Genomic DNA, 56794 nt, shown 5'->3' on the forward strand with positions numbered 1-56794 from the left:
ATCTCACGGCTTGCGGACATAGAGAGAGGCAAGCCAAAACGACAGCGCTTCAAACGCTATCCCATAGGCTTTTTTCACATCGATATTGCCGAAATCCAGACTGCTGAGTGTATCAGAAGGATACGGTTTGCGCGCAGTATTCATACATCTCTCCTGCACCAATCAGGCCAGAAAGTACAGAACACCCGCTAGTGAAATATATGCAACAACAGCGGCACAAGCAGCGCTGTAACCAGACCATTCAGCCCGATACCCAAGGCAGCAAAGGCTGCTCCTACCGGGTCACGTTGTGCAATCTGGGCGGCTGCGATGCCGCTGCCCGCAATACCGGCCGCCAGACCATGCGCCCTCCAATCATGCACGCCAAAACGCCTTAAAAGTGGTTCTCCACACATGGCAGCAATAATTCCCCCCACAATGGCAAATACCGCGGTAAGGGGCGCTATGCCCCCTATCTGTCGCGTAATGGCAATAGCAATGGGGGTTGTGACTGCTTTGGGGGCCATTGACAGCGCCACATCCTGCGATCCGCCGCATAGCAGTACCAGCCCGACACCACTGATGACAGAAGTAACAGATCCAGCCAACAGAGCCAGAATCATGGCAGGCAGACTACGCAGGACAAGTCCTATGGACTGGGCTAGCGGCACAGCCAGCGCCACCGTAGCCGGGCCAAGCAGGAAATGAATCATGCCTGTACTGCGAAAATAAGTTTCGTAAGATGTGCCGGTGCAGAACATCAGCATCACGACTGTAAGAATTGAGAGCAGAACCGGATTGACCCATGGCGCACGCCCGCACAAAATCTGCACCCGCACGGCAATCCCATAAGAACCCAGCGTAACGCACAGCCACACCAACGCGGCGGATGAGGGGGAAAGAAATGCGTATTCCTGCACCTGATGCCATAATTGCGTTGTCATGACTAAAGCACCTGCCCCCCATTATCGCTCAGGTTTTCCGGCGGGGCGTGGCCCTGTGTCATGGCGTGCATGACAAGTGCCGTCACCACCAGCCCCAGCAGTGTGGACCCTACAAGAGCCACACAGACAGGCCATGCATTAGTGCGCAGCACGGCAAACTGGCCAGCTATGCCAGCTCCCGCAGGCACAAACAGCAGACCAAGAGCCCCAACCAGACTACGCGTCACACGCGCCAGATCCTGCGGGATGGCCTCCTGCTCCGTCACAAGGTCAGGCGCGGCTGAACCGGCCACGCGCATATGCCGCCTTGTGGCATACTGTTTCCGGGCAATAAGACTGCCCGCCAGAATAAACATGCCGATCACTGGCCCCGGCACGGATAGATGAAAACCATCCTGCAAGACTGTCCCTAGAAACTGAAAGAAAAGCAGGATAAAAAATGCCTGCACCATAAAAACCCCCACTGTCCGGCAAAGCAGGAACATCAGAACGGAAACGCCAGACAAACCACGGCGCGCGCCTAAAAACAGCACGCCATACGCAGGCACCGGAGGAAACACAATGTTCACTCCGGTTCATTTCATGCAGATGAACACTAGGCCGCCAACACACCAGCGCGTGAGCCACAATCCCGTTCCTTGGCGATCCTGCGGTAACGGTGCAGAATTTCTTCCGTATAACCACAAGGCTGACTGGCCCCTTCAAACACCAGTTCCTGTGCCGCGCGGTAGGCTGGTCCTTCCATATCACCCAGCAGCGGGCGGTAATCCGGTGCATCGGCATTCTGGGCATCCACAATCGCCGCCATGCGATGCAGAGCTTTTTCAACCTGTCTGGATGTTACAATGCCATGGACAAGCCAGTTGCCGATATGCTGTGAGGAAATACGCAACGTCGCGCGGTCTTCCATCAACCCGACACCATTCAGATCAGGCACCTTGGAACAGCCGATACCCATATCTACCCACCTAACCACATAACCGAGAATACCCTGCAGGTTGGTATCCAGCTCCGCGGCTATTTCGGCCTCAGACCAGCGTGTGACATCTTTTTCCACGGGCAGAACCAGCAGTTCCGCCACCGGTTGGGGCGCCACGCGGGAAAGAAGAAGCTGCGTATGCCGGACGTCGTTCATATGATAATGCAGCGCATGTAATGTTGCCGCTGTTGGTGAGGGAACCCAGGCTGTGCTGGCGCCTGCTTCCAACTGGGCTCCCTTGCTGGCCAGCATATCCGCCATGCGGTCAGGCATCGCCCACATACCCTTGCCAATCTGTGCATGTCCGCGCAGGCCACACGCCAGACCAATGGCGACATTGCGCTGTTCATAGGCGGCCATCCAGCATGCCTGTTTCATGTCGCCCTTCCGGACGACAGCGCCCGCTTGCATGGTGGTATGGATTTCGTCTCCCGTACGATCAAGAAAGCCGGTATTGATGAAAAATACCCGGTCCCGCGCGGCGTACAGACAGGCTGCCAGATTGACGCTGGTTCTCCTTTCTTCATCCATCAGGCCCATTTTGAGAGCACCTGCCGCCAACCCCAGAATCTCTTCCACGGCGCTGAAAAGATCAACGGAAAGAGCCACTTCTTCCGGTCCGTGCATTTTGGGCCTTACAATATAGACAGACCCTTTCATGCTGTTTCTGAAACAGCCAAGCCCTTTGATGTCATGTATGGCAATAGCTGCCGCTACGGCGACATCAAGAATACTTTCAGCAACAGCCCTGCCTTCATCATCCAGCACAGCATCCGTGCTCATATGCCATCCGACACTTCTGAAAAGCATCAGGCTACGGCCTGAAAGTACCAATGGCGCGCCATCGGGAGTGCAGTAATGCCTGTCCTGTGCCAGACGCCGGGTGTACACGCCTTCAGCCCCGGGCACATCCGCTGTCAGTGTTCCCTGCATGAGATGCAGCCAGTTTCGATAAACCTGCACCTTATCCTGGGCATCCACTGCCGCTACACTGTCCTCCGCATCAATAATGGTACTGACAGCGGATTCCAGAACCACATCCGCTATACCCGCCTTGTCCTGCTCGCCAATGAGAGAATGGCGGTCAAAACGAAGCTCAACATGTAAATGATGATTGCGCAGCAGAAGAGTCTTGAGCGCGTTTACCTCCCCGGAAAAACCGACAAACTGTCCCGGCTGACACAGGCCTGTCGTGCGCCCGCATTCCAGCTTTGCGTGCAGTTCACCATGTTGTATGTAGTACGAAACCACATCCGCATGGCTACCCGTCATCAAGGGAGCGATCTCATCCAGAAAGGCGCGCACACGTCGGATGACAACTTGCCCTCTTACAGCATTGTATGTCTGCCCCGGCTGGAGCGCGCACTCTCTGGCGATGGCGTCTGTGCCGTACAGGGCATCGTACACGCTTCCCCATCGGGCGTTAACGGCATTCAGCACATAACGCGCATTGGTTATGGGTACAACAAGCTGTGGGCCGGGCTGCTGTGTCAGTTCTGTATCCACATTATCCGTTGCAATCACAAACGGGCGTGGCTCATCAACCAGATATCCGATTTCACGCAGAAATTCCTCATGCCGTGCGGGCGTACACTCATGCTCGCGCGCCATAAAGACATCAATCTGGGACTGCAATTGCGCACGGCGTGCCAGTTTTTCGCGCACATGTGGGCCAATGGCGTTTACAATTCTGCCCACTCCACCCCAGAACGCATCAGGCGTTACGCCGGTATGCGGCAGGGCTTCGTCCGCCAGAAAATCATACAATCCACGGTTAACCCGCAGGGTGCCAATAGTCATATACGTCATGGTTTTCACTCCATCACACGGTGGTCAGGCATGCGCAGATATGCTTGACTACCGTGTTGTACCGCTCAGCCCTCCCTTACTTCAGGGACAGACCAGAAACACGGCTCAGTGATGAAACTGCTCAAGCTCGGTTGAGCCACACATGGCGGTCGTGGAGGACCGCCCACCGCTCAACGCGACGGCAACGGCATCAAACCAGCCTGTTCCCACCTCCCGTTGATGACGGGTAGCAGTGTAGCCGCTGGCCTCGGCGGCGAATTCCTCCTGCTGGAGTTCAGAATACGCTTCCATACCCCGGGAGGCATAGCCATGCGCCAGTTGGAACATGGAGTGATTAAGCGCGTGAAATCCAGCCAGCGTCACAAACTGGAATTTGTACCCCATCTTCCCGATTGTCTGCTGGAAGGTCGCTATTTCCTTTGGCGAGAGCTTCTTCTTCCAATTAAAGGATGGTGAGCAGTTATAGGCCAGCATCTTGCCCGGAAACTGCTTGTGAATGGCATTGGCAAACTCTTCGGCTTCTTTCAGATTCGGCTCTGACGTCTCCCACCACAGCAGATCGGCATATGGCGCGTATGCCAGCGAGCGGGCGATGGCGTATTTCACCCCAAGCCCCTCACGGATACGGAAGAACCCTTCAGGCGTACGCTCTTCGGTCAGGAAGGGCCGGTCCCGCTCATCCACATCCGATGTCAGAAGCTGCGCCGCATGGCTGTCCGTACGGCACACCAGCACCGTGGGCACCCTTTCAACATCCGCCGCCAACCGCGCCGCATTGAGCGAGCGGATATGCTGCGCAATGGGAATCAGCACCTTGCCACCCAGATGGCCGCACTTCTTCTCGGACGCAAGCTGGTCCTCATAATGGACGCCAGCCGCGCCAGCCGCTATCATGGCGCGCATCATTTCGAACACATTCAGAGGCCCGCCAAACCCGGCCTCGGCATCCGCCACGATCGGTGCCATCCAGTAGTGGGAGGTATCGTTTTCGAGGCGTGAAATCTCATCGCACCTGCGCAGGGCATTATTGATACGGCTGACAACGCTGGGTACAGAGTTAGACGGGTACAAAGACTGATCCGGGTACATCTCTCCCATCAGATTGGCGTCCGCCGCCACCTGCCAGCCAGAGAGATAAATGGCTTTCAGCCCTGCCTTGACCTGCTGCATGGCCTGATTGCCCGTCAAAGCACCCAGCGCGTGGATATAAGGTTCATTATGCAGCAAGGACCAAAGACGCTCTGCCCCCATACGTGCCAGCGTATGCTCGATTTGAAACGAGCCTGAAAGCTGGGCGACATCCTGAGCCGTATAGTCCCGCCGGATACCATCAAACCTAGGGCTGCTCATGAAGGTTTCGATAGAGTTGATAACCATTGCCTTGTTTTCCTTCTTGTTTTCGGCAAGCTCATGGTAAGCATCTACGGGAAATATTTTCCACAACAGAAGGCAGAGAAAAACAGTAATACTGTAAACTTCTTTACACGTAGTCCTCTTTATAAGAAAAAGAAGAAAAGAAGACGATCGACATGACCGGAGCACGCATAGGCCGTATCATTCGCCGCCTGAGGCATGAACGGAACTTTACCCAGCAGGCCCTGGCTGGCCGACTGGGTATTTCCACCAGTTATCTGAACCTGATCGAACATGACCAGCGCACTGTCACCGCGCCACTGCTTATCAAGCTGACCCGCATTCTTGACGTTTCAATCGAAGCGCTGTCAGGAATTGAGGAACATCGTCTGGAAGCCCAGCTTCTTGAAGCACTGGCCGACCCCACTCTGGGAGGGCAGAGCGATATTCCTGTTCATGAAATTGCTGTTATGGCCACGCAGCCTACCATTGCACGGGCCATTCTCAGCCTGTACAAAACAGCCTGTGCGGCCAGGCGTACGCCACAGGACGCACAGGCGCACACCCATCCAATCATTCTGCCGCAGGATGCACTGCGCCAGCTTTACGAGACACGAAACAACTACTTTGACGAACTGGAAAGTTTCGCAGAATCCGTCAGATACCAGTTGGCGCGAGATAATGGCCTGCCCGAAGGCGAATCCCTGCCCCCCTATGAAACCAACCGTGCGGTTGCTTCGCGCCTGCGGCGCCATCATGGCATTATCGTTCAGGTTTCCCTTCTGGATGGGAAGCTGAAACATTATGACCCTACCTCGCGCATTCTGATTATTTCGGAACAAATGCCTCGTGAAAGTCGCGGTTTTCTGCTCTGTTCACACCTCATGATGCTCGAAGCCAATTCTGTCATGGCGCCCATCATCAATGCTTACGGACCTATCAGCAAAGAAACCGACATGTTCATGCGTATCGGACTGGCCAATTACGCTGCCGCAGCCCTTCTCATGCCCTATATGACATTTGTACAGAAGGCCCGCGCCCTGCGTTACGATATAGAAAATCTGGCTGCCCATTTTGGTGTTTCGTTTCATCAGGCAGCACATCGACTGACAAGCCTGCAAAAACCCGGTGAACGCGGTGTGCCATTTTTTTTCGCGCGCGTTGACCCTGCAGGCAATATTATCAAAAGTTTTTCCGCCTGCGGTTTTCCCATCCTGCAACAAGGCAACCCATGCCCGCGCTGGAATGCCTGTACCGCATTTCTGACACCGGGGAGATTTCATGTGGATATCGTTGAATTTACGAATGGCAAAACATTTCTGACCTTTGCCAGAACGATCACCGGAGCCAAAACCAACTACCATCAGGCGCCGCCCATCTCCACCATTGCAATGGGCTGTTCAATTGAACGCGCCAAGGAAATTATTTATGCTGACAGCCTGAACCTTCAGGCCCCGCCTGCTCCAGTCGGCCTGACCTGCCATCTGTGCGATTGGACCGATTGCCGCTCACGCGCTTTTCCTTATGGAGAAAAAAATCACCCTATGCCCTACGAACTGGTGACAGACTGGCGCTCCGCCCTCTGACGGAGAAGGCCTGTTTTTCATACGCTCCAGTCAACTCCTGACAGGTCACGGGTCGCTCCTAAAGCGACCCGAAAAAGGAAACATTGAATGTATCGGGCCGTTTTCTCTGTCAGCACTCCATTGTTTTCAGCCTGAGCGTGAACACAGATTGCGCCGATATAAAAAATTCGTCATTCTTGAGACATAATATGGATATTTATAGATCCCAATATCTGCCCCGTAAAAGACGAAGTATATAGGGTTTCTGCCCGATATACCCTACAAGTTTATGTTGTCTCCAACCTCATGATTTACGTTCCGCCCGCCCGCCCGACTCATCGAACGTGTTGTGGTTGATGCCGGACTAGGTGTTTAGTCCCGTGGTTTGATGGTGTGATATTTTCACGTGAGTGGAAGGAAGCATCATGGGGCAGATACGTCATGGGAGCGCCCCGACCACGCACGCTGTGCGAGGAGCAATATAGCGATCGCAGGCTTCGCTCGCGGCGCTGAGCAAGGAGTTCGGGATCAACCCGAAAACAGTTGCAAAATGGCCCAATCACCAGACTGTCGAAGATCAGAACACTGGCCTTAAAGAGCCACGATCAACGAGCCTGACAGAAACCGAAGAAGCCATGGCAATCGCTTTTCGCCGGCATACTTTACTGCTGCTGGATGACTGCCTTTATGCCCTGCAGGCCAGCATTCCTCATCTGACATGCTCGCCCTGCATCGCTGCTTTCAGCGTCACGAGATCTCACGGCTTGCGGACATAGAGAGAGGCAAGCCAAAACGACAGCGCTTCAAACGCTATCCCATAGGCTTTTTTCACATCGATATTGCCGAAGTCCAGACTGCTGAGGGCAGCCATGCGCAGTTGAGGACACACCTCAACGACTTCATGGCGGCCTATAACTTCGGGTGATGGCTCAAGATCCTGAGTGGCCTCACCCCTTACGAATATGTCTGCAAAATATGGACTTCAGAGCCAGAAAGATTCATCATCAATCCAACCCATCAATCCACGGGACTAAACACTTAGGCTAATGCCGCGTAAAAGCTCAGAAGCAGGCACTCCGCCACCACTGCGCAGCACCCCAGCACATCCCCTGTAAAACCACCAAGCAGACGTCTGGCGCATAATGCAACAAGTGCTGCCGTGGCGCAGCCGATGCCCGCAGGTGCCGCCATAAGTGCCAGAGAGGGCCACAGGCTCAGCCCTGCGTGGCCATATGCCAGAACGTTCAGGCAGGTCATGACCCCCATCGCCATAAAAGCCGCTCTCCACAGGGAAGGAAGGGGAAGGGGGAAGAGCATGCGGGCCAGCCCGTCGGCACGGGCCGGGGGCACAAGGGCAGGCACCAGCAGCATGGCCATTCTGGCAAGGCAGGCGGCTGTGGCGCATACCCCAATGCTTGCCCATACGGGGAGTGCCGCCAGAGCTGCTGCGCGTACAAGCAGGCTTAGCCCAAGGGCCATAACGCCGTAACTGCCCACATGGCTGTCCCGCATGAGGGCCAGCCTGCGCTCTGGTGTACTGCCACCACAGCCATCGGCCATATCTGCCAGTCCATCTTCATGCAGGCCGCCTGTCAGGATGCTCTGGCAGGCAAGGGCCAGACCAGCGGCGGCAAGGGGGGGGACATGCGCCATACGGAGTGCAGCCAGCACACTGCCGGTTAACGCCCCGATCAGGGTGGCAATAACCGGCCAGCACCAGATTGATCTGGCCAGTGGCCAGGGTTGGGTGCTGTTTCTGTCCGCAGGAGGAGCCAGCCAGATGGAGGGCAGGCGTGTCAGCAGGCTCAGGCCGCATGCAAGGTCCAGTCTGCGCCTGTCCAGCCAGCCGCTGGGTCGGGTGGATGTCATGTTTTTTCAGAAACAGCAGCTTGGGCAAAGGTCGCCATGCCCGTATGGCACGCAACAGCCGCCCGCAGGATGGGAATGGCCAGTGCGGCGCCAGAGCCTTCTCCAAGGCGCAGGCCAAGCCCGCTTAAAATGGGCCGCATATGCAGGAGCCGGGCCAGTCGGGCGGTATGGCCTGTTTCGGTCGGGCAGTGGGAGAGGGCGGTATGCGCCAGCGCATCGGGGTGCAGGTGCGCCAGAGGTGCTACCGCTGCGGTACAGACAAACCCATCGAGTATGACGGGAATATGCATCAGCCGCGCTGCAAGGGTGGCCCCCAGCGTTGCGGCCAGTTCGTACCCGCCCAGACGGCGTGCCACTTCCAGCGGGTGTGCCAGATGGGCGGCATGGTGCTGGAGTGCAATGTCTATAACCCCGGCTTTATGTGCCGTGCCCGCGGTGTCCAGCCCGGTGCCCTGGCCGGCCCAGTCTGCACCGCTCTGGCGGGTCAGGGCTGCGCACAGGGCAGAGGCGGCAGTTGTGTTGCCTATGCCCATTTCACCCAGACAGAGCAGGTCGCATGTCCGGGGCACAGCGTTAAAGCCGACCTGCACGGCGGCCAGAAAATCCTGCTCCGTCATGGCCGGGCTGGTGGTGAAATCCGCGGTAGGGGCCAGATTGTTAAGTGCCACTACAGCCAGTTCCGCCTGTGCTACGCGGGCAAGCTGGTTAATGGCGGCCCCGCCCTGCTCAAAGTTCTGCACCATCTGGGCCGTGACCTCCACAGGCCAGGGCGAGACATGGTGCGCCATAACACCATGATTACCCGCAAAAATGAGCACCTGCACGTGTTCCAGCGGGGGGGACGCGCTGTGTTGCCATCCGCCTAGCCAGCGTGTCATCTCCTCCAGATGGCCGAGGCTGCCGGGTGGTTTGGTGAGTTCCACCTCTCTCTGCGCTATAGCCTGTTGTGCCTGCAGGCTGGGGGGAGGGAGGTCCGCGCACAGGGCTTCCAGCGCAGGCATGGAGGAAAACGGGCCGGACTGGGGAGGGATGGAAGAAGAGGGCATGGTGGTAATTGTGTGCTGTTATGGAGGTTCACGCAAATGGAAACAGGGGCAGACGCGCGTATGCACAGTGTAAGGCTCGATCTCCACAAGGGAGGTGCCGCAGGTAGCCTGCTTGTGCTGGGTGGCGCAAGATCGGGCAAAAGCCGCTTTGCCGAGAACGCCATAACAGCTTTGCCCGGCCCAAGAATATATCTGGCCACAGGCCGCGCATTTGATGATGAAATGCATGACCGCATTGCCCGGCATAAGTGCGAGCGCGCCAGTGCAGGCTGGCAGACGGTGGAAGAAGCCCTGAATGTGGCCGATGTGCTCCAGCAGCACGCCAGCACTCCGGTTTTGCTGGACTGCCTGACCTTGTGGCTGACCAATCTTTTACTCGACGGGCGGGAGGTGGAAGGCCCCATCACAGCCCTGCTTGCCAGTTTGCATGCACGTACCGCTCCTACAGTGATGGTGGGGAACGAGGTCGGGCTGGGTATTGTGCCCCAAAGCCCGCTGGGGCGGCGCTTCCGGGACGAGGCCGGGCTTTTGCACCAGCGTCTGGCAGCCTGTGTGGGCAAGGTGGTGTTTGTGGCGGCAGGGCTGCCCATGGTGCTCAAGAACGAAGGTGCTTCTGCCTGAATACGGTAAGGGACAGATGGCGGGCGGAGGGTAAAACATACTTTGCCCGGCTGCGTGTGGTCTGCCATTATACACCCGGCTTTTTGCGGGCACCGCCACAGGGCGTAAAATACAGTGGACCTCTTGCGTACGCGGGCGGAAGATGGTGAGTGACTGACGCTTGTGTGGGCATAACCGGGTTAGCACCATACCTGTTCATTTTGGCTGAGAGATGCATATGTCAGAGACACCAATCAACACCCAGCTTCTGATCGCAGGACAGTGGCAGGATGCGGCCGATGGCCGTACACTCCCTATTCTGGACCCTGCCAGTGGCGAGCTTATTGGCAAGGTTGCCCATGCCTCTGTTGCCGACCTGGATAAAACGGTGGCTGGTGCCGCTGTGGGTTATGATGCATGGCGCAACCTGAGTGCATGGGAGCGTTACGCGATCATGCGCAAGGCTGCCGACCTGCTGCGTGAGCGTGCAGATGCCATTGGCCGGATCATGAGCCGTGAACAGGGCAAGCCTCTGGCTCAGGCCGTGATAGAAATTAATGCCGCCGCCGGTGTGATCGAATATTTTGGTGAGGAAGGCCGCCGCCTGAACGACGAACTGGTGCCCGCGCGCGTGCCAGATGTTGAACAGCGCGTGCTGCACCGCCCCATTGGTGTGGTGGCTGCCTTTACGCCGTGGAACTTCCCCATCAACCAGATCGCCCGCAAGCTGGGGGCAGCACTTGGGGCCGGGTGTGGCGTTATTGTCAAAGCACCGGAAGACACGCCAGCCTCCCCTGCCGAACTTATCCGCTGTTTTTGTGATGCGGGTATTCCCGCAGGGGCAGTGTCTCTGGTTTATGGCACGCCAGCGGAGATTTCGGAGTATCTGATCGCCCATCCCGTGGTGCGCAAGATTTCCTTTACTGGCTCCACCCCCGTGGGCAAGCATCTGGCCGCGCTGGCCGGTGGGCAGATGAAGCCGGTGACCATGGAACTGGGTGGCCATGGTCCGGTGATTGTCTGCCGGGATGCGGATCTGGACCAGGCGGCCGAGCGTGTGGCGGCCGCCAAGTTCCGTAATGCCGGGCAGGTGTGCATAGCCCCCACCCGCTTTTTGCTGCACAAGGACATTGCCGCCGCGTTTATTGAAAAGTTCAAGGCCCAGATGAGCGCGCTCAAAATTGGCCGTGGTCTGGACGAGGGTGTGACCATGGGCCCCGTTATTAACGAACGGCGCGTCAGGGCATTGACCGAACTGGTGGATGATGCCCGCGCCAAGGGCGCGCAGGTGTGGCAGCCCGATACGGCTCTGCCCGACAAGGGCTTTTTCTTTCCGCCCACGCTGGTGCTTAAACCCACGCTGGATATGCGGGTGATGCAGGAAGAACCATTCGGCCCGATCGCCATTATGGATGAGTTTTCCGAAATGGCGGATGCGCTCAAGGAGGCAAATCGCCTTCCCTATGGTCTGGCCGCGTATGTTTACACGCGTTGCGAGCGCACCCAGCGTTTGCTGGGCGAAAAGCTCGAAGCTGGTATGGTGGCCATTAACCACCACGGTATTGGTGTGCCAGAAGTGCCGTTTGGCGGGGTCAAGGATTCCGGTTATGGCACGGAGGGTGGTCCTGCTGCTCTGCGGGCGCATACGATCATCAAGCTGGTCTCCAGCCTGCACCGGCCATCTACTTACTAAAAGCGTTTGTTTTTATCATCAGGTTTAAAAAATACCGTGCGCTGGTGAAGCGCACGGTATTTCTGTATGTAAAAGACGGTCAAAAAATCAGAAGGTGGCAGAAAGACTGACGTTGAACGAACGGCCCATGCCCGGCATGGGCATGCGTGTGCCATCGCGCTTTAAGTCGTATGTCAGAATACCGCCAAGAGGCATGTAGTAGGCCTGATTCAGCACGTTATCGATCCCTGCTGTCAGGGTCATCATTTTCCAGTTGTAGCTGCCGTTCAGGTTCAGCAGCGCATAACCGGGGGTGCGGGGCTCGTTACGGAGTGAGTCCACGGTATCCTTGGCTTTGACAAAGTTCATTTCTGCCCGGCCGGTCCATGGGCCTACGGTTTCGTTCAGGCCCAGTGTGCCGTTCAGGGGCATCTGCTGGTACAGGCCGGTATGGGTGACCTTGTCCTGCCCGCGAACCCAGTTGAGCACGCCGGTTATTTCCCCTTTGCCGTAACGGCTTGTATTCCACACCGTATAATGGCCAGAGGTGTTAATGCCGTACATCTGGGCATCATGGTTTTCAAAAATATACTGGTTACTGTTGGGGCTCAGGTTTTTCACGAAATTAACGTTAATGTAATTGTGCACATAGGTGTAATAGGGCTGCACCTTCAGCTCCCACCTCTGGGCAGAGGTCGGGTCATGCCAGTCAAATGTCACGCTGGCCGTGTTCCCGATTTCGGATTTCAGGTTCAGGTTCCCAACATAGCCGTTGCCGTCACCAAACCAGCCGATCATTTTGGAGGACATGCCACCCTGCCCCCACGCATAGCGCTCATACAGGTTGGGAGCGCGGGACTTGCGGGCATAGCCTGCCTCTATGGTCAGGCTATCTGTGGTTTTCCAGCGCGTCAGGGCGGTAACATCAAAGTTTACGTCGGTGCGCCCATGGCTGCTGGCGTTAAAGTCTTTGGCGGCGGCAGCATCGGCATTGCCCATGCTCATCATGCCCATGCCCATCATGCTCATGGAGGAATAGGGCGAAACATTGCCCGTATTCATCATGATCAGATCATTGCGCAGGCCAAGCAGGGTGGAGACGCGGGGGGTCCACTGGGCTTCCCATTCCGCAAAATGGCCCAGTCGGTCCCTATGGCCGTTATTGATGTTGTTGAAGGTGTTCGGCCCCATCATCGGACTACCTTCAAGGGGAGGCCACCAGTCTTTCAGTCCTTCATGGTCGAATGAACTGCCAAGGCGCAGTGTGTGCTGGCGGGCCAGAGGAATTGTGGCCTTGATGGAATAACCAGCCGAGCGCTGGTCATCATTCATGGGCATGCCTTTTGTGGTGGAGTGCCCGCCCTTGTCATCCAGCATGTTCATGGTGTGGGCGACGCGCTGCCAGTGGCCACGGGCTTCCAGTGTGCCCCAGTTGAAGTCCCCCACATATTTGCCGTTTACGTAGGTGGAGCGGTTGTTGGTCATGTCCATGTACTGGTTGGCAAACCCTTCCCGCGGGGCATCCTGCTGGCCAAAGGTCAGAACCAGCAGGTGATTTTTCTTATGGACGCCCAGAGTAACGTCATGCGTGTAACGCACGTATTCGGTCGAGCCGACCCTCCCTATGTCGCCGCCGCCGCTGTAGTCCTCCGACTGGTCGTAGGAAGCATTGTAGCGCAGGCTGAAGGTGTCGTTGGCCACGGTCATGCTGCCTGCGGCGGAATAGCCGCCACCATTGCTGCGGTAGGTGCCGCGTGCGCGCCCGGTAAACAGGATTTTGCCATGGCGGGCAAAGCGCGGGTCCGCGCGTTCCACATCAATGGTACCGCCCAGACTGTCCCCCCCATTGCTGACTGATGTCAGTCCTGCAATGGCGGTTGCAGTCTCCACACTGTCAGGGTCGATGTAGGAGAGTGCGGGATTCATGTGGTTGGGGCATGCGGGGTTGACGCGCACGCCATCCACCACGGTTGCAACCCGGTCATCCGCCATGCCGTTGAGCACGGGCAGATTGGCCAGCCGCCCCCCGCCGTAACTGCTGAAACCCGGCTGGTTACGGAAGAGCGACGCCGCATCCGGGCTGGAAAGGCGGGACATGCGGGCCGAGCTTTGATCGACCTGTGACGCACTTAAAAGGTTATCGGCCAGAGCGGCATCTTCCTGCGCGGTGGAAATATCCACCCGTGGGAGGGTCACAACAGTTGCGGCCAAGCCGGGGCTTGCGGCGCAGGGGAGTGCGCACGCGGCCATAAGCCACAGCCAGTTCCGCTGGCTGCAGGCAAAAAATGGATAGGACATAAACAGAAGAACCTGTTCAAAGCATACTGAGAGGATTCCCGGTCAGCCGTACACACGCGCACGCGCAGCATGGTGCAGCAAAGCGGAGAGCGAGGTTTCAGGAAGCCTGAAGCAGGGTAAAGGGTGGTCCGCGCGACGGGGGCAGGCCCAGAATGCAAATGGGTGGCGCCCGTGGGGCGGAGGCAGCGCTGCCCCGGCGGATCCAGCGCAGGGCAGGGGCAGGTAGAAGCAGGAAAACAGCAGGAAGGGCTGCAAAAAACGCCAGCAAGGGGCAAAGGGGGCAGCTTGCCTCATTATGGTGATGGGCGGGGTGCTGCTGCTGGTTTTTGTGTGCACTGGCCACGCTGTGCATGCCACTGCTCCCGGGCAGGGAGGCGCAGTGCGTCTGTGTGCTTGGCAGTTGCTGCGCGCGCGGGGCAATATCGATGCCTGTCAGCCGGATCAGTGTCGCACGGGGGAGTTCTTCCGGCAGGGAAAGTGACTGCAGCGCCATCAGCCCTAAAAGACCCGTCAGCGTAACCATGACCAGCGGCCATAAGAGCAGCGCGCGAATGATGGGGTTACGACGGAGCATGAGGCGAATCAGAAGCTTTTCAACAGTCAGAGACACACAGGCGCTTTGCCATGGTTGCGCCATGTTTGCGCTTTTATGAACCGCCCTGTCAAATCAAACAGGGCTATGCCATAATTCCGGGCGGAGGCAGCACCGTGAGCAGATGGCATACAGACAGACAGGAACGGGTTGAGCTTGACCACAAGCCCGTGTCATGCGCGCCTGTGGGGTGTTCTGTTGGAGCGTTCAGGCCACGCGGGCTGGCTATCGGGCTGTCTGACGAGCACAGGCTTGTCTGGCTGGTGGCTTTTGCCGTGGCGGTTGTGGCGCATGTAGCCATGACTGCGTGGCTGATCATGACTGTCTCTCCCCAGACCGGTACACGGCAGCCTGCTGCGGTTTCCATGCTGTTTGAAGCGCCCAGAACTCCATTGCCTGAGGCCGAACAGGCACAGGCGGGGCAAACAGCCCCCACGCTCCAGAGCCAGCCTGCTCCGCTCATGGAAGATATGCCGGATATGGACTCGCAATTCCTGACACAGAGCGGAGCGCAGGTTCTGCCCCCTTCCGTCAAGGCTGAGGTTGAGCATCTTCCTCCTGCCTCTGCTGTGCCCAAAAAACTGCTTCAGTCCTCCCCTGTCATGCAACACGATAAAAGCGCACATGCAATTACCAAAGCGCCGTCGGAGGTAGCGCATATGGGTGAAGGCAATACAACAGCCCCCACCCATGCGAAAACGGATATGGCGGCAACGGGTGGGCACGCAGCGACACGGCCCAGCGCTGCTGCTGTCGGGCAGAAAGGGGGTTTTCAGCTTTCCTGCTCTGCCCCCGAATCACACTACCCCGTATCTGCACGCCATTTGCATGAAGAGGGCGAGGCCGTGGCCGAAGTCAGTATCAACGCCAAGGGGCAGGTGATTGCCGCAAGGCTGGTGCAAAGCACAGGGTATGATGATCTGGATGATCAGGCGCTGCAAACCGTTAAAAATCTCCATTGCACACCTCCTGAATCCGCTGTGGTTACGGGCCGGATACCTGTTGGCTTCCATATTCAGTAATTAAGCTTGTGTCGGGGAAGATTTTACAGTAGGAGACTGGTCATTGCCTCTGTCCCGTTCGTCTAGAGGCCTAGGACACTGCCCTTTCACGGCGGCAACACGGGTTCGAATCCCGTACGGGATACCATGGTTTGTAAGGCTCTGATTTTTAATAAAAATCAGATTTGCCTGTCCTTACAGTGTAACATGCTTGTGTTACAAAAAGGTCGCTGTTCTACCTATACCCTACAGGGTTTGTATGGTGCTACAGTTGGTATCTCAATCACGTGTTCCTGCTGATTTGGCACCCTTCGCGGGTCAGCATCATGTTCGTTCCCTCAAAACCAGTCATAGATACGATCGCAGAAGCAGAAGGTCCCGGATTGGCTTCAGCATTCGATGGTATCTGAATGGAACTCAGACAAAGACTGGCAGAAAAGCTTCAGGTCTGCATCAACCGGGCAATCCCTGTTGAAGAGATGAAAGCCTTTATGCATCGGGTGCATAATTCGGCAGTTTTCCGCAGAGGCCAGAACCTTATTCAGATCTGGGCGGGTTGCTTTATGCCATCTCATCCTTAATAGGTGAAAATGGAATTACAGAAACCTGCTTAGAATCAGAGGGGTTTTCGAGCCTTCCGTCTTTGTTTTTATCATCAAGACTGGGGGAGGAATTGCCATTGGCCCTGAGAGTTCGGGTTTATGATGATATCTGTCTGGCATTCATCTTTTTGTAAATCGGTATCAATGTAAGGATTGCAGGTTCATTCCGTTAATTCGACTGAAGCTGAGGTATAGTATAATTTGGAACGGCTGGCATGGATGCCGGGTAATGTTTCGGGCAGCACTGAGCAGGAAAAACTCTTCTATCGTCCGACAAAGAGTATCCATGTCAGTAATGGCATGAGCTACCGGAAGGGCAATATAAAAGCATTGATCTGAAGATGGGTACAGGAAAGATCAATTTATTATAGTATTTCCCTTTATATGCCCGAAATTTGCAAAAACTGATATTCAAATGACCGTTGTATCAAACGCTACGTCTCTTACGCGGTTGATAAGGCTTTCTCCCCCATCAAGGTAGATGACCTGCCCAACCATGGATGCGGCCGACAGAATTAAACTCAGGCATGCGGAAATTTCTTCCGGAGTGGAACTGCGACCGAGTGGTGTGGCACGCCAGGCACGTTCAAAACCTTCGTCTGTCTGCTTGCCGCTTCTTAATGTCAGGCCGGGGGCAATGGCGTTGACCCGGATCTTGGATTTAAAGGCCATGGACAGGACCTGTGTCACGCACAGCAGTGCCGCTTTGCTGATCGTGTAGGAAAGAAAATCAGGATTAAGGCTTTTAACCTTGTGATCCAGAATATTCACGATGCAGCGGTCATCAATATTCCCTGGCGCACGCGCAAAATCCCTTGATAGGAAAAGTGGCGCCGTGAGGTTGGGCTCCATATGCTTGTCAAATGAATCATAAGTCAGTGAGTCAATATTATCGTATTCAAAATTAGAAGCATTGTTAACAAGGACGTCTATGGCACCATAACGTTCGACAACTGCCGGAATAAGATTTTGAACATGTTCGCGATTATTAAAGTCAGCATGAACAGCAAAGCACTCGTAACCCATGGAGGTCAGAGAGTTTACAAGTTCAAGAGCTTCCTGTTCTGAGTGATTATACTGAATGGCAACTTTCCAGCCGTTCCGGGCAAGATCCTGCGAAAGAACAGCTCCGATGCGCTTTGCTCCTCCAGTTACAAGAGCAACCCGGGCATTGTTATTCTGATCGCGACTGGTCATGGTTTTTCCTGTTTACATTACCTTCGGGCAGTAGCTCAGAGCGCTCACCACAAATCTCAATACCAGCTCCGTCTGCTTCGTTAAAGATATCAAGTTTAGTGATGGAGATACGGAGCGCATCCACTAATGGGTTTCCAAAACAAACCTCAACCAGTTCCCTGACAAGGGTTTCCAGCAGGGGTGTGTGTGGTCGTTCCGGCCATTTGATGATGGCGTTCCGGACTGGATCGTAATCAATGTAAAGGTCTTTGTCGTGTGCTTTTACGCCAGTCAACCATGCAAACATTTCGACATTAACGCAAAGCCGTGTTGGTCTTTCTGGGTGGAGTTCCCATGGGTGCAAACCAACCTGCGCATTGACAACCACATTCCGTAAGACTGATTTGAGGTACGGTCTGGTACCTAAAGGTGATGCAGCATTAGGTGATGGCATGTTGTCCCTAATCATCTCACCAGACATCCTTTGTTGGTCACTAATAAAATATAAGATTTTTTAGTATAAAAAATTTCTCGGTCTCGGCAATGGGGATGTTTGAAAAGTGAGCCCCGAAATTTATTTGAATTATTATCTTTTTCTGAATCTCTCTCTTCTGGGGGATAATGGGATCGTATTGTGGTTTCGGATTTTGATATGCCGTTGATGGTAAGGTAATTGTATCAGGTTTTTCTTATTAAAGAATAGTACTCAATAAATACATATCGAAATAGGAAATAAAATATCAATGAAAGCGCATTTGTTATGCATTGGGTGAGGCAGTGTTTTTTCCACGTTAAGGAAGAGCGTGAATGATTGTCATGGCCGTATGCCTGTATTACGGAAAGAAGGAGGGCTATAGCGCGCCGTAAGGCTTGGGGGATGCGAGCATGGTTGGTGACAAAGGCGGAACCGGTGACGGCCCGGAGCAGAAGATCGTGCCCGATATTGTGCCGGTTATTCTGTCTGGTGGGGCTGGGAGCCGGTTGTGGCCCGTCTCCCGTGGGAGCTTTCCCAAGCAGTTCTGGTCCTTGCTAACCGATTTCACACTTTTGCAGGATACGGCTTTGCGGGGGCAGGCCAAGGGGGTGGCGGCCCCGGTTGTTGTCTGTAATGCCGAGCACCGCTTTGTTATTGCCGAGCAGCTCCGCGGTGTGGGTATCTACGATGCCCGGATTATCCTGGAGCCCGTTGGCCGTAATTCCGCCCCGGCCATTGCAGCCGCTGCATTTGTGGTGGCCGAACATAACCCCGATGCTGTGTTGTGGGTCATGGTTGCGGATGCGGCTATTCAGGATGTACACAAACTGCATGTTGCTCTTGAACATGCGGTAGCTGCAGCCAGAGCGGGCTATGTTGTCACATTCGGCATGACCGCAACCCGGCCGGAAACAGGCTACGGGTATATTGAGCAGGGTGAAGCTCTTGCGGGCATGTCCGAAGTTTATGCCGTCACCCAGTTTGTGGAAAAACCGGATAAGGACAAAGCAGCCGTTTTTCTGGCGCAGGGAGGGTATTTGTGGAACTCGGGCATGTTTGTTGTCCGTGCCGCGACTTTTCTGGCCGAGATGCAGCGTTACGAACCTGATCTATATGCCTGTGTTGAGGAGGCCGTGCAAAAGCGTAAGACAGATATGGATTTTGAAAGACTGGACCCGGACAGTTTTTCCCGCTCTCCCGATATTTCGGTTGATTATGCCGTGGCGGAACGCACGGACAAGGCGGCCGTTGTGCCGGGCAGTTTTGGCTGGTCGGATGTGGGGAGCTGGGACGCCTTGTGGGAGCTGGGGCACAAGGATGCACAGGGCAACGTGATACACGGCAACGTGCAGCTAGAGGATGTGGCCCGGTCTTACGTGCGTACCGATGGATTGCTCACGGCTGTTCTGGGCGTGGATAATCTGGTGGTTGTGGCAACGCAGGATGCGGTTCTGGTTGCCAGTAAGGACCGGGCGCAGGATGTTAAAACCCTTGTGCAACACCTGAAAAAAAACAATATGCCCGAAGCGGACACGCATCGCCTGACCTATCGGCCATGGGGGCATTATGAGGCCCTGACAGCAGGGCATCGTTTTCAGGTCAAGAAAATTGTCGTCCAGCCGGGGCAGAAGCTCTCGTTACAAAAACATTATCACCGGGCTGAGCACTGGGTGGTTGTGGAAGGCACAGCCCTTGTCACGCGTGGTGTGGAGCAGGTGATCGTGCGGGAGAACGAGAGCATCTATCTGCCACTGGGCAGTCTGCACAGGCTTGAAAATCCCGGCTGCATGCCTGTTACCCTGATCGAGGTTCAGTCCGGTTCATATCTGGGTGAGGATGACATTGTGCGGTTTGATGATATCTATAGCCGGACTAAGTAGATTTTTTCAGTAAAGACTGGGGAAGAAAAAATGACCAACGTTTCTTTTATTCCCCATGCAGCGGCGCGTGTTTCTGCTGTTTTGGTGCAATTGAAGGATTATCTGGGGGACAAGGTCTCCACGAACCAGTCCGTGTGTGAAGCGCACAGCCATGGCGAGGCGCTGGAACTGGCGCGCCTGCCCGCAGCGGTTGTGTTTGCCGAAACAACGGAAGAGGTCTCGACTGTTCTGGCCTTATGCCACGAAGCTTATGTGCCTGTTGTAGCCTTTGGGGCTGGTACATCGGTGGAAGGGCATGTCACTCCGCCTGAACATGCCGTGAGCCTCGATCTGTCCAGAATGACCGGGGTTCTGCAGGTGAATGCGGATGACATGGACTGCCGCGTACAGGCAGGGCTGACCCGGCAGGAACTTAATATCCGTTTGCGTGACACGGGACTGTTCTTTCCCGTGGACCCGGGTGGTGAGGCCACGTTAGGGGGTATGTGCGCAACCCGTGCTTCGGGTACTGCTGCGGTGCATTACGGCACAATGAAAGAAAATGTGCTTGGCCTGACAGTCGTTATGGCAAATGGAGAGGTTATAAAAACAGGTGGACGGGTAAGAAAATCCTCTACCGGGTATGACCTGACCTCCCTGTTCATCGGGTCGGAAGGGACCTTGGGCATTATTACGGAAGTCCAGTTGCGTCTGCACGGTATTCCCGAGCAGCTTTCGGCTGCGATCTGCCAGTTTGAAAATCTGGAAGATGCGGTGCGTACTGCGGTGGAAGTGATTCAGGTCGGGGTGCCGATTGCACGCGTGGAACTGATGGACGACGTGCAGATGGCAGCCAGCATCCGCTATTCCGGGCTGGATGAACTGCGGCCGATGACGACCCTGTTTTTTGAATTTGCAGGGGCTCCCGCCTCTGTGCGGGAACAGGTGGACATGACCGAAGCTCTGGCCCGGGACAATAACGGCCTTGGCTTTGCCTGGGCAGACACACCCGATGAACGGGCCCGGCTGTGGAAGGCGCGGCATAACGCGTTCTGGGCCGTTAAGGCGCTTTATCCGGGTTTCAGGGTGATCAGCACGGATTGCATTGTGCCTATTTCTCAGCTGGCTCCCCTTATTGTGGGGGTTAAGGCTGATATTGAGGCATCCGGGTTACAGGTTGCCATTCTTGGTCATGTTGGGGATGGTAATTTTCATACACTGATCATGACGGAAGACACCCCCGAAGGGAGTGCAAAGGCGCTGGAGCTCGACCGTAAAATTGTTGGTCGCGCACTGGCGCTTGATGGCTCATGCAGTGGAGAGCACGGTGTGGGGATTGGTAAGCTGGAGTTTTTGGAACGGGAACATGGCGCGCAATCCCTTGGGGTGATGAGAACATTAAAAGTTGCTCTGGACCCACGGAACATTCTCAACCCCGGCAAGCTTTTGCCAGACGGTCTGGCTTATATCGGGTAGCGGGCTTGTAAAGGTCTGCGCGGAGTGCTTCCGGGTAAAAACCGTATTACCTTTGCGGGTCGGGGGGCGGGATATCACAAATAAACTTGACAATCGGGTGCTATATTTTATTCAAGCAGAACTGATAGTGATTTATTGTGTTGTCTCTTCCCTTTCCTTATAGCGGGGTTTGTCAGCGATGGTTTCTTTCCTTCTTTCCCGTCGGGCTGTACTGGCTGGGAGCATGGCTTTTGCATGTGCTCTGGCGGGCCAGACCGCTTATGCCGCGCCGCAGGTTCTGCGCGTAGGCATTATGGCAGGGGAAGATGAGGACGTGTGGCCTGTGGTGGCGGCCAATGCCGCCCGGGATGGGCTGGAACTCAAGCTGGTCACTTTTTCAGACTATAATGCCCCGAACGAAGCGCTGGCGGAGCATGAGCTGGATGCCAACGCCTTCCAGCACACTCCTTTTCTGGATGCCCAGAACAAGGCCAAAGGGTATGGGATTGTGCCGGTTGGGCATACCTATGTGGCACCGATCGGGCTTTACTCAACACGCTGGAAATCTGTTGCAGACCTGCCAGACAAGGCTGTGATTGGCGTGCCCAATGACCCGACAAACGAAGGGCGCGCCCTGCTTTTGCTGCAAAAACTGGGGTTGATCAAACTTGCGGCGGATGCGGGGAACACCCCGACAGCGCTTGATATTACGGAAAACTCCCATAACATCAGTATCCGCGAGCTTGATGCCGGTGTGGTGGGGCGTGCCCTGACCGATCTGGATGGTGCCGTGATCAATACGGACTGGGCCAAAAAGGTTGGCGTGGATATTGAAAAAACACGCATTGCGCAGGAAACAGCCGGTAATAACCCGTATATCTGCATTATAGCCGTGAACGCAGCCGATAAATCCGCTCCGTGGGTTGCCAAGCTGGTACACGCTTATCAGCAGCCCAATGTGCGGCAGGCTCTGGATAAGGCGTTTCATGGCGCTGTGCTGCCCTCCTGGCCATGAACCTTTTAGAAGTCGAACGCCTTAACCGTTCCTTTGGCGGCCAGCCTGCCCTGCACGATATTTCGTTTACGGTGCCCAAGGGGCAGCGGCTGGGTATTATTGGCCGCTCAGGAGCAGGTAAATCCACGCTGTTGCGGTGCCTGAGCGGTCTGGACCGTCCCCAGTCTGGCAGAATACTGCTGGAAGGGGAGGATATGGCCATCCTGCCCGAGGCAAAGCTTGTTCTGCTGCGGCGCAGGATCGGGCTGGTTTTTCAGCACTTCAACCTGCTGAACGCGCGCACCATTGCGGCCAATGTTGCCCTGCCACTGCAAATTGCCGGTCTGCCCAAAGTCGAACGCAACAAACGCGTAATGGAACTGCTGGACCTTGTAGGTCTGGCGGACCACGCAGGCAAATACCCGGCCATGCTTTCTGGCGGACAAAAGCAGCGTACTGGCATTGCACGGGCACTGGCCGCACACCCGGCCCTGTTACTGTGTGATGAAGCAACCTCGGCGCTGGACCCGGAGACAACCCAGACCATTCTGGCGCTTCTGGCCGATATTAACCGTGCGCTGGGCCTGACCGTTGTTTTTATCACGCATGAAATGGATGTGGTGCGCAGTCTGGCGCAACAGGTGCTTGTGCTGGAAAAAGGGCGCATTGTCAGCCGCGGCAAACCGGCTGATATTCTGGACGCCAACCAGCTGGCCGCCGTTCTGCCGCCCAATCTCAGCCAGACCCCGCAAGATGGCAGCCACGCCATTGTGCGCCTGACCGTGGCCACACAGGCCGTGTTTACTCCTTTGCTTCACACGCTGGAGCAGCAGTGTCAGGCCAGTTTTGCCCTGCTGCATACTTTTCCCAGCCCGGAAGGAGAGGGGCTGGTGGATGTGGTGGTGCAAACAGATGGTCTTTCCGTCGCAACCATGAACGCTCTTCAGGCGCATGCCTGTGCAGCCGAGGTAATTGGATATGTCCCGGCTCATTCTTGATCTGCTCTGGCGCGCTACGGCTGAAACACTGGAAATGGTTCTGGCCTCCGGAGCGCTGGCGGTTGCTGGTGGCCTGCCGCTGGCTGTGCTGCTTGTTCTTACGTCCCCATCGGGGCTGTATCCGCTCCCGCTGTTATCCCGCTTGGTGGGTGGGGTCGTGGATGCGGTGCGGGCCGTGCCGTTTATTATTTTGCTTGTGCTGCTTATTCCCTTTACCCGCATGGTGGTTGGTACGGCATTGGGTACAGCAGCAGCTATTGTGCCTTTGTCCATAGCGGCTATTCCCTATTTTGCCCGGATTGCTGAAGTGTCTTTGCGGGAGGTGGATACCGGGCTGGTGGATGCCGTACGGGCCATGGGGGGCACACGGTGGATGGTTGTGCGTTATGTGCTGTTGCCAGAAAGTCTGCCGGGGCTGATCTCGGGCTTTATGGTTACGCTGGTAACGCTTGTGGGTGCATCGGCCATGGCGGGGGCCATAGGGGCCGGGGGGCTGGGTGATCTGGCAATCCGGTATGGGTACCAGCGCTTCAACACGACTGTCATGTTCGGGGTTGTGGCTGTGCTGGTGGCTCTGGTTATGGTTTTACAGGCAGTGGGTAATTTTCTTGCACACACCTTGCGACATACAAATTCCGGGCGTGCCGAGTGAAGGGCAGGTCACTCTGCTCACCCCATACATAGCGAGAGGGCAGAGGGAATGAAGCCGAGTCTTCATGTGCGTTCATGTGTAGGGAATGGACTGGAGCGATTTTATTTTTAAAGTTCAGGTAATGTCGGGGCAGGCATGGCCAGCGGGCTGTGAGTCCCGATGCCCGATTTTATATCTTCTTTAGTATAACAACAAATAAATAGAAAAATAACACTTATTTTTCTATTTCCCGATGCAAGCGTACAACGTGTCGGCACAAGAATTCGATCATGGGAAGACATTTTAAAATTAAGCCCCTGTAATTTGTTGCACATGATTGATCCTGTATTATAATCGTAACAGACATGCACCATTGTAATTGATTATCTGCTTCCCTCATGGATTTGAGGCGGAGCAACTTACGCTCTGTGTATTTTCTAATGTGGTACGAATTTTTCCCGGAAAAGCATTCTGCCACAACGTGGTAAAATGGAGGAATTAAGATGGCTCCACGGGACTATGTTATCTCGCCGAGTGTTGAACTTGGTCAGCGGATCAAAATTCTTCGTAAAACTGCGGGCCTTACGCAACAGCAGGTTGCTGACGCCCTAGGTGTGTCACGTCCCGCCATAGCATTCTGGGAAACGGGGCGTGAGGGAAGTGCGCGTAAGCATATTCCCAAGCTGGCGGCACTGTTACATGTAGAGCCAGAAGTGTTTCTGACTGGTTATGTGCAGGAAGATATTGACCTGATCGTCTCGCCCGATGAGCGGGATATGGTCTCACTTTACCGGATGCTTGATGCCTCGCGCAAAGTCTCGGCCCAGAAGTGGATGGAGCGGCAGGCGAGAACTGTCAGTCTGGAGGGGTAATCTTTTTCAGTTATTCTGGCGGTCCGGGAAAACGCTGTTTCTATCGCATGTGCGTTGCAGATCTGGCGTCTGCACGTGCATCAGGAAACAGGGTTGAGAAAGGAAAAACTCCGACTCAACCCTGAATTCTTCAGAATTCCATGGAAAGGGTGAAATGGTAGATGCGTGGGAGACCTGCATAAAGTGTTTCGGGTGTGTTGGACACCGCACCGGGCGAGCCTGCAAAAACCGACGCCCAGTACCGTTCGTTTGTGGCGTTGCTGACGCCAAAGCGCACCACCCAAGGGAACCGGACAACATTGAAGGCGTAACGCGTACCCAGGTCCAGCGTGGTGTAGGAGCCTGTATGGAGCGTATTGGTCAGGTTTGCGGCACGGTTGCCCATGTAGTGCACATTGGCATTGAATGCCCAGCCAGAAGCAAAGGAGCCGAGGGACGCTGGCAGCCGGTAATCCAGCAGCATGTTAGCCTGTAACGGGGCTGCTCCGATGATTTCCTTATTATTATATTTGCTTGTTTTACTATTGATGAGTTCCGCATCAAGCCAGGTTACACCTGCCAGAACGGACAGGTTAGGCAATACCTCGCCAGAAATCTGAGCTTCCACACCATAGTTGCGCTGTGTTCCAACGTAACCATATTCCAGCGGCAACTGTGTTCCGTTACCAGGATTGGTGCAGGTAGAGCCGCTGGGGCAGTAGCTTGCTGCGTATTTTGATGTCATGCGGAAACCTGCAACGTTAAACTGCATTTTTCCGTAGCGAAGTTTGTATCCAACTTCATATTCTTCCGGGCGGATCAAAGGCTGTGTTTGGTACGCATTGGAATTGGAAGCATTGGCTACAGCGCCGGGCTCAACCGAGCGGGCATAAGTAAAATAAAGGGTCTGGTTGTCAGTTGGTTTATAGAGCAGGCTGACAGTCGGGCTGAAAGCAGCGCTGGCCTGAACGGATTTTTCCAAAGGACTGGGTACAGCTTTGCTTTTGGGGCTTCTCTGGTCTATCCAGCTCCAGCCCAGTGTGCCCAGAATTGACCAGTGTTTATCAAATGTCAGTGTATCACCAATAATAAAGGACTGTGTCGTGATCCGTCCTGATTCCCAACGTCCATGGTAATAAGGCTGTTTGCCATCGACTTTGATGGGATTGTAGATGCTGGCCTGATCGGCCGCTGTGACCGTATTGACGGTTGTGCCAGGTGTGGTCGGGTTATAGGTCCCTGACATGTAACCATTTGTACCAATTACCAGATCATGCTTGATAGGGCCTGTATAAACACGCCCGTTAAAATACGCCATATTACTGCCGGTACGGAAGTCATTTGCTGTTGCAGCAGCTGTTACAGACTGGATGTAGCCACCGATATTATTGATAAGCGTATCGTTTGAAGCGAAAGACTGGCGCGCGGCATCCTGATATAATCCGCCGAGTGTAAAGCTCCAGTCTTTGTTGATCTCGTGCTTGATCTTGGCCAGAAAAGTGTTGGTTTCCATATTATAGCCGCTCCAGTCCTGCCCCAGATAGGGTTTGCTCAGGTCCGGAGCTGTGGGGAGGGCGCTGACATAAGACGGAATCGATTTCGTTGGCGTTTCCTGCACTGCAAAGCCAGGGGCTGTGCCGCGCTCAACGTAAGTATAATGGCTGGCGTCGAGTTCAATAACGGTCTTGTCATCCAGATGGATGTCAAAGTCACCGCTGACCATCTCACGCCGTATCCAACTGTCCTGTGTATAGGCCGTGCCATTGGCATGCAGCATGTTCAGCCGGTAACCAAACCAGCCATTCCTGCCTATCCGGCCTGAGATATCACCGTTAACTGTGGGAGTGCCAATGGAATCTACGCCAACGGAAAGGCGTTCGGTCCGTCGGTCTGTGGGGCGTTTGAGTGTGTATTCAAACATGCCGGCAGGGTTCTGGGGGCCGTACATTGCACCAGACAGACCATTGAGCACCTGCAGGTTATCCACCCATTCCCCTGCATAGGGGGTGGTGGAAACCACGTTCAACCCATCCAGTCGGGAGTTGGACCAGACATCGGCCTCAAACCCGCGTGACTGCGGGCGGGAAGTATTGGGGTCCCCGCGAATTTCGAGCTGAACAGAGGGCAGATACTGCGCCATGTCATTAATGTTGCGGATCTGCTGGTTGACCACAACATCATGCGGCACCCCCATAACGGAGTAGGGCGTATCCAGTGTGTCCCGGTTTCCCAGTGGGCCAAGATAGACAATCTTGTTCATGTATCTGGCGCTGGTGCCATCTGCGGCATGGTGACCATGCACGTTGATGGTTTCACCGTTCGAGCCATCCAGAATCCCGGCAATAGGGGCCATGGTTTTGGCTGTTTGAGGGGCGATGATTTTTTTTGGGGGGGAGGCGGATGCCTTAATGGCAGTCTGCTTGCCGGTGGTGCTCTGTTGCCCTGAGGTTACAGGTTCTGCCGCCAGTGCTGAAGTCGTGAGCAGTAGCGCGCTAAATGTTCCTGTGGCGAAAAATATATGGAAACGGTTGTGCATGGATCAGGCTCGTCCAGGGTAGAGAGGGGCACAAGGGGGATGACTGTTGTGCCGGGCGCGTGAGGGGTCTGTCTATATACGCTCACACATAAACCTATATATGGGCGAATATAACCATTGGGTGGTGCAGGAATGACACACCCGCTCAACCTTCCCCGAAAGTGGCGGCAAAGCTGGATTTTAACGGTCCAGCGTGCGCAGGGCCAGTGCTGCGGCTGTGGCGACATCCCGACGCAGGGCGACCACATTGCCTTGCCCATGCGGGTGTACGCGGTTTGTCAGAATCATCACAAAACTACGGGTGTTGGGCACCAGCCAGAGGGACGTACCGGTAAAACCGGTATGGCCAAAAGAGGAGGAAGGAAAGTAAGCCCCGCGGGCCGTGGAGTAGTGGGTTGCTATATCCCACCCCAACCCGCGCAGGTCGGTTTTGCCAGCGGGCTGCTGGGGGGTGGACATAAGGTACAGGGTTTCTGCCTGTAGCGGAAAAGTCGAGGGCAGGCCCGCCAGCCTGTTCAGCATGGCCTGTGTGTAAGAGACTGTATCCTGCGCGCAGGAAAACAGCCCGGCATGTCCTGCGACCCCACCCATGCGCCGGGTTGTTGGGTCGTGTACAATGCCGCGCAGCATATGTCCGCTTTCATCATATTGCGTGGGCGCGATAGTGCTTTGGTATGATGGGGCAGGAAGAAAAAAAGAATTGTGTAAACCAAGAGGTTTAAGAATATGCTCCATGGCGTATGTGGCAAGGGTCTGGCCAGACAGGTGCTCCACAATCAGGCCCAGCGTTATAAAGTTGAGGTCGCTGTAAACAAACTGTTCGCCCGGCGGGGTTTGGGGGGCGCTGTTCATGAGCATCTGCACCCCTGTCTGCTTGCCCTGCCATGCAAAACTCAGGTCCAGATCTGGTGTAAGACCAGAATAGTGCGTGAGAAGCTGGCGGATGGTAATGTCCTGCTTGCCATTGGCTGCAAATGCGGGAAGGTAATGGCAGGCCGGTGTATCCAGCGCGATAAGGCCCCGTTCATAAAACTGCATGACCGAAGGAGCCGTTATCAGAACCTTGGTCAGGGAGGCCATGTCAAAAATGGTACCCCATGTCATGGCTTCCTCTTGGGGGAGCAGGCTGCGCTGCCCAAAAACACCGTGCCACACCATGCGACCTTCATGGCCTATGGCGGCAACGGCTCCGGGCATTTTGCCATTCTGTATGGCTTTGCGGAAAATCTCCTCCACCGGGGCAAAGGGGGCGGACGGGGTTTGCTGGGCATAAGCCGGGGGGCGCAGGCCTGCAAGGCAGGCGGCCTGTGCCAGCCCGGCATGTAGGGCTTTGCGGCGGGTCAGCAGGGTGCGCAAGGGCATGTCGGGTTCTCCGGGCCGGAAAAGGGATCAGGAAGGTGCCACAACATGGCGGAAGGTCATGTTGTAGCGCGTCAGCCCCGTTACCGGGTGCGGGGCAGGGGCAAGCCCTTTAATACCGTGGTAGTGCAGGCGGGCTGGGCCACCCCAGACCAGAACGTCCCCATGCTCCAGGGCAAATGTGCGCACCCTGTCGCGCCGGTTTTGTCCACCCCACATAAAAATACCAGTTCGCCCGAGCGAGAGTGAAACAACAGGCTGGTTCATATCCCCTTCATCCCTGTCCTGATGCAGCCCCATATGGGCACCATCCTGATAACAGTTGAGCAGGCAGGCATTGGGGGTAAAAGCGGGATACCCGGCTGTTTGTGCGGCATTGCGTGCAAGGGCAAAAAGGCTGGCGGGCATGGCTGGCCAGGGTTGCTGGCTCAGCGGGTCCACTGGGGTGTAAGCGTAGCCCTGTGTGGAACTGACCCAGCCCAGTGCCCCGCAACTGGTCATGGCGGCGGACATGGTACCCCCACCGGGCGTGTGCATGTGGCGGAAAGGTGCCTGTTCGGCTACCGCATGCAAAGCCTGTAAATAAATGGCGGCAGAAGAGGCGGCAAACTGGCGCAGCAGCAGGGCGCCGGGTTCCAGAACCTCGCGGTCGGGGCGGTTGTCTGGCAGCAGCAGGGCCAGTTGTCTGGCGGGGTTCTGGGGGTGTGTCATGGCGGCTCCTGATGAAAACCGTTTGCGACCCCGCACACTCTTTGGCACAGGACAGAAGAATGCTATCAGCATTGCCAAACACTGCCCCCGCTTGCAAGGAGCCAGACAGTCCCCATGCCCCCATCAGCACAGGATATTATGCTTATTGGCGGTATTCCCGCTCTTATCAGTTATCAGGTGCCACACTCGGTTTTTCGGGGGGTCTTTGTTGGGCTGAATGCGGAGGTGGATTTTTTTGCAAGCACGGTCGCCGGGCTGGAACCGCAGGGGGAGGCGGCATTACGGTCCTTTTTGCACCTGTGCCAGAGTAACCGGCGGTCCCCCCTGCTTTTGAGCGGTGATGCCCAGAAAACCTATCTGCTGGAAGAGATTTATGAGCAGATGGCCGAACCTGCCCGCCAGTGCGGCATAGATTTGTATGAGGTCGTGCGCGAGCAGGTCAGGACTTTTCAGCCCGGTGAGGGAAAGTCTGCTCCGGCTATTCTGCTTAGCCTGTAAGGCAGCGCCGGTTTCTGAGCCCATAAAAAAAGGGATGCGCCCTGCCGGGAGCATCCCTTTTTGCTGTGTAGCGTGTGGACCGGTGTTTAGGCCGGTTCTTCCACATTGTCGTGGTCTGCCACGATGGCTGTCTTTTTGGCTGGATAAAGAGCCGAAACCACAACAACAATAATCACATTGACCCCAAGGGCCAGCAGACCTGTGGAAACATTGCCCGAGAACAGGCCAAAGTTAACGGGGTGAATGGGCTTAAGTCCATCCATCCAGCACAGGCTTACCCCAAACACGGTGCCAATCAGCCAGCCTGCCAGCATGGCCGTGGCGGAAAAGCGCATTTTGAGCAGGCCCAGAATAAGTGCGGGAAAGGTCTGCAGAATGAACACGCCGCCAAGGAGCTGGAAGTCAATGGCGAATTGTGCATTCAAAAACAGCACGCACACCAGAGCGCCCAGTTTGACCACAAGCGAGGTCAGGCGGCTGGTGCGCACAGGGTTTTTCTGTGTAGGGAGCAGGTTGCTGGTTACAAGGTTAGCTGCCCCAATGGCCATAACGGCTGCGGGTACAAGTGCGCCAACAGCAATAGCTGCCAGACAGAAGCCGGCAAACCACGCGGGAAACACTTTTTGGAACAGCATGGGCACAACCATGGAATTATTGGTTGTGATAATTCCAGCGGCATGCGCCATAAAGCCAAGCATGGCAATCAGGCCCAGCACAATGGTGTAAACGGGCAGGAATACCGCATTCTGGCGAATGGTATCTGCCGAGCGGGATGCCAGAATACCCGTAAGTGTGTGCGGGTACAGAAATGCTGCCAGTGCAGAGGAAAGGGCAAGCGTTGCATAAGGCAGGCCCTGACCGGGTTTGAGCATGCTCTGGGCGTGTTCAACCGAGGTGAAAAGTGCTCCATACCCGCCGGTGTGCAGCGGAATGACCGTAACTGCCACAAGCACGGCAATATAGATCATGATATCCTTGATAAACGCGGTCAGGGCGGGGGCATGCAGCCCACCCAGCCACGTATATGCCGCTAGGGACAGGAAGGCGATGATCAGGGGCAGGTCCCCCGGCAGCCCAAGTGCCTGAATAACGGTGCGGATCCCAATAAGCTGCAAGGCAATATAGGGCATGACGGCCACAAGCCCGGTCAGTGCGACAACAACTTCCAGCGCGCGGCTGTCAAAGCGGGCACGCACAATATCGGCGGCTGTGGCATGCCCGCCTTCACGCGCGATTTTCCACAGTTTGGGCATAACGATAAAAATGAACGGATACACGATAATGGTGTAGGGCAGCGCAAAAAAACCGTAAGCGCCCGCAGCATAAACCAGTGCCGGCACGGCGATAACGGTATAGGCCGTGTAAAAATCCCCGCCGACCAGAAACCACGTAACCCATGGGCCGAACTCACGCCCGCCCAGTGACCATTCCTCATGCGAGGTGGCGTTGTTTTTTTTGCTGAACAGCCCGCGTATCCACTGGATGGAAGACCCGATCACAATGGTTGCGGCAAAGAAAAGGATAAAGACGCCAAGCGCCCATGGATTGATCGTGCTCACGCGCGGTTTCCTTTTTTCCAGACCACCCAGATCAGGACGGATGTCACCGGAACCCAGGCGAACTGGTACCAGTAAAAGAAGGGAAACCCGAGCAGGACCGGGTCGTGCCGATCATACAGCGGTGTCCAGAGCAAACCCAGAAAGGGTAGCAGAAGGAGGAGGTTGAGATATTTCATTTCGTGAAACCGGGTTATTTTGTTATTTTTGTTCGCAACCGACAGAACATGCCGATGGAAACCGGTGTATGTCAATTACGCCTGAAGCGATTTCAGGCGAGTATAATCAGAATTGTGTTTTTTGCGCATCAGATATGCTCCTGTTATAACATGATTGTTATAGGCAGGAGCAGAAGGGGTTAACGTGTGGTGTTGATCTTGCGGTCCTGTATCACTTTGCTCAGGCTGTCTCCGTACTGGCGGTAACTACCTTCTGGCACGCAGCCCAGTTCCTCCAGTTCCTCCAGATCAGCCCCCTGATTGATCCACTGCTTGGCCTCACGCGAGTCCAGTGTGGTGGGAATGGGCCGGGCTTCGTACACGACCGGCTGTTCCGAATCCTCCGCTGCTCCAAAGGACTGAAAACTGTCTTCAGCGGGAGCCTTGTTTTCGCTCAGGCTGACCTGCCCGCAGACAACCTGTTTTTTGTCGCTGTTGGTATGCACGCTCAGTCTGCGGAACTTGGGGTGTGCGCTGGAAAAACGCGTTGTCAGCGATTTAAGCGTTTCCTTGACAAAAGGTGATGCTTTTTGGGCGCTGTTATCCAGCATGGTCTGGGCTGCGGCAGTGTGGTGCATGGCCACGGAACCCAGGCTGGGCAAAATGATGCAAAGCGCGAAAAAACGTTTCATCAAGAAGGTCTTTCCTGTCAGTCTGAATGGGGTGGGGGAGGGCTGTTCGTGTGTGCATCCGGCCAGAGCCGACGCGCCCACGGCGTCATGCTCACGCAGGTCAGCCGCCCACCTGTCTGGGGGGATGGTACACCCGTTGTCGTGGGGAGGGAAAGAGGCAACCCGGCCAGGCTGCGCACCGCCAGAAAGCCAAAACATTCTGCCTCCAGTGCATCCCCGTTCCAGCCAAGCTGTTCGGCCGGGTAAAGGGTGCCGGGCAGAGCTTGGGCCAGCGCCGCCATAAGGGCCGGATTGTGCCTGCCTCCCCCGCAGACAAACCATTCCCGTGGCTGTTCTGGCAGCGGGGTGCGGGCAATGCTCTGCGCAGTAAAGGCGGTAAGAGTTGCCGCACCATCTGCAGCACTTAGTGCCCCGATCTGCGCCAGAGCGGAATGGAAGCTCATCCGGTCGAGCGATTTGGGGGCAGGTTTATGGAAGAAGGGATGCGCAAGGAGGCGGTCCACCAGAGCAGGGTCGGCGGTACCCTTGCGTGCCAGCTGGCCATTGGTGTCGCACGGTATGCCGGTGTGCTGGTAGGCCCAGTCATCCAGCAGGGCGTTCCCCGGCCCGGTATCACACGCAAGAATGCGCCCATCGCGGGTTAGTAGGGTAAGATTGGCAACGCCACCAATGTTGAGCGCTGCAACGGGGTGCGGTCGGTCACGGAGCAGGGCGGCGTGGTAAAGCGGGACCAGAGGAGCCCCTTCTCCTCCTGCGGCAACATCAGCGCTTCTAAAATCATGCACCACGGGCAGGTCAGTCAGGGCGGAGAGGCAGGCTGCATCCCCGATCTGCCATGTGCGGCCGGGCTGGTGCAGAATGGTCTGGCCATGAAAGCCTACAACATCCACCGCCCAGTTCGGGGCAAGTTCGCGCAGGCGTTGCACGGCCTGCACATGCACCAGTGTCAGGGCATGTTCCGCTGCCCTGAGTGCGGCATTGTCGGGGGTAAGGGTAGGCGCACGATCAAGCAGCTGGCGTAGATTCTGGCGTATGTGCGCAGGGTAGGGCAACGTCAGCGCTGGGCCGTGCGCGGTCACGGATATGCCATCCGTGCGGATGAGGGCTGCATCCACCCCGTCGAGCGATGTGCCGCTCATCAGGCCCAGTGCGTTCAGGCTGCCACCCGGCGCAAACGGGGGAGAGGATACAGGCATCAGCGCATCAGGGCTGTGTGGTTTCCAGCCCGGGCTGAACCTGCCCGGTGGCCACATTCCACAGCATGATCCGCTCGTGCTCCCTGCTCGCAATCTGGATAGCCAGCAGGTCATCATGCACGCGGGTTATGGCCAGCATGTGCTCGTCCGGCCCAAGGGCAAGGTGGGCGTTGCGGGCGTCCGTTAGCGGGATGGCACTGGCAAGGGCAGGCTGGTGGGGAGCATTCATGCGGTGGATGACCACGCCTACCAGAACAACCACACCTACAACAATCAGCACGCCCATGCCCACAACCGCAGCCATGAGCGCCTTTGGCGTCTTGTAGTCCTGTTCTTCCATTTAGTGTCCTGCTGCTTTGTCTATATGGGCGCGCATGGTCTGGATAACCGTTGGTAACCCGTCAAAAATGGCCTGACCGATCAGGAAATGACCGATATTCAGTTCCCGCACAGGGGTAAGGGCGGCAACAGGTCCGACATTCTCATAAGTCAGGCCGTGGCCTGCATGCACTTCCAGCCCAAGGCTGGCCGCCTGTGCGGCGGCGTGTTGCAGGCGTTCAAGCTCCCTCGATCGCCCCTGCGCGTAAGCGCCGGTATGCAGTTCCACAACCTGCGCGCCCGTGGCGGCCGCCGCGGCAATCTGTGCGGGGTCGGGGTCTATGAACAGGGATACCCGGATCCCCCAGCCCTTGAGCGCATGGACCTTGGGTGTCAGCACCGTGGACTGGCCAGCTACGTCCAGCCCGCCTTCGGTTGTCAGTTCCTCGCGGCGTTCAGGCACAAGGCAGCAGGCATGGGGCCGCAGCTTCTGGGCAATGCCGAGCATTTCCTGCGTTGCGGCCATTTCCATGTTCAGGGGGGCGTCTACCTCGGTGCGCAGGCGCTCAAGGTCTGTATCGCGGATATGGCGGCGGTCTTCGCGCAGGTGGGCTGTTATGCCATCGGCTCCGGACTGCACGGCCAGCAGGGCTGCGGCTACGGGGTCGGGGTGCTGGCCCCCACGGGCGTTACGGACGGTGGCAACATGGTCAATGTTGACGCCAAGCCTGATGGCCGGTCTCATGCATTTTTCCTTCTGTTCGCGGCCAGTGTTGCGGCCAGCCTTATGGCCGCTGCCAGGCTGCGTGGGTCTGCCTTGTTCTGGCCTGCTATGTCAAATGCCGTCCCGTGATCTGGCGATGTGCGGATAATGGGCAGGCCAAGGGTTACGTTTACGCCTTCGGCCATATCCAGTGTCTTGAGCGGGATCAGCCCCTGATCATGGTACATGCACAGGGCAACATCGTATTGTGCGCGGGCATGGGGGGTGAACATGGTATCGGGCGGCAGGGGGCCGCTTACGTGCAGCCCTTCATTGCGCAGGGTATTTATGGCGGGGAGAATAATCTCCTGCTCTTCACGCCCCATCAACCCGTGTTCGCCAGCATGGGGGTTCAGGCCCGCAAAGGCCAGTCTGGGGTGGGGCAGGCCAAAGTCGCGTTGCAGACCGGCAGCAACCGTGCGGGCCGTGCGGATGATCAGTTCAGTGGAAAGCTGGGCAATGGCATCCCGCAGCGCCACATGCACGGTAATGGGCACGACTTTGAGGGAGGGGCCTGCCAGAAGCATGACTTCATCTCCCGGTGTCTGGCAGAGTTCCGCCAGATAGCTCGTATGCCCGGGGTGCCGGAAGCCCGATCCCTGCACAACTTCCTTGCTGATCGGGTTGGTGATCATGGCCGAGGCCTCCCCGCTCAGGGTGAGTTCCGTGGCAAGGCGAATGCTCTCAAGAACACTGGCGGCATTGCGGCGGTCTGGCTCCCCCGGTGCGGGGGGCGTTGCCAGGTGCAGGGGCAGCACCGGCAGGGCATGGCCAAACACATCCGCACCAGCAGACAGGTAACGAATGGTCTGTACCGGCACGCGCCGCTCCAGCAGGGAGGGATCACCCACATATACAAAAGCAGGCCCGTTCTGGCGGAGAGCCTGCCAGACCGCGGCGGTAATTTCGGGCGCAATACTGGCCGGGTCACCCTGCGTCAGAACCAGCATGGCTGTGTCTTCCTTATCCGTCATTGTTGCTGTCTTTGCCTGAACCTCTGGCAAAGAAACGCAGAAAAGCGTGTGCGTAAAGGGGGGGGGAGTGTTCGGCCGGGCAGGAGAGCAGGCAAAGACCATGCACGGCCGGTGGGGGCGTGAGGGATATGTGTTTATGCCAACACGTGGGTAAAAGACCGTGATAGGGTGGTACAGGCTGCCTTGCGGCTGGTTTGTCTGCCATTCTTGTTCTTTGCGTAGGATAGGGCTACCACATCACCATGATCAGGCTCATAATTGTTGTACCGTTCCTGCTTGCACTTGTTGTGTTCAGTGCCAGTAATCAGGACCCGCAGGATATGTGGATGCTCACATATAGCTGGAAGTGCTCGCTGGGTGTGCTGGCATTAAGTGTGGGAGCGCTGGCTTTTCTGCTTGGAGCATTCTGCCTGTGGGTGGTCGAGTTCCGGCAGGGGCGCAGGGCGCGCAGGGCCGAGCAGCAGGTCCGGGATCTGGAGGCGCAACTGGCGCAGGTGCGGGCCATGCTGGCTAATCGTGCGCCCCCCGTCGTGCCTGTTCCTGATGGGTCGCCTGTTGTTACCTCACAGCTTAACCCCGCAGGGAGCGAAGAGCACTCCAATGTCTAATACACACCGGCGCACCGGCCTTATTGTTTCTCTGGATACGCAGGACCCTGCTCAGGCGCGCCAATGGGTGCGGGATGTGGCGCCCGTGTCTGGCATCATTAAACTGGGGCTTGAGTTCACTTATGCGGCGGGCTTTCAGGCTGTGGCAGATGTTGCCGGTGGGTCACCGCTGTTTCTGGACCTTAAGCTGCACGACATTCCCAATACGGTTGGTGCCGCGGTGCGCTCCCTGTCGCACCTGCGGCCGCGTATGCTTACCCTCCACAGCTCTGGTGGTCGCGCCATGATGGAGGCCGCCCGAGCCGCCTGTGATGAGGCTTTTCCTCAAGGGCAGCGGCCTCTGCTACTGGGTGTTACGGTTCTGACCAGTCTGGACGATCAGGGACTGGCGGAAACCGGGGTTATGGATGGCGCGCGGGCACAGGTGCGTCGTCTGGCCAAGCTGGCTGTTGAGTCTGGTATGGATGGTCTGGTCTGTTCGGCGCATGAACTGGATGTACTGCGCGATGATCTGGGGAGTGCCCCGGTGATTGTTACGCCCGGTATCCGCCCCGCTGGTGCAACAAAAGGTGACCAGAAGCGGGTCATGACTCCCGCTCAGGCGCGGGATGCTGGTGCGGACTGGATTGTGGTTGGCCGCCCCATAACGCAGGCTGCGCAACCGGCGGCGGCCGCTGCTGCCATTATGGCGGAACTGGAAAGCTGAACATGCCCCAGCGATTGCACACAGGTATTAAAATCTGCGGCCTTACGGAGGAGGCGGGATTTGATGCCTGCGTGGAATACGGAGCAGACTGGATTGGCTTTGTTTTTTTTGATCGGTCCCCACGCTGTGTAACGCCGCAGCAGGCCGCAATGCTTGCCACCCGTGGCGTGGGGCAGGCCAGAACCGTTGGCCTGTTTGTGCACCCACGGGATGAGGATATTGCGCGGGTTCTCGAGCATGCAGCCCTCGATGTCCTGCAGATTTATGCCTCAAAGGAGCGCGCACAGCAGGTTGCGCAAGCATTCGGCTTACCTGTCTGGCTTTCGTTCCCTGTTGCGGGAACTGCGGACCTGCCAGCATCCTGCCCTGTCCAGAAAATGCTCATAGAGCCGCGTCCTCCCAAGGGGGCAACCCGTCCCGGTGGAAACGCCCAGAAGCTGGACTGGTCCATGCTGGCAGGCTGGAAGCCTTTATTCCCGTGGATGCTTGCCGGAGGGCTCAGGGTAGATAACGTGGCAGAAGCGATCCGAATTACGGGCGCTCCCGATGTGGATGTGTCGTCAGGGGTGGAAAGTGCTCCGGGCGTCAAGGACCCTGCTTTGATTGCGCAATTTGTGCGCAATGCACGGCAGGTGAACAGGATTTAAGGGAAAAACGGCGAGAGAGGACTTTTCCCTCTTGCCTGTTCCGATAATCTTGCTATTACCGTCCTCACGCTGGAGAGATGGCCGAGCGGCTTAAGGCGCACGCTTGGAAAGCGTGTGTACGTTAATAGCGTACCGAGGGTTCGAATCCCTCTCTCTCCGCCACGCCACCTAAGTGGTTGATTTTACAGCACAAAATTTTTGGCTTCCCGCTGTGTGATACACGCTTGTGACACACGGAATGGACATGGCCACACCTTACATGACCCAACGTAGAAACTGCTGGTATTTGCGTGTCAGGAACCCTGCTGACCTGCGTCCCCTTATGGGATGTTATGTTGTTAAAAGCCTGAAAACCCATGATAGAATGACAGCCAGAAACAGGGCTGTGGCTCTGGTCGCTACACTGTCAGATATCTGGAACGACATGCGTCAGAAGCTCGCTCAAGCCATTACAGCCTACAGAGATGAACAGATTACGGCTTCTGATCTGAAAGACTTCCTGGCACGTCATCAGGAGGAAATCAGCCAGCTACCGGAAAATGACATCAAGGCTGTTGCTGAGTGGATGAAAGCCCGCATTGGCCTGCTGGAACATGACGTTCGTAAAGACAGGGAACAACTGGAACACCTGACAATCCTGACTGACGCATGGCAGGAAGCACACAGCAAAGGTGTTACCGAAGGGCTGGAAAGAGCCATCAAACTTGGTGGTGTGGCAAGTCCTGCTCCTGTTGCTTCTGTGACTGAGGAAACAGCAGAATCAGACACCTATTCCATGACACCATGGCCGGACCTTGTTGAAGAATTTTTTCGGGACCATCCTGGTTACAGCAGAAAAACCATCTCAGCCTATAACACCACGATGAAGCAGGTGCTTGCTGTCATTGGTCGCAAACCCATGCGGGATATGACCAAGGCTGACGTGAAACGCTATGCAGACCATCTGCGCGACACTCCGGGTCGGGATGGACAGGTTCGCAAGACGAAAACTATTGAACGTCAGATGTCAGAAATCCGCACCTTCATGGCCTGGGCTGTGTCCTGTGGGTATGTTGCGGACAGGGGCTTTGCTGATGTCAAAGGTCGCGGAAGAACCCTGGAGGAAAAACAGCTACGTCAGGAAGATATTCGCAGGGCTTTCACCTCTGATGAATTGAAGCGATTCTTCAACACGCCTCTGTTCCTTGGAAGCAAGTCTTCGACCATGCGAGCATCACCAGGGAATTATAGACACAGGGATCATGATTTCTGGTTTATGATGATTATGGCCCTGACAGGTGCGCGAGATGCTGAAATTGCTTACGCATCGTCTGACCTCTATTACCTGAAAGATATTCCCTGCATCGATTTGCGGAAGTCTGGCACCAAGACCCAGAACAGCCCCCGTCTGATTCCAGTCCTTCCCCAACTGCAACAGGTTGGATTTCTGGAATGGGCTAAAAGACAGAAAGCCAAAGGCCGGAGTCTTGTGGAAAGCCCCACTGGTGTCATTTCAGTAGATGCATGGTCCAAACGTGGGAATCGTTATCTCCGACAGGTAGGATATACCGATAAAGCGTTGGTCTTGTATTCCTTCAGACATACCTTCCGGCAGGTTCTCCGGACGTCCGGCTTACATCCAGAAATTGTAAATCGCATTTTTGGGCATGAGACGGGAGAGGTAGGGTCTGGCTATGGTTCCAACCTCTCATATGAAGAAGCTAAACTGTTTATGGACAAGGTGAAATACCCTGTCTTCCTTGACCATCTGGCTGACCGGAATGGGACATTCCTCTGGTAGCAGGTTACTTCAACGCCTCAAAAATACTGGTCTGGCGTGTAAACTGGTTTTTCTGTTGCATGGCCTGAACACGTCTGACCAATGTGGCTAAAGACACGCCAGCAATGGAAGAGGCATGTCTGTAGCTTTTTCCTGATGCTAAAAGGTCAAGAGCATGTTGCACCTTTGCAGAACTGGCTTTGGGTCTGCCTATGGAACGACCTGTTTTTGTTCCGTATTTCTGAGCATGGTCTATGCCACTTCTAATGCGCTCATTAATGGTCTCACGCTCATTCTGAGCAATGACAGACATCAACAGATAACTGACACGGCTTGACCTGTCTGACGTATCCACACCCTCTGTCAGACTTCTGACTGTTATCCCTTTCTGGTCAAATTCTTCCAGTAATCGTGCGAGATGGGCTGTTCGTCTTCCAAGCCTGTCCACCTTCCAGACTGTCAGAACATCCCCCTTGTTCAACAGAGACAGCAAACTGTTTAACTGTGGTCTGTCTTCTGTTGCACCGGAAATGACATCCATAAAAATTCTTTCTTTCGGAATCCCGGCTTCCAGCAATCGACTGACCTGCATATCAGTCGACTGGTCTCTGGTGCTGACACGTGCATATCCATAAATCATTGCACACCGCCAAAGACATGCAGAGCTGTCACTCTGTCCGCAAGGAAATAGCGGGCCAGATAATCTCCCAATGCATAATCATCAGGAAAGTAGCTCTTCAGGACAGAAGCACAGCCACAATCAAGGTCAAGATTGAAATAGGACATGCGATTTTTGCCATCCCCCTTTATGATTTCAATATCCCTTAAAACGCTTTCCAGAAAAGCCACTATGAAAACGGATAACTGGTCTTCGCCATATTTTTCAATAATCTGAGGAGCGAGCACGTCCAGAATATTCTGGATGCCATCAGAATGATATAAATCTAATAATTTATAGGCTTGGTCTTCTATCGTGCCTTCAAGCTTGTTGCTTGCGGGATATGTCGGGAATTCACGTAATGCGGAAATATAGGCTTCCTGCATTGTCTGTGTAATTTTAGAGGATTGCAGGAATATCCTGAAATTCTCTACATATCCTGGTGCAATGTCATCAAACCCCTCAACAGGTGAAAAAATATGATGGACGGTCAGGTTTCCAGTGCGGAATGTAATTTCACTCATAAAATATCTCCTTAAATTGTTAATCAGGGATTATTTTCTAAAATACTTTTGAATACACAATATTGAATACGATTTTCCCTTTGTATTTACATGATAAGGGATATGTATTCAAAAAGTCAAGTTTTTGAAACGGTATTTATTTAAATATTTTCACCATTACTTGGAATGGGTCTTGAGAGATAAAATTTTCCAGCCCCGGCTCTCATGGCGTAGTTTTTGTGGTATCATCCATTCCATGATGAACCGGCGAATATCCTTCCTGATTATTCCCTGACAGCTTTGGCTGTCTGTTCCTCATCCTTCCTTATCCCTGTTCTGTTTTTCATTCTGACAGGACAGGTGCGTTCATTCTCTGGAGGTAGTCTATGACCATACGACCGTCACTCTGCATTTCTTCCCTTTTCACACAACAGGAACAGGCAGATGACCGAAAACAATACTCCCGATACACAGACAGACTCTCTTTCTTCCGAAGCATTCCTTGAAGAACTTCTGGGCATTGTCCCGGATAAGGAAACCCCTGTTGGTGAACAAAGGTCAGGCTTTACCTGCCTGAAGGTTCTCCCCGAAGACCACAGCTTTCCTGAAAATTCCTCCTCAAGACGCATGGACCGTTTTGCCAGCGTCAGAAGGCTGGAAAACCCTGTCAAACTCCATACCCCCCGCAACTTTGCGACCCTTAAGGCCAGAGTTCTGGAAGCGTGTCCTCATGCTCCACAGGCTGTTGAGGTGCTGGCTTGCTGTGATGAGGAATGGTCTGAATGGGGAAAGGTTGTTCCCATGCGTCCAGTGCTTCTGGTTGGGCCTCCGGGGTGTGGCAAGTCCACAGTGGCAAGGTTTTACCATGAAATGGCTGGCTACCCTGTCAAAACCATCAATGTCTCCGGCATGACAGATGCTCTGTCCCTGATGGGGGTGCATCAGAGTTTTGGAGAAGCCAAGCCTTCTCTGGTTACGGAATGGATGGCCAGCACGGAACTGGCGAACCCCTGCATTATCCTGGATGAAATCGATAAGGCTCCAAGGGGTGGACAGCATGGGAATGTGCAGGATGTCATGCTTCAGTTCCTTGAAGGGATGGAAGCCGGGTCATTCAATGACGTGTATCTGAACCTGCCAGTCAATGCAGGTTACGTGCGTTGGGTGCTGACAGCCAATGACCTTTCACAGGTGTCAGAACCTCTCCGGTCCCGATGCAGGATTGTGCAGGTTGACCAGCCCAGAGGGAAAGACGTTCTTCATCTGGCACGCAGGATTATGGCTGAGATTGCCAGAGAACGTGACCTGCTCCCGCAATGGTTCACCCTGAGCCAGGAAGAGGAGGAACTGGTGCAACGCTACTGCACCAAAGACCTGCGCTCCATGCGTCACTACATTGAAGTCATCATGAAAGACCAGATGACCTATTGGAAGGTAGCCTGATACCAGAGGATGGAATGCCACTCAGTTGGGTGGCATCCTAGATGAAAATAAAACACTTATGGTTTGTTAGCTTGTGCGATAATATTTCTTTGTATAGCACTTTCATTGTCCCATATAGAAAACAGCTTCTGATAAGCGGCCATCAAATATTTTATTTTTGATTCAAAATCTGGAATAAAATCATCCAAAGAAGAGCAATTATTTTTTAAATCATCATTATTTTGGTATATCGTCATCCCCATGATATTTTTACAATATATAGAATCTGATTTCATTTCTTTTAGAAGTGCTGGAGATCCAATTCGTTGCACATTCTCAAGGTGATTTTTTTCTGCATCAATGAAGCTATTCTCTTGATTGTAAGCATTTTCTATACGCAAGCCAATATTCATTCCATTTACAGATTGTGATCCACCGATGGCTTCCTCTTGTAGCAAAGCTGCTTGCATTTTTTTTGTTCTGCCTTGTATTTCATAAATAGCAGTAGACAATTGTTGGATTCTGAGTGGTAATGATAAATTAACTTTTTGGTATTTATTTATATCTGAATTTATTTTCAATGAGAAATCTGTTATATTTTTTTCAATTTCATTTGTCTCTTTTATATGTAAAGATTTTTTCTCAAAATAACTTACAATTTCTTGATATTTTTTCACATCAGATTTTTCTAAAATAAGGTTTAATTTGAAATCACTACTTTGACCATCAACTATTATATGATTTTCTGAAAAGCTTCCGGAGAGAACTAAAGGTTGCATAAAAAGTTTATATAAATTGTTCGGTTCAAGTGTAAGTGTTAAAATTTTCCCATCTCTATATCCAGATAAGTTAAGCGTAAGTTGTTTCAATTGACCATCAGGTTCTAAATCTGCTTCTTGATAAAAACCCGTAAGTTGTTTGTTGTCATTCTGAATAATTTGAATCAAGAAAGCTTGGTTCTCATTTTTGGCGACATAAGTTCCAGAAATGACTGTAGGATTTTTGATTGCAAAAAAAGCTAGAATAGCCAACATGGAAAAACTCAATAAGGTTATGATCCATTTAATCATTTTATATTCCATATTTTCAAAATATCATTTTTTACTTTAAAAGTTTAATTCATATTCTCATATGAAACAATATGAATTTCGGATGCATAATCAAAAATTTGTTCATATAGAAATAGAATTGGGAATTAATATAATTGAATTTATTCATAAATAGCATCAGAAAATAAAAAACCACCAAACTGCTTTCGGGAGGGAGTTTGATGGTCACTTATGTCAATACAACATAAGATTATTATTTTATACATAAATGATAATGTCAAAAAAATAAATCATAAAAGTTCGTTTTTATTGAAAATATGCAAATCAATTCAGTATCATATATTCAAGGCATCATAAGTATGTGGTGCTCTATATTAATATTTGGAGGATTTTCATATGAAAACTTTAGTTAAAACTCGTAAAAATGAAATTGGTGCTACAGCTATCGAGTATGGTCTGATTGCTGCCTTGATTTCTGTAGCAATTATTGGTGCCGTTGGAACTGTTGGTGGAGACCTTAAAAGTGTGTTTACTTCTGTTGGTTCTTCTTTAGCTGAAGCATCTTCTGCATCTGGTAGTTAACCCACAGAAACAGGTTTGAAATAGTAGAGGGGGACCTTCTGGGGTTCCTTTTTTTTGCCCAGAGTATGAAAAGAATTTTTCAAATAACTCGATATGTTTGAAGTTATTCATGAATATATATTACAATAAAATTGTATATATACAATGGAGGATTTCAAATCATGATTTATTATAAAAAGAAAATACAGCAGGATGTTGGGGCAACAGCCATAGAATATGGCCTTATTGCCTCTTTGATTGGTGTTTTGGCTGTTAGTGGTATGTCCGCAGTTGGTATGAATTTATCAAATACTTATTGCACCGTATCCAAATATCTTGGAGGGTCGGGGGAGTGCTCTGGTTCTACCAATAGTAATTCAAGCGGTAGTAGTTCTACTGGCTCCGGTGGAAATGGAGACCCGATAACTCAAATTACAACAGAAGATGACATGAATAAATTGAAAGATTCGTTATTGGATAATTTTAATGATGGTTATTTAGATAGTAGTTTGGGAGGAGAAAATAGTGACGCACCAAATTCCGAACCCTTGGCGGGCTCCTACTTATCTTTAATGAACGCTTACAATCAGAAAAATCCAGATGATCAAATTACACATGTATTTGGTCTTTATGATAAATCAACTCATCAACCTATAACGTCTTGGGAAAAGGCTTCTGAAGGTCTCGAAGCTTATGCAAACGGAAACCGTCTTATTGAATCGGGAACAAAGGACGGTCCTTACGGTGAGACAATAGAAGTCACAACTGCACAGGGTCATGTATATACTGTCGATGCTGGATTCAATAATATGTCAGAACAACTGATGAAAGGTTCATAATAAAAAATCACCCAGAGTGAACCTTTCGAGGTTCCTTTTTTGTGAGTATTTCCTTATATTTTCAATGCATTTGAATGGCTTTCAACGTCTGAATTGTTCTGTTTCATCCATGCCATGTTGTCATTTGTGTCCTGAAGAATTTTCGCATTTTCCGCGTCAATTTCCCTGTTCTTCCTGTCGATGACTTTGTTTTCCAGATAGCCCACATTTCTGGCAATCATCTGTGTCAGCATATCTTTGCCATGCAGGTTCAGGAAAAACTCAAACGTGACAGGAATCCTGTTCTGTTGGGCATGTAACTTCTGATAATTTTCATAAGATGATTTGTATAAGAGATAACTTTCAAACAGGATATTGTCCTGCTGGTCTTCTGACATCATGTTCCATGTCGCATCACTGATGGGAACAGGAAGTCCAAAATTCATGGCAATGGGATAAACCTTGTTTCTGATGGTCACAGACCCACCAAAAAACAGGCTCAGGAACAGTTCCACCAGCAAAAGCAGGATGTTGCTGTCAATGCTGTTGTTCCATTGGTCAAGCCAGTATTGCTGGTCTTTAAGGTTCTGATAGGCTCTGCGATAGAAATACCAGTCTTCCTGTTTTGCCTGTTTCAATCGTGCTTTTATGTCCCTGATATAATCCGGGGTAATCAGAACGACATGGGACAGGCTGGCAACGTGGATGATGGTTCTGTTCAGCTTTCCAGTGCTGATAGTCTTTGCAAAATTTTCCCCTGTGATGACAGGATTTGAACCTGTTGCTGTGCGATGGTTTCGAGCAACTGTTGTATCTGGTCGATGGGGGAGGGTTTCTCTCCTGTCTGGTTGCTCATCAGGTCGAGAATGTCCTGTGTGTTCCTGTTTGCTCCACAGGCTTCCTGATAGGTCTGCTGGTATAAAGTAATCCTCTTGTCCTGTTCCGAGTTCTGGAATGGTTCTGTCATTGATTTTTCCTTTCTTTTGAATGTCTGCATAAAATGGGAGGTCATACCCCCTGACGTAGTCCACAGCCTGTTTTGCTGTGATTTTCAGAGGTTTTCCCTCTGCCTTGGAAGCCATGTTGACCAGCCTGTTCAGCGCATGAACATTGCCCGTCTGGTCTATGACAACCGGCCCTTTGTCTCCCATAGCCATAAAACAGCCATAGGTCTTTAACTGCTCCATGAGAACAGTCGGGACAAAGCTTTTCCAACCCTTGAGAACGATTACAGCCAATCCAGCCTTATCAATATGGGTGCGTTCCTGTTGGGCACGTTCCTGGGGCTTCAGTTTCCCTCTGGTGCGTATTCCTTCCAGTCCTGCATCCCTGAGTAATTGGGCTTCTACTGTTTTCCCTTCTGCTTCCAGAGCTTTGATGACCGCATCATTATGTCTGCCGGACAGGATAGGTTCCCCTGTGCGTATTTCTGCCAGCCGGTTCAGTTTCTCACGTCTGATAAAATCGTTATCCATTCGGATACAGGAACCAGATGGCAACAGAAGGGAATACACCCTGTGCTTATGTTCCCGGCCATGTTTGACATGCACAACTTCAGTGAAGGGCTGTTTCTGGAGAGAAAATTCTTTTTCATAGGACTTCCAGAAATCAGCCCATTGGTCTGGTGTCCAGTCTTTCGCGGGGTCTGCATGAACATGGTGGAGAGGCTTGGAATGGCTGGCATAACTGCCAATGTGGGTGAGTTCTTTAATCTGGTCTTTCGTGCCGGTTTCAATCAACCCACGTGATGCACCCACCATGACAGCATCATTCTGATGCTTGTAGTCCAGAAGGTGACGCCATAGTCCTGAGCCACCCTTGCCACGTGTAGCCCCGCTAATCATTATTTTCCTTCAAGCTTCTTGCGGAGCCTGTCCAGATTACGCACGGCTTCACGCACATCAGGGATAAGGGATTCTGCTTCAGCATGAGCCATGACATGACCCTCCTGACGTGATTTGATGGCGTATTGCACCAGTGCCCCACACAGTTCAGCCGTGCTTTCCCTGAGCCTGTAAAGCTCCTTGATGTATTCCGGCTTGGGAGGTGTGCGTGGATTATAGGCTTTGACTGGCTTGACCTTCTGATATGTATCAGAGGGAGAAAGAGCACCAGCCAGACACTCGCGCACAAGACTGTTGGCTGTGATGTCACGCTGTCTGGCATGGTTTGTAATGCACGCATATTGTTCATCATCCAGACGAACCAGTAACGATTTTTTCAGTTTTCTTTTTTCACTCATGAAATGGGTCTCCTGCTTAAATGGGGGTCAACGGGGGAAAAGCATTTTCCCCCTTGCCAGTTACCAGTAGACGCAAAGCGGATACTGGTATGCCTGGCTATAATCAAAAGATAACAAAGGAGATGGCAAACAAGATGAGAAAACATAAACAGGTATAAAAAGGTATTTTGTAGGTCTAATACAGGTACTTTACATAAAATATGTTACATACCTGAAAACTTAAACATAATTTTGTGTTGATGTGATTTTATAAAAACAGGGAAACAGTCAACATAAAATACTGTTGACTATGAAGGGGAAAACATAAGGAATGGTCAAGCGGGAACGCTGTTGATTGTTTTCTGATTTTTCTGTTGGCGTGACTTCCTGCGAACAACCTTGCTGACAGCATCTTTCAACGCATAGGCATGGTTTTTGAGTTCTGAGAGGTCTTCAGGACTATCCTGGATAACGTCCAGTAAGGTGCCAAGGTCCTGGAAGATGGAAGGAAGGGTTGTAATCTGTCTTCTGACACGTTCCCTGTTCACGGCTTCACTGGTGACACGCCACCATTCCAGAACCTCAGCCTTTTCCTGCGTGGTGCATTTATCCAGAATGGCACTTGAAACCATGGAATAACGGCAGGGGAAAGAGCCAAGGGTTTCCTTGATGGCTCGCTTCTTTTCAGGGCTGTAGGTCCAACGACTGATTTCCCATTTGGGTCTGGCTTTGTTCTCTAATAATCGAAATTGCATGGTAAAATCTCCTTATAAAATAAATAGTCAACATTTTATGAACGTGACGTTCAAATATAATTATAAATAAGTATCAGGAATAATTTCAAATATATTAATTCTATTATTTGATATTATATAATCAACAGGATTGCATGGTGATGTGTCATGCTGTTGTTTGCAGGATACTCAACACGAGAGAGCCACCAGAATATGGTTCATCAGCCTATCCCGAGAGACGACTTTTCATCGTCGCGCCAGAAGCTATAGTGGCTGGATAAACATTTGTCTGACCCATTCAAGGTGCGTATCCTGATGTCTGCTCTGTCTGAACTGCTTGATCCCCTTCGTGATTCTGCTGTGAGTGAGAGAGTCACCCATTTTGATGGCTGTCATTGTCAGCTTAGAAACTATAAATAATTTTCCATCACTGGATATCTTTGATGATTAATCAAATTGATATTGAAATAGAAAAAATCCGTAATAAGGAGCTTTCTGTTTTTGCGAGAACAATTAACGATGCAATGAAAAGCTGGGAGACATACAAGGTGTTGCAGAAAAGCAGTATGTTTTTTCAGTCAGTTTTTGACAGAAGCAGTGCTCTTCATGCATATAATAACATTCAGTATTCATTAATTATCAATACATGGATGTCACTTTTTAAACTCTGGGATAAAAGAACGAGAGGTAAAGAGAACGTCGTATTTTCTCGGATATATACATTAATCAAGCCCAATACATTTCTTTTGCATGTTTCTCAGATATATAAAAATGATAACATAATAGAAAAATATAGGATAAACATCGATTTTTTTATAAGAAAATATGATAAATATACTAATGGAGAGAGAAAAAATTTATATAAAGAGTTTGAGGGGATTAGGAATGAATTTATTGCTCATGCTGGACCAGATGGTTTGTTGACGTATGAACATACCCTTAACGATCTTGATGAATTTTATCAGGATTCTATAAAAATGATAGAATCAGTTTATATAATATTTAATAATTTTATATCTTTTAATGATATTTGTCACTCTTATCAGAAGCAGGCAGAGAAATTAGTAGATATACTTAGACAATCAACGACATAAAAATTATATGACTGGCATTATGTAAATTTTAATGTTTTAAAAATTAATAATGTTTTCCTCTGAAAACTGTTGCCAACGGTGAGCCGGAAAAGGAATAATCTGAGCCGGTTCATCAGTGGCTTTTTCATACTTTGCAACCAGTTCTCCGGCTAACTCCCTGCCAATACGGGTAGCAGAGTTCAGGAACAGGTTCATGTCTTTCCACTGACAGGTTTCCATCCAGGCCGTATCAAGATTAAAGGCTCTACAGCTACTTTTGATCATGTAGCTGTCAAAATCCACCCTGTAAGCCCTGATGGTTCTTCCTTCAAGCAGACTGACAATCTCAGGGTAAATCTCCGGCCATGTGGAGACCTTGTTATTATCCATACTCGCACCATACTGGAGCACGTCTTTGGTCATGTGATGGTAGTTGCTGGCTCCCTTTGCAATCGCCACAGAAGGCTTGCAGAAACGATTAAGCACCAGTTGCCCCTTATGGTCTGTAATCGTAATCTGAAGCACCTGGTCATGGGGTCCCTGACCTGTTGTTTCCACGTTCAGCACCAGATGCGTTTTTGCGTGAATTTTCTTCCTTTCTGACATGGGACACTGAGCCAGTTTTCCGGGTCTTTCTATCTGTCTCAACAGGGCTTTCAACGCCTTGTCAGTGTCCAGACTGGTCATGAGACGGGAAAAATCATTGTTCCACCACAACATGGAAATCTCTGCGGGTTTCAACCCTTCCCATATGGCTCTGAGAGTGGCTTTCTGAACCTGTGAAAACGATTTACGACAATCACCCAATGCGGGCATCAGCATCCTGTCATAGGTAAAATCCATGCCTTTTTTGATGATGAAAGGCTGAAGATAAGGTTCAACCAGTTGTTCCAGCACTGTGCGTCTGTAGGCAGTTCTATCCTGAACTGTATCAGGAACCTCTATGAACTCAGGAAACATCCAAAGAATGTCACGTCCCAACTCTACCAGTTTATTGACAACAGCCGTTCTTGGGGCATTCACCATGACAAAATCACGGATGTAGAAACTGCTACTATATCCGACTTCACGTGCAGAAGAGAAACAACGCAGGTAACGTCCAGCCAAGGGACAGGAACGTTTGTCAGGGATTCTGATGCCTTCAGAGAGCAGGGAAAAGACAGTGCTGTAATTTATCATAGTATTACTCCATTCAATAACTCCTTAAATATACGTCATTTATAAACTATATTTAAATAAAATGCAATGTTTATATACGTGTATACAAATAAATATATAAAATACTTATAATATTAATGGGAATGATCAACAGGTTTGTTTGTTGTTTTAGTCGTGTGTTTTGCATGAAATGGTCAACAGGATTTTCTGTTGACTGGTAAGAGAAAAAACACAGTAAGGTTCAACAGGAGACCTGTGCGATTATGTGTTGAAAAAATCAGAAACAGACGAAATACCCCGGATATCATTCGGAAACAGGTATGCCGGATTAACCCTGATGGGAAAGCATCGGACATGCTGTTTCAACGAGAAAGTAAGCCACGGAGAGAAACAGAACAGACTTTCAGGGAAGATTATACCCTTCACGGGCAAACCATGCTTCTACGGTTCATTTATGGAGGAAACCGGAAGTTCACTACAAAACAAAAAAATCTGTAGTGACCTTTGAAACCAGAAACAGGTTTTCCAGATGAATCTGGTGGAACGGGTAAAACGCGAAATAAGCCACACAGAGACACGCAACAGGAACGAAGGGTATAATCTTCCCCTGTAGGGTAAAAACCGTCTCCACGGGTCAATTATGGAGATTTACGAGGGGTATGGAACGAACCTGATAGAGTGAATCACAAGAAACAGAGAAAATGAGTCTGATTCATCTGAAAGGGATAGGGAAAAAGAAAAGAACCAAAAGAAAAAAAGAATGTTGGGTGGATTTCATAATCCATAGTTATCCGTCCCCACCTGTCTCACAGGTGGAAAAACTGATGTATCAAGAATCAAAACCAGAACAGACAGTCTTGTTAAATGGAATCAACGCGATACGACACATATCCAAAATTGTTCGAGTATGGAAAGATAGCTCTCGCGCGCGCGTAGTATATAGATTTTTTATCATATATCCCGATAACTATACTTCGTATAGTTATCCGTCCCCACCCAGTCACCCCTAAAAACATAGGGAAACATTGGGGTTTTAATTAAATTAACCCCTGTTTTTTTCGTTTGTAAAAAGTTTTTCTGGAAATATTCAAAGCTTCCCAAGGTTTTGCCTGTTCCTGGCTACCAGCTTTTGTCTGTTCCAACCATTTCTCTCTGGTCTGACCTGTTGAGTGTGGTCTTTCCTTACGTCCTTCGGTCTGCCTCTTTGTGCGTTTTCTGAGCAATCTTTCTTCGCGGTCAATGAGCACAGCCATATGCGTCATTTCCTCGCGGGTTAGAGCAAGAAGCTGAATCATGTCGCTGGTCGTATAGGAATAACCACGTTTCTTGGCTCCTTTCTCAAAGTCCTTCTGGGCATTGGCTTTCAAGGTGCTGAGAAGGGTATAACAGTTCTTGGTCATCCATACGTCAAAATGCCCATCCATCCATTTTGTCACTTCCCGCATAATGTAGTCAGGCTTGTGTATCTGGGCAATCATGCATCCTGCCAGAAACAGAGGCATGTCACGAAATCCCGGTTTTGCTTCCCTTCCATGACAACGTAAGTGAATCAGGGTTTTCAAATCATGCAGAACCTTCCTGCACCAGGATTCCCAGGACCTGTAACCTTTTGCGTTTCTGACCTTGGAACTGTCTGCACATTCCCTGTGTCCAATGGTTCTGCGAAGATAGGTTACGCTGGCATCACGTTTGACTCTTGGTTTTCTCGGCTTTTTGGCTTCCTGATATTTTTTACGTCTGCGTGTCAGGTCGGAGGCATGGTCTGCATCCTGTGCTACCTTGATGGCTTCAGGAAGGTTCAGGGTCGTGCAAAAGTTGAGAACATCTGAGGTTTCCATGTCCTCCTGATGAATTTTCTTGCCCATGAGCTTTTCATACAGGTCATGGAACTCATAAGTCCTTCCATGCTTTACGGCTGGTTCAAAATACTGTTCCGGCAACCAGTTGCCCTGCACCGGCCAGACAATACGACAAGGCAGTTTGGTCTTTGAATTAATCGAACCAGGAATACGAAGCACGCGGGATGTATCTTTGACGGCTGGATCAGCCTTCCATACTTCAAACAGGGAGATGAGTTTGACCATCATCTCACGGAAGCTGAGTTTGACATCTTCTGTGGCGGGCTGGTTCTCAGTGAACTGCCAGAGAGCATAAGCTCCATTGCCTGAATCAATAATGTAGGAAGGCATGACGATATGATGCTGGTCACAGAACATGCGAAGCCTTTCGGACTCCCATGCCCCCATACCTGTTTTTTCCCGGATATGCAGGGAACGATAGTCACTTGTGGGTGGGTTTTTATAGAAATCCAGGTCCACCCAAAGATGACTGATAAAGGCACAATGAACACCTTTACGGTCTGGTTCATTGAAAAAACATTGGGAAAAGTAGCGGTCTACCTTTCCCTGATGTTCGTGCATCAAAGCATTAAAGGATTCAGCTTTATGTGAGGTTTGAACAGGATTTGCACCAGACCTGTCCAGAATGGAAACATATGTGCCAGCAGGAAGAGTGCGACCCAATAAACTGTCTTTGTGATAACTCGCGCAGGCTTCATCAATCTGTGTAAAAAAATCCTGTTCGTTATGATTTTGTTCTAATGCTAATCCCATAAAATTCTTCTCCTTTAATCAGGATGAAGAAAAAATTACGAGAACTACATTTTTTACTTGACTAATTCATTTAAATACTACATAATCAAAATCATAAAACGTGGTAGTTTTTGTTTCTCGGTGGTTTCGTCTCCATCGCATTTGTTAAAGTCAGATGTTTGTCGCATCTGGCTTTTTCATTTATTAAAGCATAAAACGTTAATTTATGCAAGTAAAATATAAAATGTAGTTATATAGAAACCATATTATAAATGAAAATGTATTTTTACTTGACAAAATACCCAAAATTGTGCATACTAAACTTACACAAAAACAGTAGTTTGGATGGAGTAGTTCCCCATCTGTGTTATGGAAGCCAGATTCTCACAAGTCTGGCTTTTTTGTTGTCCAGATTTCAGGGTATCCTTTGTTGAACTGGCTGTTGAGCCATTCCATTTAATGTTCAGTCTTCCTTGCCTGTGTTCCTGTCATGCTGGTTGGACAGGTCTGTTCAACAGGGAAGGAAGCATATGGAAGACACTACGAAAACATGGGGCATCAGGGGGATTTCTGCTGATGTCAGGCAAGCTGTCATTACACAGAGCCAGAAGCAGGGCATGAAAGCCGGAGAGTGGCTGACACTGGCTATTCTGGAAAAAATTAAACAGGACAGAAATGCAGGGAAAGCCCTAGTGGCTTCCAATGGGAAACCTGCTGTCAGTGCAGAGGATGCTTCTGCGGTTCTGGCTTTGCTGGAACGTCTTCAAGGTATGGGGATTGAACCTCCTGAGCACATGAAGAAGCAAGCCACCATGCTGGTCAGGAAGTGCATATCCTCTGTCAGAAAGGGAACATCAGCCAGACAGGAAACGGGAAGTGTCTGACTGATGGGAATAACTCGAACACTATTGATGGGTTATCTCACATAGTAGAGGACTACCTGTAGGCACTCTATGCGTAGAATATAATGTGTGGCTATATCATGGTATAAATTAATAAATATTATATTCGGATATCTCTACTAAATGTATGGAATCTGCATCCATATTAACACATATTGTGCCGTTAATTGAACTTCCTTTTTTAATTTCATAATTCATAGAAACATTACGTAATTTTTCGTATTCTTCTTGTGTAGGCGATACTGGTTTTTTCATTTCTTCCCATAGAGCAAGAACTTTGTCTTTTTTAGGGTTATAGACAGTCACTTTAAAGTATTTATATTTTTTATCAAACTTTAACACGATATTTTTATTATCGTTTGTTCTTGAATAATTCCACACTAAAGAAATAATTCCATTTTTTGTATAAGTAGATAAAATACATTCGTTATTTATAATGATTCTATTGTGGCTTAACTTATTTAAAAAATGGAATGCATGAAAAGATGGTTTAGGAATACCACCTTGATCGAGAAGTCCAAAATAGCTATCGCCAAAACCTTTCACAGGCCCATTTTCTTCAAACGTACTATCAAAAATCCAATAGCTTAAAATTTTTGCTTTCCCAATGCATTTATAAATTACAGTTAAAATATATGCTGGGTTATTTGATGACCATTCGGTTATGAATAACGGCAAATCAGGAAGAGCTGAATGATCAATTTCATCCCTAATATAAGAGACGGCTGTGGGTATTACTTCATCATTGGGTAAATGAATATTATTATGAAAAACTTTATCTTGTGGATCAGCTTCATATATATGTGATGAAATGAAGTCAGGTTGACAATTTTCAGTAACACAAAAATTTATGAAATCAGAAATCCAACCCATTTGTGCTGTAGCCGGACCACCAACACAAAAGATGTTGCTAATTTCCTTTATAGCTTCTCTAGTATTTTTATATAAATTAAAATACTGCTCCTTTGATCCTGACCAAAAATTTATATTAGGCTCATTCCATACTTCAAAGTTCCAAGAAGCAACCTCTTTCACGCCATATCTTAACGCGAGATGTTCAGTTAAATTTTTTATTAAATCAAACCATTCGTTCATTTTTCTCGGAGGAGATGTGTTCGCTCTATACCACAAAATATCCGTATCACTACTACGTAGAGGAAGAGGCATAAAGCTTAACTCGACAAATGGCTTCATTCCAATTTTAATAATATTATCAAAAACTTCATCTATGTATAAAAAATTCAAATAATCAGAACCATTACATGTTTCACGACATAGTCCCATTTCATCATTTAGTAATCCATGAAATCTTACAGATTTAAATCCACAATATTTTTTCACAAACTGTAGATGTTGTAGCCAATCTAATCTCAAAGCTACAATAGCTCTGTCTGAACCTATACATTCCTTCCAATAATGAATGAAATATTCCGTAGGTCCAGAAAGATCAATATCTAATACTCTATCAGCATCAGATGCAATCGAAAAAGTTGGGTATAAAATTGAATACAGCATAGAAGATAATGTAAACTTCCTTCTGCCAAAGATGTATTCACCCATAATTTTAGTCCATTTTTTTATGATTAATCGACGGTATCTTATTTTCCATAAGGAAAAACATTTCCCAAAGTTCTTTACATCTAAATATAAGCAATTTTTCTGAACGGCTTAAATCATTGATGTTTTTCCCAGAAAAATATTCAGACCAAAATGTGAATTTGTGCGGTCTAGAGGGAATTGAGCACATATGGCGAAATGCAAACCATGGATCAGTGAAAGCTTGAGAAAATGTCAGCGTTGAAGGCACTAAAACATCTAAGGTTTCCTTAATTTCTCTAGTTCTAGACATAACAAATGGTTCATTTTTTTCAAAAGGAGTTTGGAACCAACCCATTTTTTCCATCCATTTATATCGAAAACTAGTTTTCCGAATAACCAAAGGTGATAAAATCAGACCAGATAAGGCTGGAACATACCAAAACCAAAGCCATGCTTTACTCATATGCAATATTTTCATCGTATTATTCGTAGCTAGTGGCATAATATGCTCAACAACAATATATAAGAGGAAAAGTCCAAAGAGACTTACGGGGAAAAAATGTTGGAAGCTTTCCGCATATGACACGCTTCTATCTTCCCGATCCTGCTCCCCCCAATGGATCTTTCTGCCTTTAAGCCAGTAGAAAAGAAACTTTGAGATCTGTGTCATTGTAATTGGTGCTATTGCCATTCCCAATACAATAGACAGCATGTAAGACCACAATAATTTTCCCAGACCACCAAATCCATTTAACTGGTTTTTCTTATAAAAATAAAGCGCATACACAGAAAATCTAGCAATAAAAGCAAAGAAGAAAATAAATAAAGATGTATTAAACAGCCAGGAGAATTTCTGCCTTAAAATATAAGTTTGTATTGGATGTTGAAGGACATATATCATTCCAAATATACTTCCTATATAAAAAATCAAGCCAATCCACGCATTAAAATAGTGAAGCGATGAGATAAATAGATGCTTCATACCATTGGCTGAAAGCCGTTTCATTCTGCAGACACGTAGCCAAAAAAGAGCACCATACATCCAGCGTGTTTCACGCTTCATATCATCAATAAGATTTGTTAACTGGTCTTCAAAACTTTCTAGATGAGGCAATAACCATACTTCATAGCCTGCACCTTCGAAAAAGGCAGCTTCAACAAAGTCATGAGATAGTGGGCGACCACCAGGAAATGGAGATTTAGCCTCAAAATATGGTAAACCACCATGTTTCATAAAGGTATCTACTCGCAAAATTGCATTATGTCCGAAATATTGACCTCTACCCATTTTAAAAAAATACTGACCATAAAAGCTTACGACAACACCGAAAACTGAACCAAAGCTGTTCATTCTTGCATACAATGTTTTTGTTATCACACCGTAATACGTGCTTTGGATAATAGCGGCCTTTTCGTTTCCTTCAATAATTCTAGCCATTTCGGATAGTGTCTTCCCTGGTATAAGGCTATCCGCATCAAGCATAACCATAAATTTATAATTACGGCCCCACCTTTTAATAAAATCTGATGTATTTCCAATTTTTGCATCAATATTAGATATGCGATTTCTATATATTATATTTACATTTGGATATTTTTCTAAGAGTATTTGATAGACATAATTCTCTTGAAAAATTATGTCTTCTTTTCTACTGTCAGATAAGATTATAAAATCAAAATGTGGAAACTCTTTATAATCTTTTAAGTCTTCAATCATAGCTCCCAAAGCAGCACCAACTCGTCTAATGTCTTCATGATAAATAGGTATTAAGAGAGCCACTCGCGTATCTTCACATAAATCTTTTTGTTTATGCACTGGATTATAGGGATCTTTTTCTGGCCCACGCAGTGCGGCATATAGGCCAAACCACATAGTAATAAAATATGATGAACCAACAAAACCAAGTATAAAGCTACAAATCGAGAAAGGTATTATAAAATACTTCGGGTAATTGTACATTACCATGAAAAATATTAATACAAGAACTGAGAAAATATTGAATATTGTTGTTAATATCCATAGTATTATCGTTCTTTTTTTGCTTTCTTTTTTCCAGTCCAGATTATCATAAAGATCTTTTGTTTTAGTATAAGACATAGTTCACCAAAGATTCTTTTATGTTAATATTATTATTATCATGATATGCAAACCTCTCCCAATTTCCTGGGGGAGGTCCCCTATCACCGAGACTTTCAAATATGATTTTCTTTAGATCCTCCCAAGAAGAAAAATTTTTATCTGCGATATTGATGTCACCATCCTGAGCAAGTTTCATGAAGTCAAAATCAACATTCATATTTTTGATAATATTCATCTTTGGTTCTTTTTTATTTAA

The 56794-nt window shown here is 51.0% G+C and carries 51 protein-coding genes, 2 tRNA genes and 2 pseudogenes; 24 read left to right on the top strand and 31 right to left on the bottom strand.

Translation table 11 applies throughout. The annotated features are described in order from the left end of the window. A pseudogene (locus tag AB2L51_RS10855) lies at positions 1–102 on the top strand (IS481 family transposase); the annotation flags it as partial. A gap of 86 nt (positions 103–188) precedes the next feature. On the opposite strand, the gene AB2L51_RS10860 reads toward AB2L51_RS10855, so the two are convergent. The 4 genes from AB2L51_RS10860 to aceA all read right to left on the bottom strand — a co-directional run bounded on the left by AB2L51_RS10860 (position 189) and on the right by aceA (position 5088). After that, entirely contained in the window at positions 189–923 is a 735-nt protein-coding gene (locus tag AB2L51_RS10860) for an LrgB family protein (RefSeq protein ID WP_395582579.1), read from the bottom strand. 2 nt (positions 924–925) lie between these two features. Further along, on the bottom strand, positions 926–1492 hold the full coding sequence (locus AB2L51_RS10865) for a CidA/LrgA family protein (protein WP_395582578.1): 567 nt from the start codon (positions 1490–1492) through the stop codon (positions 926–928). A gap of 26 nt (positions 1493–1518) precedes the next feature. Next, the gene (locus tag AB2L51_RS10870) at positions 1519–3711 is read right to left on the bottom strand and encodes a malate synthase G (RefSeq protein WP_395582577.1); all 2193 of its coding nucleotides are present in this window, start codon (positions 3709–3711) and stop codon (positions 1519–1521) included. Between the two features lie 105 nt (positions 3712–3816). Further along, a complete protein-coding gene (gene aceA / locus AB2L51_RS10875) occupies positions 3817–5088 on the bottom strand; it encodes an isocitrate lyase (RefSeq protein ID WP_395582576.1) in 1272 nt (423 codons plus the stop codon). Positions 5089–5240: 152 nt separating this feature from the next. On the opposite strand from aceA, the gene AB2L51_RS10880 reads away from it, so the two are divergent. Beyond that, positions 5241–6650 (top strand): helix-turn-helix domain-containing protein, encoded by a 1410-nt coding sequence (locus AB2L51_RS10880; RefSeq protein ID WP_395582575.1) that lies wholly within the window; start codon positions 5241–5243, stop codon positions 6648–6650. Between the two features lie 404 nt (positions 6651–7054). After that, positions 7055–7671: pseudogene (locus tag AB2L51_RS10885) on the top strand (transposase family protein). On the opposite strand, the gene AB2L51_RS10890 reads toward AB2L51_RS10885, so the two are convergent. Both AB2L51_RS10890 and cobT read right to left on the bottom strand, forming a co-directional pair. After that, positions 7668–8498 carry an adenosylcobinamide-GDP ribazoletransferase gene (locus AB2L51_RS10890; RefSeq protein ID WP_395582574.1) on the bottom strand — a complete coding sequence of 277 codons (831 nt, stop codon included), beginning with the start codon at positions 8496–8498 and terminating at the stop codon, positions 7668–7670. The pseudogene AB2L51_RS10885 and the gene AB2L51_RS10890 sit on opposite strands and share 4 nt — an antisense overlap. Beyond that, complete coding sequence (gene cobT / locus AB2L51_RS10895; protein ID WP_395582573.1) at positions 8495–9544, bottom strand: nicotinate-nucleotide--dimethylbenzimidazole phosphoribosyltransferase; 1050 nt, start codon at positions 9542–9544, stop codon at positions 8495–8497. The genes AB2L51_RS10890 and cobT overlap by 4 nt, the downstream gene beginning before the upstream one ends. Before the next feature lie 60 nt (positions 9545–9604). On the opposite strand from cobT, the gene cobU reads away from it, so the two are divergent. Together cobU and AB2L51_RS10905 are read left to right on the top strand one after the other, a co-directional pair. After that, the gene (cobU, locus tag AB2L51_RS10900) at positions 9605–10165 is read left to right on the top strand and encodes a bifunctional adenosylcobinamide kinase/adenosylcobinamide-phosphate guanylyltransferase (protein ID WP_395582581.1); all 561 of its coding nucleotides are present in this window, start codon (positions 9605–9607) and stop codon (positions 10163–10165) included. Between the two features lie 217 nt (positions 10166–10382). Further along, a complete protein-coding gene (locus tag AB2L51_RS10905) occupies positions 10383–11837 on the top strand; it encodes an NAD-dependent succinate-semialdehyde dehydrogenase (RefSeq protein WP_395582572.1) in 1455 nt (484 codons plus the stop codon). A gap of 87 nt (positions 11838–11924) precedes the next feature. Here AB2L51_RS10905 and AB2L51_RS10910 read toward each other — a convergent pair whose 3' ends face one another. Further along, on the bottom strand, positions 11925–14114 hold the full coding sequence (locus AB2L51_RS10910) for a TonB-dependent receptor (protein WP_395582570.1): 2190 nt from the start codon (positions 14112–14114) through the stop codon (positions 11925–11927). A 97-nt stretch (positions 14115–14211) separates the two neighbouring features. After that, on the bottom strand, positions 14212–14751 hold the full coding sequence (locus AB2L51_RS10915) for a DUF2946 domain-containing protein (RefSeq protein WP_395582569.1): 540 nt from the start codon (positions 14749–14751) through the stop codon (positions 14212–14214). Between the two features lie 71 nt (positions 14752–14822). Here AB2L51_RS10915 and AB2L51_RS10920 point away from each other — a divergent pair, with 71 nt between their 5' ends. Further along, on the top strand, positions 14823–15728 hold the full coding sequence (locus AB2L51_RS10920; protein WP_395582568.1) for an energy transducer TonB: 906 nt from the start codon (positions 14823–14825) through the stop codon (positions 15726–15728). Positions 15729–15779: 51 nt separating this feature from the next. Continuing rightward, positions 15780–15855: transfer RNA gene (locus tag AB2L51_RS10925), tRNA-Glu, on the top strand. Positions 15856–16720: 865 nt separating this feature from the next. Here the strand turns inward: AB2L51_RS10925 and AB2L51_RS10930 are convergent. Then, positions 16721–17506, bottom strand: a complete 786-nt coding sequence (locus tag AB2L51_RS10930; protein WP_395582567.1) for an SDR family oxidoreductase — start codon at positions 17504–17506, stop codon at positions 16721–16723. Then, on the bottom strand, positions 17484–17954 hold the full coding sequence (locus AB2L51_RS10935; RefSeq protein WP_395582566.1) for a dihydroneopterin aldolase: 471 nt from the start codon (positions 17952–17954) through the stop codon (positions 17484–17486). The genes AB2L51_RS10930 and AB2L51_RS10935 overlap by 23 nt, the downstream gene beginning before the upstream one ends. A gap of 416 nt (positions 17955–18370) precedes the next feature. On the opposite strand from AB2L51_RS10935, the gene AB2L51_RS10940 reads away from it, so the two are divergent. The 6 genes from AB2L51_RS10940 to AB2L51_RS10965 all read left to right on the top strand — a co-directional run bounded on the left by AB2L51_RS10940 (position 18371) and on the right by AB2L51_RS10965 (position 24769). Next, positions 18371–19840, top strand: coding sequence for a mannose-1-phosphate guanylyltransferase/mannose-6-phosphate isomerase (locus AB2L51_RS10940; RefSeq protein ID WP_395582565.1), 1470 nt, complete (start codon positions 18371–18373; stop codon positions 19838–19840). A gap of 30 nt (positions 19841–19870) precedes the next feature. Continuing rightward, positions 19871–21295: an FAD-binding oxidoreductase gene (locus AB2L51_RS10945; RefSeq protein ID WP_395582564.1), complete on the top strand. Its 1425-nt coding sequence runs from the start codon at positions 19871–19873 to the stop codon at positions 21293–21295. Positions 21296–21473: 178 nt separating this feature from the next. Further along, entirely contained in the window at positions 21474–22289 is an 816-nt protein-coding gene (locus tag AB2L51_RS10950; protein ID WP_395582563.1) for a MetQ/NlpA family ABC transporter substrate-binding protein, read from the top strand. Then, positions 22286–23266 (top strand): methionine ABC transporter ATP-binding protein, encoded by a 981-nt coding sequence (locus AB2L51_RS10955; RefSeq protein WP_395582562.1) that lies wholly within the window; start codon positions 22286–22288, stop codon positions 23264–23266. Before AB2L51_RS10950 ends, AB2L51_RS10955 begins: the two co-directional genes overlap by 4 nt. Next, positions 23247–23918, top strand: coding sequence for a methionine ABC transporter permease (locus AB2L51_RS10960; protein ID WP_395582561.1), 672 nt, complete (start codon positions 23247–23249; stop codon positions 23916–23918). Before AB2L51_RS10955 ends, AB2L51_RS10960 begins: the two co-directional genes overlap by 20 nt. 482 nt (positions 23919–24400) lie before the next feature. Beyond that, a complete protein-coding gene (locus AB2L51_RS10965) occupies positions 24401–24769 on the top strand; it encodes a helix-turn-helix domain-containing protein (RefSeq protein ID WP_395582560.1) in 369 nt (122 codons plus the stop codon). Between the two features lie 130 nt (positions 24770–24899). Here AB2L51_RS10965 and AB2L51_RS10970 read toward each other — a convergent pair whose 3' ends face one another. The 3 genes from AB2L51_RS10970 to alkB form a co-directional block, all read right to left on the bottom strand. Next, the gene (locus tag AB2L51_RS10970; protein WP_395582559.1) at positions 24900–27284 is read right to left on the bottom strand and encodes a TonB-dependent siderophore receptor; all 2385 of its coding nucleotides are present in this window, start codon (positions 27282–27284) and stop codon (positions 24900–24902) included. Positions 27285–27464: 180 nt separating this feature from the next. Next, complete coding sequence (locus AB2L51_RS10975; protein ID WP_395582558.1) at positions 27465–28646, bottom strand: serine hydrolase domain-containing protein; 1182 nt, start codon at positions 28644–28646, stop codon at positions 27465–27467. Positions 28647–28673: 27 nt separating this feature from the next. Beyond that, a complete protein-coding gene (alkB, locus tag AB2L51_RS10980; protein ID WP_395582557.1) occupies positions 28674–29354 on the bottom strand; it encodes a DNA oxidative demethylase AlkB in 681 nt (226 codons plus the stop codon). Positions 29355–29468: 114 nt separating this feature from the next. Here alkB and AB2L51_RS10985 point away from each other — a divergent pair, with 114 nt between their 5' ends. After that, the gene (locus AB2L51_RS10985) at positions 29469–29852 is read left to right on the top strand and encodes a toxin-antitoxin system protein HicB (protein ID WP_395582556.1); all 384 of its coding nucleotides are present in this window, start codon (positions 29469–29471) and stop codon (positions 29850–29852) included. A gap of 86 nt (positions 29853–29938) precedes the next feature. On the opposite strand, the gene AB2L51_RS10990 is transcribed toward AB2L51_RS10985, so the two are convergent. The 7 genes from AB2L51_RS10990 to pdxA all read right to left on the bottom strand — a co-directional run bounded on the left by AB2L51_RS10990 (position 29939) and on the right by pdxA (position 35485). Then, a complete protein-coding gene (locus tag AB2L51_RS10990; RefSeq protein WP_395582555.1) occupies positions 29939–31411 on the bottom strand; it encodes a sodium:solute symporter family protein in 1473 nt (490 codons plus the stop codon). Next, positions 31408–31605, bottom strand: coding sequence for a DUF3311 domain-containing protein (locus AB2L51_RS10995; RefSeq protein ID WP_373318153.1), 198 nt, complete (start codon positions 31603–31605; stop codon positions 31408–31410). Before AB2L51_RS10995 ends, AB2L51_RS10990 begins: the two co-directional genes overlap by 4 nt. A 161-nt stretch (positions 31606–31766) precedes the next feature. Beyond that, the gene (locus AB2L51_RS11000; RefSeq protein WP_395582554.1) at positions 31767–32258 is read right to left on the bottom strand and encodes a hypothetical protein; all 492 of its coding nucleotides are present in this window, start codon (positions 32256–32258) and stop codon (positions 31767–31769) included. A gap of 17 nt (positions 32259–32275) precedes the next feature. Further along, positions 32276–33454: an anhydro-N-acetylmuramic acid kinase gene (locus tag AB2L51_RS11005; protein WP_395582552.1), complete on the bottom strand. Its 1179-nt coding sequence runs from the start codon at positions 33452–33454 to the stop codon at positions 32276–32278. Positions 33455–33461: 7 nt separating this feature from the next. Next, positions 33462–33794, bottom strand: coding sequence for a hypothetical protein (locus AB2L51_RS11010; protein ID WP_395582551.1), 333 nt, complete (start codon positions 33792–33794; stop codon positions 33462–33464). Next, entirely contained in the window at positions 33795–34517 is a 723-nt protein-coding gene (locus AB2L51_RS11015; protein ID WP_395582550.1) for a pyridoxine 5'-phosphate synthase, read from the bottom strand. After that, positions 34514–35485 (bottom strand): 4-hydroxythreonine-4-phosphate dehydrogenase PdxA, encoded by a 972-nt coding sequence (pdxA, locus tag AB2L51_RS11020; protein ID WP_395582580.1) that lies wholly within the window; start codon positions 35483–35485, stop codon positions 34514–34516. The genes AB2L51_RS11015 and pdxA overlap by 4 nt, the downstream gene beginning before the upstream one ends. A 266-nt stretch (positions 35486–35751) precedes the next feature. Here pdxA and AB2L51_RS11025 point away from each other — a divergent pair, with 266 nt between their 5' ends. From AB2L51_RS11025 to AB2L51_RS11045, 5 genes are all read left to right on the top strand, one after another. Continuing rightward, entirely contained in the window at positions 35752–36117 is a 366-nt protein-coding gene (locus AB2L51_RS11025) for a LapA family protein (RefSeq protein WP_395582549.1), read from the top strand. Next, positions 36110–36823: an orotidine-5'-phosphate decarboxylase gene (pyrF, locus tag AB2L51_RS11030; RefSeq protein WP_395582548.1), complete on the top strand. Its 714-nt coding sequence runs from the start codon at positions 36110–36112 to the stop codon at positions 36821–36823. Before AB2L51_RS11025 ends, pyrF begins: the two co-directional genes overlap by 8 nt. 2 nt (positions 36824–36825) lie before the next feature. Beyond that, positions 36826–37470, top strand: coding sequence for a phosphoribosylanthranilate isomerase (locus AB2L51_RS11035; RefSeq protein WP_395582547.1), 645 nt, complete (start codon positions 36826–36828; stop codon positions 37468–37470). Positions 37471–37541: 71 nt separating this feature from the next. Next, positions 37542–37632, top strand: a tRNA-Ser gene (locus AB2L51_RS11040). An 82-nt stretch (positions 37633–37714) separates the two neighbouring features. Further along, a complete protein-coding gene (locus AB2L51_RS11045; RefSeq protein WP_395582546.1) occupies positions 37715–39250 on the top strand; it encodes a DUF6538 domain-containing protein in 1536 nt (511 codons plus the stop codon). A gap of 4 nt (positions 39251–39254) precedes the next feature. On the opposite strand, the gene AB2L51_RS11050 is transcribed toward AB2L51_RS11045, so the two are convergent. Continuing rightward, complete coding sequence (locus tag AB2L51_RS11050; protein ID WP_395582545.1) at positions 39255–39869, bottom strand: recombinase family protein; 615 nt, start codon at positions 39867–39869, stop codon at positions 39255–39257. After that, positions 39866–40411, bottom strand: a complete 546-nt coding sequence (locus AB2L51_RS11055) for a hypothetical protein (RefSeq protein WP_048854551.1) — start codon at positions 40409–40411, stop codon at positions 39866–39868. The genes AB2L51_RS11050 and AB2L51_RS11055 overlap by 4 nt, the downstream gene beginning before the upstream one ends. Positions 40412–40834: 423 nt before the next feature. On the opposite strand from AB2L51_RS11055, the gene AB2L51_RS11060 reads away from it, so the two are divergent. Then, a complete protein-coding gene (locus AB2L51_RS11060; RefSeq protein WP_395582544.1) occupies positions 40835–41833 on the top strand; it encodes an AAA family ATPase in 999 nt (332 codons plus the stop codon). A gap of 56 nt (positions 41834–41889) precedes the next feature. Here the strand turns inward: AB2L51_RS11060 and AB2L51_RS11065 are convergent, their stop codons facing one another. Next, a complete protein-coding gene (locus tag AB2L51_RS11065; RefSeq protein ID WP_395582543.1) occupies positions 41890–42846 on the bottom strand; it encodes a hypothetical protein in 957 nt (318 codons plus the stop codon). A 411-nt stretch (positions 42847–43257) separates the two neighbouring features. Between AB2L51_RS11065 and AB2L51_RS11070 the strand changes: the two genes are divergently transcribed. Further along, the gene (locus tag AB2L51_RS11070; protein ID WP_275178411.1) at positions 43258–43443 is read left to right on the top strand and encodes a Flp family type IVb pilin; all 186 of its coding nucleotides are present in this window, start codon (positions 43258–43260) and stop codon (positions 43441–43443) included. Positions 43444–43604: 161 nt separating this feature from the next. Continuing rightward, the gene (locus AB2L51_RS11075; protein ID WP_395582542.1) at positions 43605–44261 is read left to right on the top strand and encodes a Flp family type IVb pilin; all 657 of its coding nucleotides are present in this window, start codon (positions 43605–43607) and stop codon (positions 44259–44261) included. Between the two features lie 53 nt (positions 44262–44314). On the opposite strand, the gene AB2L51_RS11080 is transcribed toward AB2L51_RS11075, so the two are convergent. From AB2L51_RS11080 to AB2L51_RS11090, 3 genes are all read right to left on the bottom strand, one after another. Continuing rightward, the gene (locus AB2L51_RS11080) at positions 44315–46084 is read right to left on the bottom strand and encodes a relaxase/mobilization nuclease domain-containing protein (protein WP_395582541.1); all 1770 of its coding nucleotides are present in this window, start codon (positions 46082–46084) and stop codon (positions 44315–44317) included. After that, positions 46084–46482 (bottom strand): hypothetical protein, encoded by a 399-nt coding sequence (locus tag AB2L51_RS11085; protein WP_395582540.1) that lies wholly within the window; start codon positions 46480–46482, stop codon positions 46084–46086. Before AB2L51_RS11085 ends, AB2L51_RS11080 begins: the two co-directional genes overlap by 1 nt. Positions 46483–46796: 314 nt before the next feature. Further along, the gene (locus AB2L51_RS11090; protein WP_395582539.1) at positions 46797–47216 is read right to left on the bottom strand and encodes a hypothetical protein; all 420 of its coding nucleotides are present in this window, start codon (positions 47214–47216) and stop codon (positions 46797–46799) included. 422 nt (positions 47217–47638) lie between these two features. On the opposite strand from AB2L51_RS11090, the gene AB2L51_RS11095 reads away from it, so the two are divergent. Next, positions 47639–48289, top strand: a complete 651-nt coding sequence (locus tag AB2L51_RS11095; RefSeq protein WP_395582538.1) for an AbiU2 domain-containing protein — start codon at positions 47639–47641, stop codon at positions 48287–48289. A 36-nt stretch (positions 48290–48325) separates the two neighbouring features. Here the strand turns inward: AB2L51_RS11095 and AB2L51_RS11100 are convergent, their stop codons facing one another. Beyond that, on the bottom strand, positions 48326–49447 hold the full coding sequence (locus AB2L51_RS11100) for a 3'-5' exonuclease family protein (RefSeq protein WP_395582537.1): 1122 nt from the start codon (positions 49445–49447) through the stop codon (positions 48326–48328). Positions 49448–50463: 1016 nt separating this feature from the next. Then, complete coding sequence (locus AB2L51_RS11105) at positions 50464–52038, bottom strand: hypothetical protein (protein ID WP_395582536.1); 1575 nt, start codon at positions 52036–52038, stop codon at positions 50464–50466. A gap of 509 nt (positions 52039–52547) precedes the next feature. Here AB2L51_RS11105 and AB2L51_RS11110 point away from each other — a divergent pair. Beyond that, positions 52548–52901: a hypothetical protein gene (locus AB2L51_RS11110; protein WP_395582535.1), complete on the top strand. Its 354-nt coding sequence runs from the start codon at positions 52548–52550 to the stop codon at positions 52899–52901. A gap of 108 nt (positions 52902–53009) precedes the next feature. On the opposite strand, the gene AB2L51_RS11115 is transcribed toward AB2L51_RS11110, so the two are convergent. From AB2L51_RS11115 to AB2L51_RS11125, 3 genes are read right to left on the bottom strand one after another with little or no spacing between them, the layout of a single operon-like run. Continuing rightward, entirely contained in the window at positions 53010–54479 is a 1470-nt protein-coding gene (locus AB2L51_RS11115; protein ID WP_395582534.1) for a GH39 family glycosyl hydrolase, read from the bottom strand. Between the two features lie 4 nt (positions 54480–54483). Further along, complete coding sequence (mdoH, locus tag AB2L51_RS11120; protein WP_395582533.1) at positions 54484–56556, bottom strand: glucans biosynthesis glucosyltransferase MdoH; 2073 nt, start codon at positions 56554–56556, stop codon at positions 54484–54486. After that, positions 56543–56773: a hypothetical protein gene (locus AB2L51_RS11125; protein WP_395582532.1), complete on the bottom strand. Its 231-nt coding sequence runs from the start codon at positions 56771–56773 to the stop codon at positions 56543–56545. Before AB2L51_RS11125 ends, mdoH begins: the two co-directional genes overlap by 14 nt. Positions 56774–56794 lie beyond the last annotated feature (21 nt).

This window comes from Acetobacter fabarum (assembly GCF_040702925.2).
GTDB lineage: Bacteria > Pseudomonadota > Alphaproteobacteria > Acetobacterales > Acetobacteraceae > Acetobacter > Acetobacter fabarum_B.

Bases quoted from the DNA above. Each gene is read 5' to 3' on its own strand.
- AB2L51_RS10860 (WP_395582579.1), bottom strand. From the start codon at position 923: ATGACAACGCAATTATGGCATCAGGTGCAGGAATACGCATTTCTTTCC.
- AB2L51_RS10870 (WP_395582577.1), bottom strand. From the start codon at position 3,711: ATGACGTATATGACTATTGGCACCCTGCGGGTTAACCGTGGATTGTAT.
- aceA (WP_395582576.1), bottom strand. From the start codon at position 5,088: ATGGTTATCAACTCTATCGAAACCTTCATGAGCAGCCCTAGGTTTGAT.
- AB2L51_RS10880 (WP_395582575.1), top strand. From the start codon at position 5,241: ATGACCGGAGCACGCATAGGCCGTATCATTCGCCGCCTGAGGCATGAA.
- AB2L51_RS10890 (WP_395582574.1), bottom strand. From the start codon at position 8,498: ATGACATCCACCCGACCCAGCGGCTGGCTGGACAGGCGCAGACTGGAC.
- cobT (WP_395582573.1), bottom strand. From the start codon at position 9,544: ATGCCCTCTTCTTCCATCCCTCCCCAGTCCGGCCCGTTTTCCTCCATG.
- cobU (WP_395582581.1), top strand. From the start codon at position 9,605: ATGCACAGTGTAAGGCTCGATCTCCACAAGGGAGGTGCCGCAGGTAGC.
- AB2L51_RS10905 (WP_395582572.1), top strand. From the start codon at position 10,383: ATGTCAGAGACACCAATCAACACCCAGCTTCTGATCGCAGGACAGTGG.
- AB2L51_RS10910 (WP_395582570.1), bottom strand. From the start codon at position 14,114: ATGTCCTATCCATTTTTTGCCTGCAGCCAGCGGAACTGGCTGTGGCTT.
- AB2L51_RS10915 (WP_395582569.1), bottom strand. From the start codon at position 14,751: ATGGCGCAACCATGGCAAAGCGCCTGTGTGTCTCTGACTGTTGAAAAG.
- AB2L51_RS10930 (WP_395582567.1), bottom strand. From the start codon at position 17,506: ATGACCAGTCGCGATCAGAATAACAATGCCCGGGTTGCTCTTGTAACT.
- AB2L51_RS10935 (WP_395582566.1), bottom strand. From the start codon at position 17,954: ATGATTAGGGACAACATGCCATCACCTAATGCTGCATCACCTTTAGGT.
- AB2L51_RS10940 (WP_395582565.1), top strand. From the start codon at position 18,371: ATGGTTGGTGACAAAGGCGGAACCGGTGACGGCCCGGAGCAGAAGATC.
- AB2L51_RS10945 (WP_395582564.1), top strand. From the start codon at position 19,871: ATGACCAACGTTTCTTTTATTCCCCATGCAGCGGCGCGTGTTTCTGCT.
- AB2L51_RS10950 (WP_395582563.1), top strand. From the start codon at position 21,474: ATGGTTTCTTTCCTTCTTTCCCGTCGGGCTGTACTGGCTGGGAGCATG.
- AB2L51_RS10955 (WP_395582562.1), top strand. From the start codon at position 22,286: ATGAACCTTTTAGAAGTCGAACGCCTTAACCGTTCCTTTGGCGGCCAG.
- AB2L51_RS10960 (WP_395582561.1), top strand. From the start codon at position 23,247: ATGTCCCGGCTCATTCTTGATCTGCTCTGGCGCGCTACGGCTGAAACA.
- AB2L51_RS10965 (WP_395582560.1), top strand. From the start codon at position 24,401: ATGGCTCCACGGGACTATGTTATCTCGCCGAGTGTTGAACTTGGTCAG.
- AB2L51_RS10970 (WP_395582559.1), bottom strand. From the start codon at position 27,284: ATGCACAACCGTTTCCATATATTTTTCGCCACAGGAACATTTAGCGCG.
- AB2L51_RS10975 (WP_395582558.1), bottom strand. From the start codon at position 28,646: ATGCCCTTGCGCACCCTGCTGACCCGCCGCAAAGCCCTACATGCCGGG.
- alkB (WP_395582557.1), bottom strand. From the start codon at position 29,354: ATGACACACCCCCAGAACCCCGCCAGACAACTGGCCCTGCTGCTGCCA.
- AB2L51_RS10985 (WP_395582556.1), top strand. From the start codon at position 29,469: ATGCCCCCATCAGCACAGGATATTATGCTTATTGGCGGTATTCCCGCT.
- AB2L51_RS11000 (WP_395582554.1), bottom strand. From the start codon at position 32,258: ATGAAACGTTTTTTCGCGCTTTGCATCATTTTGCCCAGCCTGGGTTCC.
- AB2L51_RS11005 (WP_395582552.1), bottom strand. From the start codon at position 33,454: ATGCCTGTATCCTCTCCCCCGTTTGCGCCGGGTGGCAGCCTGAACGCA.
- AB2L51_RS11010 (WP_395582551.1), bottom strand. From the start codon at position 33,794: ATGGAAGAACAGGACTACAAGACGCCAAAGGCGCTCATGGCTGCGGTT.
- AB2L51_RS11015 (WP_395582550.1), bottom strand. From the start codon at position 34,517: ATGAGACCGGCCATCAGGCTTGGCGTCAACATTGACCATGTTGCCACC.
- pdxA (WP_395582580.1), bottom strand. From the start codon at position 35,485: ATGCTGGTTCTGACGCAGGGTGACCCGGCCAGTATTGCGCCCGAAATT.
- AB2L51_RS11025 (WP_395582549.1), top strand. From the start codon at position 35,752: ATGATCAGGCTCATAATTGTTGTACCGTTCCTGCTTGCACTTGTTGTG.
- pyrF (WP_395582548.1), top strand. From the start codon at position 36,110: ATGTCTAATACACACCGGCGCACCGGCCTTATTGTTTCTCTGGATACG.
- AB2L51_RS11035 (WP_395582547.1), top strand. From the start codon at position 36,826: ATGCCCCAGCGATTGCACACAGGTATTAAAATCTGCGGCCTTACGGAG.
- AB2L51_RS11045 (WP_395582546.1), top strand. From the start codon at position 37,715: ATGGCCACACCTTACATGACCCAACGTAGAAACTGCTGGTATTTGCGT.
- AB2L51_RS11050 (WP_395582545.1), bottom strand. From the start codon at position 39,869: ATGATTTATGGATATGCACGTGTCAGCACCAGAGACCAGTCGACTGAT.
- AB2L51_RS11055 (WP_048854551.1), bottom strand. From the start codon at position 40,411: ATGAGTGAAATTACATTCCGCACTGGAAACCTGACCGTCCATCATATT.
- AB2L51_RS11060 (WP_395582544.1), top strand. From the start codon at position 40,835: ATGACCGAAAACAATACTCCCGATACACAGACAGACTCTCTTTCTTCC.
- AB2L51_RS11065 (WP_395582543.1), bottom strand. From the start codon at position 42,846: ATGTTGGCTATTCTAGCTTTTTTTGCAATCAAAAATCCTACAGTCATT.
- AB2L51_RS11070 (WP_275178411.1), top strand. From the start codon at position 43,258: ATGAAAACTTTAGTTAAAACTCGTAAAAATGAAATTGGTGCTACAGCT.
- AB2L51_RS11075 (WP_395582542.1), top strand. From the start codon at position 43,605: ATGATTTATTATAAAAAGAAAATACAGCAGGATGTTGGGGCAACAGCC.
- AB2L51_RS11080 (WP_395582541.1), bottom strand. From the start codon at position 46,084: ATGATTAGCGGGGCTACACGTGGCAAGGGTGGCTCAGGACTATGGCGT.
- AB2L51_RS11085 (WP_395582540.1), bottom strand. From the start codon at position 46,482: ATGAGTGAAAAAAGAAAACTGAAAAAATCGTTACTGGTTCGTCTGGAT.
- AB2L51_RS11090 (WP_395582539.1), bottom strand. From the start codon at position 47,216: ATGCAATTTCGATTATTAGAGAACAAAGCCAGACCCAAATGGGAAATC.
- AB2L51_RS11095 (WP_395582538.1), top strand. From the start codon at position 47,639: ATGATTAATCAAATTGATATTGAAATAGAAAAAATCCGTAATAAGGAG.
- AB2L51_RS11100 (WP_395582537.1), bottom strand. From the start codon at position 49,447: ATGATAAATTACAGCACTGTCTTTTCCCTGCTCTCTGAAGGCATCAGA.
- AB2L51_RS11105 (WP_395582536.1), bottom strand. From the start codon at position 52,038: ATGGGATTAGCATTAGAACAAAATCATAACGAACAGGATTTTTTTACA.
- AB2L51_RS11110 (WP_395582535.1), top strand. From the start codon at position 52,548: ATGGAAGACACTACGAAAACATGGGGCATCAGGGGGATTTCTGCTGAT.
- AB2L51_RS11115 (WP_395582534.1), bottom strand. From the start codon at position 54,479: ATGGGTGAATACATCTTTGGCAGAAGGAAGTTTACATTATCTTCTATG.
- mdoH (WP_395582533.1), bottom strand. From the start codon at position 56,556: ATGTCTTATACTAAAACAAAAGATCTTTATGATAATCTGGACTGGAAA.
- AB2L51_RS11125 (WP_395582532.1), bottom strand. From the start codon at position 56,773: ATGAATATTATCAAAAATATGAATGTTGATTTTGACTTCATGAAACTT.